We start from the raw sequence: 56379 nt of genomic DNA, 5'->3' as shown, positions 1-56379 counted from the left end.
AGGCCATCGTAGCCGACGCTGCGGCAAAAACGAACCACGGTCGGCTTGCTGACGTGAGAGCGCCTGGCCAGTTCAGACACCGGCAGGCTGGCAAAGCTGCGCGGATCGAGGAGCACGAGTCTGGCCACGCGCTGTTCCGCAGGAGCCAGAGAAGGCAGGCAAGCTTGAATGCGGTCGAGCATGGTGATGAAGAAGTTGGCGTCAAGGTTGGTAATTTTATTACCGCATGATAATTCAACCGAGATGCCCCGTTCGGGTTTCGTGGGCTGGTGGAGGCCTTGGCGAGGTCGGTTTTCCTCTCTTTGGCAACCCTGTCTGGCGCCATGGACGCCGACGAGGGGTGAATCGGGTTTTTCGCTGCTCGGCCTGACTCGCGGTGTGACCGAGCTCGAACTGCTGAGAGAATGACAATCGCTGCGCGGTTTCCCCGCGCGTGGCAACACCATCCAGGAGACTCGCAAGATGAAACTCGAAACCCTTGCCGTGCACGGCGGCTACACGCCCGACCCCACCACCAAGGCGGTGGCGGTGCCGATCTACCAGACCGTGGCCTACGCGTTTGACAACACGCAGCACGGCGCCGACCTGTTCGACCTCAAGGTCGCGGGCAACATCTACAGCCGCATCATGAACCCCACCAACGGCGTGCTCGAAGCGCGCCTGGCGGCGCTCGAAGGCGGCATTGGGGCGCTGGCCATGGCCTCGGGCATGGCGGCCATCACCGCAGCCATCCAGACCATTGCCGAAGCCGGCGACAACATCGTCTCGGCTTCCACGCTGTATGGCGGCACCTACAACCTGTTCGCCCACACCTTCCCGCAGCAGGGCATCACGGTGCGCTTTGCCGACGCCAGCAACCCGGCGGCGTTCGCCGCGCTGATCGACGAGCGCACCAAGGCGATCTACTGCGAATCCATCGGCAACCCGCTGGGCAACGTGACCGACATCGGCGCGCTGGCCGCCGTGGCGCACGCGGCCGGTGTGCCGCTGATCGTGGACAACACGGTGACCAGCCCCTGCCTGTGCCGCCCGTTCGAACACGGCGCCGACATCGTGGTGCACTCGCTGACCAAATACCTCGGTGGCCACGGCACCACCATCGGCGGCGCCATCGTCGACAGCGGCAAGTTCCCGTGGGCAGCGCACAAAGCCCGCTTCAAGCGCCTGAACGAGCCCGACGTGAGCTACCACGGCGTGGTCTACACCGAAGCGCTGGGCGCCGCGGCCTACATCGGGCGCGCCCGCGTGGTGCCGCTGCGCAACATGGGCGCGGCGCTCTCGCCCATGAACGCGTTCCAGATCCTGCAAGGCATCGAGACCCTGGCGCTGCGCATGGACCGCATCTGCGACAACGCCGAAAAGATTGCCCAGCACCTGCAGAACCACCCGAAGGTGGCCTGGGTCAACTACGCCGGCCTGCCCGGCCACAAGGACCATGCGCTGGTGCAGAAATACATGGGTGGGCGCGCCTCCGGCATCATCAGCTTTGGCTTGAAGTCCACCGATGCGATCGCCGCTGGCGCCCGCTTCCAGGACGCGCTGCAACTGTTCACCCGCCTGGTCAACATCGGCGACGCCAAGTCGCTGGCCTGCCACCCGGCCACCACCACGCACCGCCAGCTCAATGCCGACGAGATGAAGAAGGCCGGCGTCAGCCCCGACATGGTCCGCCTGTCGATCGGCATCGAACACATCGACGACCTGATGGCCGATCTGGAGCAGGCGCTGGAAAAGCTGTGATCCCCCCTGCGCCGCTGCGCGGCTTTCCCCCAGGGGGAGCACGCCCTTGGACCGGCGTCGCCGGCTCTTCGGCGTGTGCTGCTGAGGGGCACGCGCTCCGGTTCGGGATGTGAAACCGCCATGGCAACCCAGCGAATCCTCCGGGCTCTGAGCGGGATGCTTTCAAGAGCTGCTGCTGGGCTGGCCTTGCTGTACCTGGCGGTCTGCGTCTTCATGTTCACCCTGCAGGGTGCGCTGCTGTACCACCCGCAGCCCGCCCGGCAGGCGGTGGCATCGATCACGCTGGCGGTGCAGGGCGCATCGCTGCAGGTCAGCGTGCAGGCCCGGCCCGGTGCGCCGGCGATCCTGTATTTCGGCGGCAATGCCGATGATGTGTCGGGCAGCCTGCAGCGGCTGGCACAGCTGTTCCCCGACCATGCGCTGTACCTGATGCACTACCGCGGCTTCGGGCAGAGCACCGGCAAACCCAGCGAGCCCGCCCTGCACGCAGACGCCCGCGCGCTGTACCAGCACGTGCGGCGCGAACACGCCGAGATCAAGCTGATCGGGCGCAGCCTGGGCAGCGGTGTGGCCGCCCGCCTGGCCAGCGAACAGCCGGTGGCCCGGCTGGTGCTGGTCACCCCCTTTGACAGCATCGAGAACGTGGCGGTCGAGCTTTTCCCCTGGTTGCCGGTGCGCTGGCTGATCCGGGAGCGCTTTGACTCGGCGGCCGTGGCCGGGCGCATCGGCGCGCCCACCGTGCTCATTGCCGCCGAACGCGACACGCTGATCCGGCCCGAGCGCACGGCACAACTGGCCGCCCGTTTCCAGCCGGGTGTGGCGCGTCTGGTTGTCGTGCCGGGGGCCGACCACAACGACATCGGCCAGCATCCGGCCTATGAGCGTGCGCTGGTGCAAGCGATGCACTGAACCTAAATCCGGCCCTGTGAAGTCTCAATTTCCCCGCAGGTAACGGAGTATCTGCGCCTGCGCGGTGTCTGTATGGCGCACGGCCACGTCGCGCAGCCGCCCGGGTGTGAGTAACGACAACCCGTATTCGGAGTCTTTGTTCAGGACGCTGAAGTACCGCCCCGATTTGCCGGTGAAGCCTTTTGAGGGCCTGCTGCAGGCGCGGCGCTGGGTGGGCAAGCTGGTGGATTGGTACAACCAAGAACACCGCCACAGCGGCATTGGTTTCGTGACACCTGATCAACGCCATGCGCTGTTGGATGGAGCTCTTTTGCAGGCCCGCCATGAAGCCTATGAGGCCGCTCAAAGACGCAACCCGAACCGCTGGTCCAGGCACACACGGGATTGGTCACGCCGAGATGTCGTTCACCTCAATCCCGACAAGTCCAGCGAGGAGGATGTGCTCAAAAAGACGCATTGAGCTTGTGCTTTTTGGCGACAAATAGCTTGACAACTACCGCATGGCATCGTTCACGCGCGTCTGCCAGCCTTTGCCTGAGAGGCTGACTCAAATCGCTTTTTGCACCAACCAGCCCTGGAACAGATAGGGCAGTCGCGGCCCTTGCTGCTCGGCCACGCCGCCCTTGTCTTCGACGCTGATGGCCAGTTGTGTGGCGCCCGCCAGCGCGGCTTCTTGCGCCGGCAGTTGCAGGGTTTTGTGCTTGCTGGTGATGACGCCCAGCGAGCGCGGTGGCTGGCCGTCTCTCAGTGCCCACAGTTGCATGCTGTCTTGCGGACCTTCGGCAACGGCGTTGAGGCGCTGCAACTGCAATACGCCCGACTTGGGATCCATCGTGACCAGCAGGGCAGGCAGTTGCTTCGCATCGAGCAGCACCGCTACGTGGCGCACCTGCGGCACGTGCACCAGCCGCTCTTGCAGGTGCCCGATCTGGGCCTTGAGCTGCTCGTGCATGCTGGCGGCCGCAGCCCAGCCCAGCAGGACGACGATGAGCAGAAAAACGCTTAACAAACGCCACCAGTAGCTGACGCGGCGATCGGGGGTGACAGAGGTGGGCTGAATAGAAGTCATACGGTTTCAAGTGGGAAAAGTGCCGGGTAGGAGTATGTTTTTGTCAACCTGGTCGATTTTCGTGTGACCGCAAAAAGCCATCGTCAGGTCGAGTTCTTTGTGGATGATTTGCAGCGCCCGGCTGACGCCGGCCAAGCCCATGGCGCCCAGGCCGTAGACCATGGCGCGGCCGATGTAGCAGCCGCGCGCACCGAGCGCGCGTGCCTTGAGCAGGTCTTGTCCGCTTCGGATGCCGCCGTCCAGGTGGACCTCGATCTGATCTCCGACGGCGGCGACGATGGCTGGCAGCGCTGCGATGCTCGACGGCGCGCCGTCGAGCTGGCGCCCGCCGTGGTTGCTGACGACGATCGCGTCGGCCCCGCTGTGCGCCGCCAGCCGTGCGTCTTCAACGTCCATGATGCCTTTGAGAATCAGCTTGCCGCCCCAGCGCTCTTTGACCCACTGCACGTCAGCCCACGACAGGCGGGGGTCGAACTGCTCGTGGGTCCAACTGGCCAGCGAGTTCATGTCGCTGACCGCCTTGACGTGGCCGACCAGGTTGCCAAAGCTGCGTCTGCGCGTGCCCAGCATACCCAGGCACCAGCGCGGCTTGGTGAGCAGGTTGATCAGGTTGCCGATGGTGGGCCTGGGGGGCGCGGACAGGCCGTTTTTCAGGTCTTTGTGGCGCTGGCCGATCACTTGCAGATCCAGCGTCAGCATCAGCGCGCTGCAACGCGCGGCGCGCGCGCGCTCGATCATGCGCGCCATGGCGTCGCGGTCGCGCATCATGTAGAGCTGAAACCAGAACGGTTTGCTGGTGTGGGCGGCAATGTCTTCGATCGAGCAGATGCTCATGGTTGAGAGCGTGAACGGTATGCCAAATTGCTCGGCCGCGCGCGCGGCCAGAATTTCGCCGTCGGCGTGCTGCATGCCAGTCAGGCCGACCGGCGCAATCGCCAGCGGCATCGCCACGTCCTGCCCTATCATTTGGCTGGCGGTGCTGCGGTTTTCCATGTTCACCGCCACGCGCTGGCGCAGCTTGATGGGCGAGAAGTCGCTCTGGTTGGCGCGGTAGGTGGTTTCGGTCCAGGAGCCAGAGTCGGCGTAGTCGTAAAACATGCGCGGCACACGCTTCTTGGCCAGCAGGCGCAGGTCTTCGATGCAGGTGATGGCGGTCATGATGCGGTTTTAGATGGGCGTGCGCTGCTCAGGGCGGGCAGGCGCTTATGGTAGCGGCCCCATCAGGCGCAGGGCAAACACAGCGCCCGCTCGCTGGCGTCGAGCGGCTCGATCCAGCCGAGCTGTTGCTCCAGCACCGCTAGCGTGGCCTCGGAGGCGTCGTTGCCGCTGGCCTGGCGCTGCGCGATGCGCGTGCGCAGCAGCGCCAGCGGTGCCACCGGGGCAATGATGTGAAACGGACACTGCAGCGTCTGTGCCAGTGCGGCGAAAGCGGCGCGCTCGTGCAGGCGCAAAAAAGCCGCGTCCACCAGTACCGTCCAGCCCTCGGCCAGCAGGGCCTGGGCGCGTTGCAGCAAATGGTCGTAGGTGGCGCGGTGTTGCTGTGGGCTGTACAGGCCGCTGTCCACGCCACTGGCGCTGCTCTGCAGTGCCGACAGGCGGTGGAGGTGCTTGCGCTCGACGTCCGAGCGCAGGCGGATGGCGCGTCCGGCCGGATCGGTCAGCAGCCAGCGCGTTGCCGCCCAGGTCTTGCCGCTGCCCGAGAGCCCGTGCGTGATGAGCAGTTGCGGCTGGGCGGGTTGCGCAATGCGCTGCGCCAGCGCCAGGTACTCGCTGGTCTGGGCCTGCGCCGCCGCCGCGTCGGCACCGCATTGCGTGCTGCGCAGGGCTGCCACCTTGGCGCGCACCAGCGCGCGGTAGACGGCAAAGAACGGCAGCACCTGCGCGGCGCTGGCGTCGCCGCTGGCGTCCAGCCACTCGCACAGCAGCCAGTTGGCCAGACCGGGTTGGCGGTGATCGAGCAGGTCCATCCAGGCAAAGGCGATGTCGCTGGCGACGTCTATCCAGCGCAGCGCGTCGTTGAATTCGATCGCGTCGAACGGCAGCACCTGGCCATTGATCAGCACCAGATTGGCCAGGTGCAGGTCGCCGTGGCCTTCGCGCACCCGGCCCGCTTGCAGCCGCTGGCGCAGCAGCGGCGCGAGTTGCACGGCGCGCGCCTCGCTCCAGTCGGACAGCCAGCGCAGGCGACCGACCGCCTCGGGCGCGCTCAGGCTGGCGCGTAGGGTCTCGAGGTTGTCGCGCGCAAAGGCCAGCCCGTCGTCTGGCTGGCCCCAGGGGCCGTCGGGCGCGGCCACGGCAGCGGCCGATTGCAGCGCCGCCATGCGCTGCGCCAGGGCGCTCAGGTGCGCCGGGCTCAGTTCGCCGCGGGCGCACAGGTGGTCGAGCCGGCCGGTTTCGTCAAAGCGGCGCATTTGCAGCGCGTACTCGATCGCGCAGCCGTCGTCGCGGCCCGGCACCCCCCACAGCGGTGCTTCGGACGTGCCGCAGATCGGCAGCACCTGCAGGTAAATGTGCGTGGCCGGATCAGGCGTGGCAAAGCGCTGGTTGACGCGGATTTCGGCCGCGCAGGCGGCGCGGCGCTGCGCCAGCGTGCCAAAGTCCAGGAACGACAGGCGCAGCGGCTTTTTGATCTTGTAGGCCCAAGCACCCGCCAGCAGCACCCAGGCGGTGTGGGTTTGCACCAGATCGACCTGTGCCACCGGGTGCGGGTAGCGTGCCGGATCGAGCAAGGCCCGGATCAGCGGCGGCAGGTCTTGCGGCATGGGACTGGCGCCGGCTTGACGGGCCACAGTCTGGCGCGGGGTTGTGCAGCCAGCGCCGCCGCGCCCGCTCAACTGCAACTGACGCTGCCGCAGCCCGAGATTGACGACGGGCGCACGTTCTGCGGGTCGGCCAGGGTCTCGCTGCGGGTGTCAAAACCCACTTCCTGCAGGTGCAGCGCCAGTCCGGCGTCCATGCTGGCGGCGTGCTGCGGGAACCAGTCGGCCAGCGCCTGCGCCAGCCGGTTGATGATTTGCGCGTCACCCTCTTCAAAGTGACTGACGACGGCGCGCATGGTCTCCAAAATGGTGGCGTGGTGCGCGGCGTGACAGTTGTCGGGCGCAAAACCGGTTGCCAGCATCCAGCGTTCTTCTTGCGCGAAATGGTCTACCGTGTGCGCCACGAAGGCCTGATACAGCGGCAGTTGCTGCTCGGGCGGCGTGGCCAGAAGTTGCTGGAGCTGTTCGACGAATTCCTGGTGCGTGTCGTCCATGCGGGCGTCGCCCACCGACAGGGCGCTGGACCAGTTGAGTTGGGCCACGGTGGCCGGGGTTTCTGGGGTGGCGGTAGAGTTCATGCGCTCGAAGGCTAGGGTTTTTAATGGAGTTCGGGCTTGATGCAGGTCAAATGGTGGCCACATGCGCCGCTGCAGCGAGCCGGCTGCGGTGGCGCTCGATCTGTGCGCGCACCTGCGCTGGCGCGGTGCCGCCCAAGGTGTTGCGCGCATGCAGCGAGCCGCGCAGGCTCAGACAATCGTAGACGTCTTTTTCGATCCGGGCGTCAAAACCCTGCAACACCGCAAGTGGCAGCTCCGAGAGGTCGCAGCGGTGCGCGCTGGCGGCCTTGACGGCGTGCGCCACGGTTTCATGTGCGTCGCGAAACGGCAGGCCTTTTTTCACCAGGTAGTCGGCCAGGTCGGTGGCGGTGGCGTAGCCTTTGCTGGCCGCGTCTTGCATCGCCTGCGCGTTGACCGTGATGCCACCTTGCTTTTGACCGCTGGCCGGGTCGGTCTGGCCGCCAATCATTTCGGCAAAGATACGCAAGGTGTCCTTGAGCGTGTCCACCGTGTCGAACAAGGGCTCTTTGTCTTCCTGGTTGTCCTTGTTGTAGGCCAGCGGCTGCGCTTTCATGAGCGTGAGCAGGCCCATCAGGTGACCGAACACGCGCCCGGTTTTGCCGCGTGCGAGTTCGGGCACGTCGGGGTTTTTCTTCTGCGGCATGATGGAGCTGCCGGTGGTGAAGCGGTCGGCAATTTTGATGAAGTCGAAGTTCTGGCTCATCCACAAAATCAATTCTTCGCTCAAACGGCTGACGTGTACCATGCACAGGCTGGCGGCGGCGCAGAATTCGATGGCGAAGTCGCGGTCGCTGACGGCGTCCAGGCTGTTTTGGCACAGTTGCGGGCGGCCTTGTTCGTCCACCATGCCCAGGCGGCGCGCCACGCGCTCGCGGTCCAGCAAGTAGGTGGTTCCGGCCAGCGCGGCGCTGCCCAGCGGCAACTGGTTGGTGCGCCGGCGCACCTCGCTCAGGCGTTCGGCGTCGCGTGCGAACATCTCCACGTAGGCCAGCAGGTGGTGTGCAAAACTGACCGGCTGCGCCACCTGCAAATGGGTAAAGCCGGGCAGGATGACCTCGGTGTGGTGCTGCGCCACCTCCAGCAGCGCGCTTTGCAGCTCGCGCAGCAGTTGCGTGATGGCGTCGATCTCGCTGCGCAGCCACAGCCGCAGGTCGGTCGCCACCTGATCGTTGCGGCTGCGCCCGGTGTGCAGCCGTTTGCCGGCCGGCCCCACCAGTTGCGTCAGGCGCGCCTCGATGTTGAGGTGCACGTCTTCCAGGTCGAGTTGCCAGACAAACGCTGCCGACTCGATTTCTGTGCTGATCTGCGCCATGCCGCGTTCAATCGCCGCATAATCGTCGGCGCCTATGATGCCTTGCGCGGCCAGCATGTCGGCGTGCGCCAGACTGGCGGCGATGTCGGCCCGCCACAGGCGCTGGTCAAACGCGACGCTGGCGGTGTAGCGCTTGACCAGATCGCTCATCGGCTCTGAAAACAGCGCTGACCAGGCTTGTGATTTTTGCTCGAACTGGTTGCTGGACATGGTGTGGTGTTGATCCGCGCTGGGGTGATGGTTGTATGCTGAGGCAGGGTGCCGAAATCTGAGTTTGAAGCGGCGCGGCTCTGTGCCGCCGGGCTTGCCGCCAGAAGGCTGCGCCCGAGCAAGGCGATCATCGACCAGCAGGTGCAGTCATGAAAGATTCGCGCATTTTATCGACCTTCCAGACCGTGTCGCATGCTCGCAGCGCTCCTGCGAGCGCGCCGGAGCTGGTGTTCGACACCTGTCAGGCGGGCGTGGTGCTGCGGGCGGTACTGTTCGTGCAGGCGGTGGTGGCGGTTGCCGCACTGTATGGGGCGATGGGCGCATGGGACTGGCTGGGGCGAATGGCCTTGTTCACCGGCGCGGCGCTGCCCGCCGTGCTGGTCTGGCTGCTGGCGGTGTGCGCACTCAGGCGCTGGCTCGCGCGCCTTCCCATGCCTGCGCAGTGGGGTGCCGGCGTGCTGCTGGGCGCGCTCGCCGCTCTCTACGGCTGCGCCCTGCTGGCCTGGATGGGGCTGATTCAGCCCGCACCCTGGCTGGCCAGCGCCGCCAGCGGCGCGTTGCTGGCGGCGCTGCTGGTGGCGGCCTTGGTGTGGCGGTCCAAGGCACGCGCACCGGCTGGCGCCACCGCCCGGCTGGCCGAGCTGCAAGCGCGCATCCGGCCGCATTTTCTGTTCAACACGCTCAACAGCGCCATAGCGCTGGTGCGGGCGGAACCGGAGCGGGCCGAGCGCTTGCTGGAAGACCTCAGCGAGTTGTTTCGTCACGCCCTGGCCGAAACCCAGGATGCGGTGCCGCTGTGGCGCGAACTCGCGCTGGCCGAGCATTACCTGGCGATCGAGCAGGTGCGTTTTGGCGAACGCCTCAAAGTCGAGTGGAGTCTGGACGAGAACGCCGCCCAGGCCAGGTTGCCGCCGCTGATTCTGCAGCCGCTGGTGGAAAACGCCGTCAAGCACGGCGTCGAGCCCAGCCCGAACGGTGCCGTGCTGCGCATCAGCACCCAGCGCCGCGCCGGTGTGGTGGTGATCAAGGTCACCAACACCGTGCCGGCGGGCAGCGGGCGGCGCGGTCACGGGCTGGCGCTGGAAAATGTGCGCCAGCGTCTGCGCCTGTTGCACGACGTGCAGGGGCGCTTTCAGAGCGCGCTGGTCAACGGGGTGTTTCAGGTTCGGCTCGAAATACCGATATAAGCTGTCAGTGGGTCTGGCAACGGAGCGCGCAATGGCACTGAGAGTTTTGATCGTGGATGACGAAGCGTTGGCCCGCTCGCGCTTGCGCTCGCTGCTGGGCGAGTGCACCGAGCCGCGTGCTGACGTGGTGGGCGAGGCGGCCAACGCGGTGCAGGCGATGGAGCAAGTGCAGCGCGGCATCTGTGATCTGGTGCTGCTCGACGTGCAGATGCCGGGCGTGGACGGCGTGGCGCTGGCGAGCGCGCTGCGCCAGCTCGCCGCGCCGCCGGCGCTGGTGTTCGTCACCGCCCATGCCGGTTACGCGGTGCAGGCTTTTGAGCTGGAAGCGGTCGATTACCTGACCAAGCCGGTGCGGCGTGAGCGGCTGGCGCAGGCGCTGCAAAAGGTGCTGCGCCTGCGCGCCAGCGCCGCTGCGGCGGCACTGGCGGGCAATGGCACTGGCCTGGAGAGCTTGTTGATTCAGGAGCGCGGGCGCAGCCTGCGGGTGGCGCTGTCCGAGGTGGTCTACCTCAAGGCCGAACTGAAATACATCACCGTGCGCACAGTCGAGAAAGAGCATATTTTCGACGGCGCGCTCAGCGACCTGGAGCAGCGCTTCATGCACCTGTTTGTGCGCATTCACCGCAACGCGCTGGTGGCGCGGGGCGCCGTGCGGGCACTGGAAAAGCAGCACGACCCGCTGTCTGGCGAGGTCTGGGTGGTGCGCCTGGACGGCGTCGATGAGTGCCTGGCGGTCTCGCGCCGGCAATTGACAGCGGTGCGCGAAGCGCTGCTGGCTGGCTGCGGGCCGGCTTCCGCGTTCTGAACGGCTGCTGCGGTGGAACGGCTTTGTTGCGCAAATCGAAAGCGAAACGAGATGACCCAACCCCAGGCGCAGCCATGCCATGGCGAGCACCGGCACCGCGGTCGGGCGCCCAAGCTGGAGTTGACCCCATTTCACGGACACCTTACTGTTCACCAAGAAGGAGTCCGAAATGCCCATACCGAAGCCGCTGTATCCGGCTGCGTTCCGTCAACAAATGGTCGAGCTGGTGCAAGCTGGACGCAAGCCCAGTGAGTTGGCACAGGAGTTTGGTTGCCATGTCACATCCATCCTGGCCTGGGTTCGCCGCGCTGGGGTGATCGCCCCAGCCACGACGCAGGGCGCTGCCTACGCCGCGCTCAACGCGGCAGAGCGCCAAGAGCTCATGGAACTGCGCCGCAAGTTCAGACAAGTCCAGATGGAGCGCGACATCTTGGCAAAGGCTACGGCCTGGTTTGCGCACAACGGCGCGCCGACGTCCACACCGTCTACGCGCTGATTGCAGCGAACCAGGCCGACCTACCCATCAAGACCATGTGCCGTACCCTCAAAGTCTCCTGCAGTGGTTTCTACGACTGGCGCCAGCGCACACCCTGCGCCCGGGCATTGGCCAATCAGGCATTGAGCGCGAAAATCCGGCAGGCGTTTGTGGCCAGCGATGAAACCTACGGTATGCCGCGTGTGCGAGCCGACCTCATCGAGATGGGAGTCACAGCCAGCCGCAAGCGCATTGCCCGCCTGATGCGTCAAGGCGGCATGCGCGGTGTGAGCCGCCGCCGGGGTTATGTCGTGACCACCGAGCGCGACAAGCGTCAGCGGCCTGCTCCAGACTTGGTCAACCGCCATTTTGTAGCCCACAACATCAACGAGTTGTGGGTGGCCGACATGACCTATATCCCGAGCTGGGCGGGCTTCATTTACCTGGCTGTGGTGCTCGATGTCTACAGCCGCAAGGTGGTGGGCTGGGCTTTTGGCGAGCACATGACCGCCGATTTGGTGGTGGCGGCGCTGAACATGGCGTTGCACACCCGCAAGCCCGGTTCGGTGATTCACCATTCTGACCAGGGTAGCCAATACACCAGCCTGGCCTTTGGCAAACGCTGTCAGGAAATGGGCGTGCGGCCCTCCACGGGCACGGTCGGTGATGCCTACGACAACGCCATGGCTGAAAGCTTCTTTACCAGTCTGGAATGCGAGTTGATTGCCCGGCGCAGCTGGCGCACCAAGGCTGAGGCTCGCACCGCCGTCTTCACCTGGATTGAGGCTTGGTACAACCCGCGGCGCAGGCACTCCGCTCTGGGTCACATATCACCCATCAACTTTGAAAGGAAACACCAGAATTCACTACCCCTGACACAATCACCTGAAATTCATGCTCTCTGAAGAGTCTTCAAACCGTCCGTGAAAACGGGGCAAGTCCATTCAAGACCGGCGGACACTTCGCAGAGAAACCGGCCGACTGGGGCAACCCGGAGCAGGACCTCAGGAGCCGCCAGTTCATGAGCATCCTGGACGCTTGCACCGAGAAGCTGCCGCCGGTACAGGGGCGTCTGTTCCTCATGCGCGAGTGGCTGGAAATGTCGAGCGAAGACATCTGTAAGGAGCTGGCCTTGACACCGACCAACCTGTACGTCCAGCTGCACCGTGCCCGTTTGCGCCTGCGCGAATGCCTGGAATTGAACTGGTTTGCTGCCCCGTGAATGCCCTGATGAAGAAACTGCCGCTGATGCGTTCCTGCAAGGAAGTGACCGCCCTGGTCATCGCCCGGGAAGACCGCGATCTGCCACTGGCCGAGCAACTGGCGTTGCGTGTGCACATGGCCATCTGCAAGGCCTGCCCGACCTTTGAGCGCCAGGTGCTGACCATGCGCCATGCGATGAAGCAGTGGCGCAACTACGGCGCCGACAACGACGAATAGGGAGTAAAGGCGATCCGGCGCCGGTTCAAACGCGTCGCGATAAATGCCTGGTTCGGGGCGCGATATTTGTGGCGGCGAGGGATTTTGCGCTGGACAAGGAAATTGCGGCACAGAAAGCCCGCCGCCTGTCACCGGCTCCGAATTCCCGGCTCCTGGGCTTTTTTTGGGGCTTGCCAAACCTCGGCCGACACATGGGTAAGGGTTGGCGCTGCGCCATCTATGGGGGCCGTCTCGCACGAAAACCCTTGCGCCTATGGGGGCCTCGCCGCGGGCTTGAAGTCGTCCGCCGCCAGGCAAGTCTATGGTGGCCACGCCGTCAGCGGCCGAAACGCCGCACTTTGGCCCAGCGGTGTGGCTGGCGTGGCAGGATCAGCGCAGCCTCCTGCGCAGCAGCTTGTCCGAACGGGGAAAGGACGTGGCGCCTTTCATCCGCAGGCGTATTTATGGGTCTGACGGTCCTTCAAGCCCCTGAAGTTCAGCAAGCCGTAACTTCGTTGTAATTTATTGCGTGAATACTTGAAATAAAATTACATCGTTGCCTGTCCATCACATCCCCTGGAGAATCCTTTCATGCTGCACCGCGCCACCAAAATCGTCGCCACCCTCGGCCCAGCGTCTAGCGATCCCGTTTTGCTGGAGGCGATGATTCGCGCTGGCGTGAACGTGGTGCGGCTGAATTTTTCGCATGGCACGGCGCAAGACCACATTGACCGCGCTGCCATGGTGCGCGCAGCGGCGCAGCGCGTCGGGGTCGAGGTCGGCATCATGGCCGACCTGCAAGGCCCGAAAATCCGGGTCGGCAAATTTGTCCAGGGCAAGGTGCTGCTGGAGCCGGGGCAGCCCTTTGTGCTCGATGCCTCGCGCAGCGAGCCGGGCGATGTCAACGGCGTTGGGCTGGACTACAAGGAGCTGCCGCGCGAGGTCAAGGCGGGCGACACATTGCTGCTCAACGACGGTCTGATCGTGCTCACGGTGGACCGGGTGGTCGGCCCGGCGGTGCACACCCGCGTCAAGCTCGGCGGTGAGTTGTCGAACAACAAGGGCATCAACAAGGAAGGTGGCGGCTTGACCGCACCGGCGCTGACGGCCAAGGACATGGACGACATCAAGACCGCCATCGGCCTGCTGGCCGACTACGTGGCGGTCAGTTTTCCCAAGAGCGCGTCCGACATGGAACTGGCGCGCCAGCTCTGCAACGTGGCCGGTGCGTCGATCGGGCACAAAGCAGCGCTGATCGCCAAGATAGAACGCGCCGAGGCGATTCCGGCGCTGGCCAGCATTTTGCAGGTATCGGACGGCATCATGGTCGCGCGCGGTGACTTGGCGGTCGAAGTCGGCAACGCGGCCGTGCCGGCGCTGCAAAAGCACATGATCCGGCTGGCGCGCGAGATGGACAAGGTGGTCATCACGGCCACGCAGATGATGGAGTCGATGATCGTCAACCCGGTGCCCACACGCGCCGAGGTCAGCGACGTGGCCAACGCCGTGCTCGACGGCACCGACGCGGTGATGCTGAGCGCCGAAACCGCGGCCGGCAAGTACCCACTCGAGACCGTCAAGGAAATGGCCAACATCTGCCGTGAAGCAGAAAAAACCGAGTACAGCGAACTGGGTGCTGCCTTCAAGGGCAAGACGTTTCAACGCATCGACCAGTCGATCGCCATGGGCGCGCTGTTTACGGCGCATTACCTGGGCGCGAAGGCGATCGTGGCGCTGACCGACTCGGGTTCGACTGCCCTGTGGATGAGTCGGCATAACGTGCGCATGCCGATCTACGCCGTCACCTCCAGCCGCTCGACGCAGCGCCGCATGGCGCTGTATCGCAATGTGCGCCCGCTGCTCATGGCCACCAGCACCGACCGCGACACGGCGCTGGCCGACGCCGAGGCGCACTTGAAAGAGCGCGCCATCGTCAACAGCGGTGACGTCTACGCCATCACCTTTGGCGAGCCGATGGGGCAGGCTGGCGGGACCAACACCTTGAAAATCTGTCGCGCCGCCTGAGCGGCCAGGCTGGGGCGCTGCGCCAGTCACCCTGGCGCTAGTGTGGGAACGGTAGAATCTAAAGAATTACAGACCGGTTACCAACTGCCTTGAAAGGGAATGTTATGGCGCTTGTCTCCATGCGCGAACTGCTAGACCACGCCGCCGTCAACGGCTACGGCATTCCGGCGTTCAACGTCAACAACCTCGAACAGGTGCAGGCCGTCATGGCGGCCGCCGACGAAACCGGCGCGCCGGTGATTTTGCAGGCCAGCGCCGGAGCCCGCAAATACGCCGGTGAGGCGTTCATCAAGCACCTGATTCAGGCCGCCGTCGAGGCGTATCCACATATTCCGCTGGTGATGCACCAGGATCATGGCCAGAGCCCGGCGATTTGCCAGGGGGCGATCGCGCTCGGCTTTGGTTCGGTGATGATGGACGGCTCGCTGCACGAAGATGGCAAGACGCCGGCCAGTTTTGATTACAACGTGCAGGTGACGCGCCAGGTGGTCGAGCTGGCACACCCAGTCGGCGTCACAGTCGAAGGCGAACTGGGTTGTCTGGGCTCCCTCGAGACCGGTGAGGCGGGCGAGGAAGACGGCGTCGGCGCGGTGGGCAAACTCGACCACAGCCAGATGCTGACCGACCCCGAAGAAGCGGCTCGCTTCGTGCTGGCCACACAGGTCGACGCGCTGGCGATTGCCATCGGCACCAGCCACGGCGCCTACAAATTCAGCCGCAAGCCCACCGGCGATATTCTGGCCATCAGCCGGGTGAAAGAAATCAACGCCCGCATTCCGAACACGCATCTGGTGATGCACGGATCCAGCAGCGTGCCGCAAGACCTGCTGGCGCGCATCAACCAGTACGGCGGCAAGATGAAGGAAACCTACGGCGTGCCGGTGGAGGAAATTCAGCAGGCGATTCGCTACGGCGTGCGCAAGATCAACATCGACACCGACATCCGGCTGGCGATGACCGGCGCGGTACGCCAGTTCATGGCCGAAAATCCGGACAAGTTCGACGCCCGCGAGTGGCTCAAGCCCGCGCGCGCCGCCGCGCAGGCGATTTGCAAGCAGCGCTACCTGGAGTTTGGTTGCGAAGGGCAGGGCGGAAAAATCAAAGGCCAGAGCCTGTCGGTGATGGCAGCCCGATACGCGCGCGGCGAACTCGCGCAGCAGGTCAAGGAATCAGCCCTTGGCTGATCCGGCGATAATTGGGCTCCAGCCCGTTGGATCTGCAACGGGCTTTTTTCTTTCTGCGCCGCCACCAGCCCTGCTTTGTTCACATAGACCATGATTGCTGCTTTGCACACCTCGGCTCTCAAATCCCTGCCCTTGCTGGCGCGCGGCAAGGTGCGCGATAACTACGCGGTCGGTGACGACCGTATCCTGATGCTGGCGTCGGACCGCATCAGCGCCTTCGACGTCATCATGGGCGAGCCGATTCCCGGCAAGGGTGAGTTGCTGACCCGGCTCTCATTGTTCTGGTTCGATCGGCTTGGCCCGCGCGGGCTCGACATCTGCCCGATTCATTTGACCGGTCAAGCGCCCGAGAGTGTGGTGGCTGCTGACGAGGTCGAACAGGTCAGGGGGCGTTCGATGCTGGTGCAGCGCCTGCGGCCGATTCCGATCGAGGCGGTGGTGCGTGGCTACTTGGCCGGCAGCGGCTGGAAGGAGTACCAGGCCACGCAGTCGGTCTGCGGCGTGCCGCTGCCGGCCGGGCTGCAAAATGCCGCCCAACTGCCCGAGCCGATCTACACCCCGGCGGCCAAGGCGGCCGTGGGCGAGCACGACGAAAACATCACGTTCGAGCGCACGGTCGAGCTGGTCGGACCGGCGCTGGCGCAGCAGATCCGGGCGCTGTCGATGGCGCTTTACCAGGCGGCGGCACAGATCGCCTGGAACAAGGGCATCATCATTGCCGATACCAAGTTCGAATTCGGGTTGGACGCGGGCGGCCGTCTGGTGCTGATGGACGAGGTGCTCACGCCCGACAGTTCGCGCTACTGGCCCGCCGAGCAGTACGCCGTGGGCAGCAACCCGCCGAGTTTTGACAAGCAGTACCTGCGCGACTGGCTCGAGCGCGCCCCAGTCAACGGCAGGCCTTGGGACAAAACCGCACCGGCACCGCGCCTGCCGCAAGAAGTGATCGAGAAAACCGCCGCCAAGTACCAGCAAGTGCTGACGCGCTTGCTGGGCTGAGAAGCCCAGCGGCGCTGAGGTCTTCAGCTCAGCACCACGCTCGAGAGCCGGCGCCGGTAGCTTGCCAGCGTCGGGTCTTGCGGCGGCACCTGGCCTTCGGCCACCTTGACCTTGGGCGGCTCGATGAGCTCGAGAATGGCGATGTAGGTTTTGCGCGCCAGTTCTTCGCTCCAGCCCTTGTCGCGCAGCAGAATTTCCAGCAGCTCATCCATTGCCTCGGTCCAGCGGCGTTGCGCCATTAGCCGCTGCGCCAGAGCGAAACGGGCCGGGAAGTCGCGTTTGTTGGCGCCAATCGCGGCGCGCAGCTCGGCCTCGCTGGCAAGCTGGGCGTCGCGCGCGCGCATCCAGTGCGCCAGTGCGTCGAGCCGGCGCACGCTTGCGGCCTTGGCGATGACAGGCGAAAAAACCAGCTTGGCCTCGTCATCCAGCTCTTGCTCCAGCAGCAGCCTGACCAGATCGAAGCGCGCGTCGTCGTTGTCGGGGTCGATCTTCAGTGCCGCGTGCAGCTTGTCCAGCGCGCCTTGCACGTCGCCCGCGGCCAGCGCAGCCAGCGCGTCTTCTTCTTGCGCCTCGGCTTCGATTTCTTCTGGGCTGGGCACGTGCTTGTCCAGAAAAGCCTTGATCTGGCCTTCTGGCAGGGCGCCGGCAAAGCCGTCCACCGGCTGACCGTTCATCAGCAGCACGCAGGTCGGGATGCTTTTGATGCCGAAGGCGGCTGCGAGCTGCTGCTCCTGGTCGGAGTCGATCTTGACCAGCTTGAAGCGGCCTGCGTAGGCGGCTTCTATTTTTTCCAACAGCGGGCCGATGACCTTGCATGGACCGCACCAGGGGGCCCAGAAGTCCACCAGTACGGGGGTGTGCATCGAGGCTTCGATGACTTCGGTTTCAAAGTTGGCAAGGCTGACGTTGATCATGGCAGTGGGTCTGGCAAGCAGGAGTGGTGGGGGTGGCGCAGCAGTCGTCGGCGCGAATTGTAAAATCGACACTTTACCGGAGCCGGGCCGCGCAGGGCCGGTTTTGTTCTTAGGGCCGTGCGCCAGCGGCCATGCACAAGGCTTTCGTATGAACCCCATCCAGGTGGGCGTGGTCATGGGCTCCAGCAGCGACTGGGACACCATGCAGCACGCCGTGCAGTTGCTGCAGGATTTCAGCATCGGCTTCGAGGCGCGCGTGCTCTCGGCGCACCGCACGCCCGACGACATGTTTGCCTACGCCGATGCCGCGCTCGGTCGCGGCCTCAAGGTCATCATTGCCGGCGCCGGTGGTGCTGCGCACCTGCCGGGCATGATCGCGGCCAAGACGCTGCTGCCGGTGCTGGGCGTGCCGGTGGCCAGCAAGCACCTGGCTGGTGTGGACTCGCTGCACAGCATTGTGATGATGCCCAAGGGCGTGCCGGTGGCCACTTTTGCCATTGGCAGCGCAGGCGCGGCCAACGCGGCGCTGTTTGCCCTGGCGCTGCTGGCCAACGAAAACCCGATGTTGCGCACAAAACTCCAGGCTTTTCGCAACGCGCAAACCGAGGCCGCGCGCGCCATGACGCTGCCGCTTTGATCCGATGCACGCATGAGTTTTCAACCCTTGCTGCCCGGCAGCACTTCGCCAAGCGGCCAGCAAATCACCCTGGGTGTGATGGGTGGTGGCCAGTTGGGCCGCATGTTCGTGCAGGCCGCGCAGGCCATGGGCTACTTCACGGCGGTGCTCGACCCCGACCCGGCGAGTCCGGCCGGGCTCATCAGCCACTACCACATTCGAGCCGCGTTCGACGACCAGCAAGGCCTGGCCCAGTTGATGCAGCGCTGCGACGCCGTCACCACCGAGTTCGAGAACGTGCCGGCACCGGCGCTGCTGAGCCTGGGCGCGCAGCGGCGGGTGGCGCCGTCGGCCGCCTGCGTGGCGCTGGCGCAAGACCGGGTGCAGGAAAAAAACCTTTTTCTGCGCTGTGCGCCGCACAGCGGTGTGCGCCCCGCGCCTTACGCGGTCATTGACAGCGCAGCGGCAGCCGCGGGTGCAGCGCACGAGCTGCTGCCCGGTATTTTGAAAACCGCCCGCCTGGGCTACGACGGCAAGGGCCAGGTGCGCGTGGCCACCCGGGCCGAACTGGTTGACGCCTGGGAACAGTTGGGCCAAGTCAGTTGCGTGCTGGAAAAAATGCTCGATCTGCAGGCCGAATGTTCGGTGCTCGTCGCGCGCAGTGCCAACGGTGCCTGCGTCAGCTTTCCGGTGCAGAAAAACACCCACCAGGGCGGCATCTTGACGCGCACCGAGGTCTACCCCGGCGTGCTGCCCGAGGCGCTGGCACAGCGCGCGCAGGCCAGCACGGCGGCGCTGGCGCAGCAGCTCGACTACGTGGGCGTGCTCTGTGTCGAGTATTTCATCGTGTCAGCGGGCGCCGCTGCGCTCGAACTGGTGGTCAACGAAATGGCGCCGCGCCCGCACAACAGCGGGCATTACACGCAAGACGCCTGCGATCTGTCGCAGTTCGATGCCCAGGTGCGCACGCTGGCTGGCCTGCCGCTGCCCACGCCGCGCCAGCACAGCCCGGCCCTCATGCTCAACCTGCTGGGTGATCTGTGGTTCGAGCCAAACGCGCAGCGCAGCCAGCGCAGCGAACAGGCGGTCTCGCCACCCTGGGACCAGGTGCTGGCGCTGCCAGGAACACACCTGCACCTGTACGGAAAACTGCAAGCCCGGCACGGCCGCAAAATGGGCCACATCAACATCACCGCGCCCAGCGTGGCGCAACTGCGTCAGACCAGCGTGCAGGCGCAGGCCTTGCTGGGCCTGGCCGATTGAAGCCGCTGGCACCAGGTGCAGCGCCAGCGCAACCCGGCGCGGCCCACCACCCCACTCAAGCCCTGTCATGCCGCCCTTGCTGCTCCCGGCTACCGACCCCGCCGCCATCGAACAGGCGGCGCAGCGGCTGGCGGCGGGCGCGCTGCTGGGCCTGCCGACCGAAACCGTTTATGGCCTGGCGGCCGATGCCGACAACGCCAGCGCGGTGCAGCGCATCTTTGCCGCCAAGGGCCGCCCGAGCGAACACCCGCTGATCGTGCACCTGGCCAGCGGTGCCGGCACGCAGGGCTGGCGCGCCGGGGTCGAGCACTACGCGCGCGAGCTGCCGCCGTTTGCGCTGGCGCTGATGCAAGCTTTCTGGCCTGGCCCGCTGACCCTGATTCTGCCGCGTCGCCCCTTTGTGGCGACCAGCGCTGCGGGCGGCCAGGACTCCATTGGCCTGCGCTGCCCGGCGCATCCGCTGGCGCAGGCGCTGCTGGCTGCTGCCCAGGCGCACGGCGTGCGCGGCGTGGCCGCGCCCAGCGCGAATCGCTTTGGCCGTGTCAGCCCCACTACCGCGCAGCACGTGGCGCAAGAGTTTGCTGACCTGAGCGACGACGAGCTGCTGATTCTGGACGGCGGTGCTTGCCCGGTGGGCATCGAATCGACCATCGTGGATTGCACGCGCAGCCAGCCGGTGCTGCTGCGCCCCGGCGTGCTGACTCCGGCGCAGTTGCAGGCCGCCTGCGGATTGGCCTTGCAGGTGCGAGACGCCGGCGCGCCGCGCGCTTCGGGCACGCTCGAATCGCACTATGCGCCGCGCGCGCGCGTGCGCCTGATGTCGGCGCCGCAGTTGCAGGCCGCGCTCGACCTGCTCGGACCGGCGGCAGACCAGGTCGCGGTGTACGCGCGCGCGCCGCTCAGGCCGGCGCCGGGTCTGCGGCTGCGCCGCATGCCCGACGACGCCGCTGCTGCCGCGCAGGCGCTGTTTGCCACCTTGCGCGAGCTCGACGCGACCGGCGTGCGCCTGATCTGGGTCGAGACGCCACCGGCTGGCCCGGCCTGGGACGGCGTGCGCGACCGGTTGCAACGCGCGGCGGCTTGAAGGCTGCCCTTACTGTGAAAGAACGCCACTCGAAGCAAAAAAGCCCCTACCCCATGGCAATGCTGGGGAAAAAACTCTGCGTTAAAAGCCGTTGGGCTGAGAGGCTCAGACGCCAGCCACGCGGAAAAAACGCCTTCCTGTGCGGGGTTTCACTTCGCCTGCAGGAGGGCGCCCACCTCCAGCAGGATCAGCTCGTTGTCGTCGGCTTTGTTCGGATCGCGGCTGCTGGAAAACGGCAGGTTGTTGTCGTTGCCGACCACGATGTGTGTGGCGTCCACCACATCCACGTTTTCAATCGTGAAGAACGGAAAGCTGAACACGCCGTTCACCAGCGGCTTGCGTGCCAGTCGGTCCGGGTCGGCGATGTTGAGCAGGTCGATGTGGCCGATCTTGCGCAGCGGGCCATTGACGTTGGCTTCGTTCAGCTCCACCTTGACGACTCGCTTGAACTGGGGCAAGTTGTGAAAGCAGTCGCTGCGCCTTTGTCCCTCGGGGCAGGCCCTGTCCGGCGTACCTTCGCCGCTGTCACGTTCGATGATCAGGCCTGTCGTGGCGTCGATCATGTTGAAGTCGCCGATGGCGTGGTGGTTGGCCTCGAGCACGTACTTCCAATGCCGGCCGGTCCACTGCTCGGTCTTCACGTCGAACTCCAGCACGCGCAGGAACTGCTTGCCGTCCAGCGATTCGGGCGCCTTGGCCGCCTCGTCCCACAGCGGGCCTTCGAGCAAGGCGTAGAGCTTGCTGCCGTCGGGCGACGCGGCCAGGCCTTCGAAGCCCCTGGAGCGGCGCACCTGGAATTTCACCTCGCCATCCGGCGTGCTCGGCGTGATGACCGACGGATGGTCGGGCGAGACGATGGTCTTGCCATCGACCTTGGTTTCGTGGACGGCCCGGACCCGGCCCCGCATGTCGGTCTTGATGAGGTAGGGACCAAACTCGTCGCCGATCCAGAAGTGCCCGTCCACGATCTGCAAGCCTTCGGGGTCAAAGTCGGAACCGGTGAGGTAGCGCATCTTCGTGCCCTCGTGGACGATGCGAAACGGTACCTTCTTGTCCGGGTCGTGCAGGAAGACCGTTTGCAGGCGCTTGAACTGGCCGCTCCTGAAGTCCACCGTGTGTCGGCTGAGAAACAGCATGAAGTCGGGTGAATTGGCCTTGGAGCCGGCGCCGTTGTCGGTCAGCAGCCAGAAGCTGCCGTCGGCCATGCGCTTGATGCCCGAGTGCCCCTGCACGGGCTGGCCCTTGAAGGGCAGGAATACCCCGGTGGGGCGACCGGCAGACCGGCCCTCGACGCTGCCGACGGTTTCGACTCGCTGACCGGTGGTGAACTTGCCGCTGAGCCGCAGGTCGGCCGGAGCGTCTCGGGGCGTGGCGATGAAGGTCTGCGCAGGCAAAATGGCGTGGCCCCTCAAGGTGGCGGGGAATTCGGTCTGGGCCTGGGCCGAGTGGGCGCCGAGCGCCAGGGCGGCAGCGAGTAAGAGGTGCAAAGGATGGAGTGGCATGTGCAGACGGCGTGAGTTGAGGTCGCGCCAGCTTGCCTGCGACCGGTGACGGTTTTGTGAACGGGTATTCAAAGCACCGTGACGCCACGCATGAAACATGCCGAAAAAAACCAGGCGGCAAGGCCGGGTGTCTCAAGCAGCGGCATGGAACCGCTTATTTGGGTGAGAGCCTCTAAAACTGCTGCAGTGCAGCATAAACGCTTGCCATCTGCGGGATTTCCCGTAGAATCGCGATCATGCTGCACTGCAACATAACTCGGCGAGCCGGGACATGTTCGAGCGCGGCTCCTTTGTCTCAACTCTCTTCAAGGAACCCGAAATGAACAACCCCGCCGAACAAATCATCGCCGCCAGCCAAACCCATCTGCAAGCATTCGAAGGCGCCGCCATGAAGGCTTTTGCCGCAGCAGAAAAGCTGGTTGAGCTCAATATGGCTGCCTCCAAGGCCGTCCTGGGCGAGAGCTTGGGCCACGCCAAGGCCGTGCTGTGCGTGAAGTCCCCGCAGGAATTCATGAGCCTGCAGACAGCCTTCTTCCAGCCCGTGGCTGAAAAATCGGCTGCCTATTTCCAGCACGTGCAAAGCATTGCCACCGAAGGCGGCACGGACTTCTCCAAGCAGATCGAGACCAGCTTGGCCGAAGCCAAGAAGGCCTTTGCCGCATCGGTGGATCAGTTGGTCAAGAATGCACCCGCTGGTTCCGAGGCCGCCGTGGCCGCGCTCCAGAACGCCATGAGCCAGGGTCAGAAGGCAGTGGAAACCGCCCAGGCCAACTTCGCCGTCGTGACCAAGCAGACCAGCGACATGGTCAAGAAGACTACCCAGGCTGTCTGATCCCGGTCTGAGGTAAGCGGCTTGCGGGCCGTGACCTCTCACCCCGCGACAAAGGCACCTTCGGGTGCCTTTGTCGTCTTATGGCTGAACGGGGCACAAGCCATGCGCGCCCCGTTCAGCCTTTGGCCGACTCGCGTATGCCCGGCATGGAGATAGTAGTCGGTGTTTTCTGCCGCGAGCGCCCGTTTGGGATGGGAATCACATGCTGCGCCGGTACTGACCGCCCACTTCGAACAGCGCGCGCGTGATCTGGCCCAGCGAGCAGCAGCGCACCGCGTCCATCAGCACCTCGAACACGTTGCGGTTCTCGATCACGGCTTGCTGCAGGCACGCCAGCATCTGCGCGGCTTGCGCCTGATGGCGGCAGTGAAAGTCAGCCAGACGTTGCAACTGCGATTGTTTTTCTTCCTCGGTCGAGCGCGCCAGCTCGAGCTGGTCCGGCACCGCTTGAGCGTGCGGGTTGCGAAAGGTGTTGACGCCGATGATGGGGTATTCGCCGGTGTGTTTGAGCATTTCGTAGTGCATGCTCTCGTCTTGGATTTTGCTGCGCTGGTAGCCGGTTTCCATCGCTCCGAGAACGCCGCCACGGTCGGCTATTTTCTCGAATTCGACCAGTACCGCTTCTTCCACCAGCTCGGTCAGTTCGTCGATGATGAAAGCGCCCTGGTTCGGATTTTCGTTCTTGGCCAGACCCCATTCGCGGTTGATGATGAGCTGGATCGCCATCGCGCGGCGTACCGAATCTTCGGTCGGCGTGGTGATGGCTTCGTCAAATGCGTTGGTGTGCAGGCTGTTGCAGTTGTCATAAATGGCAATCAGCGCTTGCAAGGTGGTGCGGATGTCGTTGAACTGAATTTCCTGCGCGTGCAGGCTGCGCCCGGATGTCTGGATGTGATACTTCAGTTTCTGGCTGCGTTCGTTGGCGCCGTAGCGGTCGCGCAGGGCCACGGCCCAGATGCGCCGTGCCACGCGCCCGAGCACGGTGTACTCCGGCTCCATGCCGTTGCTGAAGAAGAAGCTCAGATTGGGCGCAAAGTCGTCGATGTGCATGCCGCGCGCCAAATAGGCTTCGACCAGCGTGAAGCCGTTGCTGAGCGTGAAGGCCAGTTGCGAGATCGGGTTGGCTCCGGCTTCGGCGATGTGGTAGCCCGAGATGCTGACCGAGTAGAAGTTGCGCACGCCATGGTGCACGAAGTACTCGGCGATGTCGCCCATCACCTTGAGGCTGAATTCGGTCGAGAAGATGCAGGTGTTTTGGCCCTGGTCTTCTTTCAGGATGTCGGCCTGCACCGTGCCGCGCACGTTGGCCAGCACCCATGCGCGGATTTTCTGTGTTTCGGTGTCGCTGGCCTCGCGGCCGTTGTCGGTCTTGAATTTATTCAGATTCTGGTCGATGGCGGCGTTCATGAACATCGCCAGAATGGTCGGCGCGGGGCCGTTGATCGTCATGCTGACCGAGGTGTATGGATCGCACAGATCAAAGCCGTCGTAGAGCACCTTCAAGTCGTCCAGCGTGGCGATGGAGACGCCCGCGTTGCCGACTTTGCCGTAAATGTCGGGCCGCAGGTCGGGGTTGTTGCCGTACAGCGTGACCGAGTCGAACGCGGTGGACAGGCGTTTGGCCGCCATGCCTTCAGACAGCAGTTTGAAGCGGCGGTTGGTGCGAAAGGCGTCACCCTCGCCAGCGAACATGCGCGTCGGGTCTTCGTTTTCGCGCTTGAAGGCAAAGGTGCCTGCGGTGTACGGAAAGCTGCCCGGTACGTTGTCGAGCATCAGCCACTGCAAAATTTCGCCGTGGTCCTCGTATTTTGGCAGTGCCACCTTGCGGATTAGGGTGCCGCTGAGCGACTGGGTGGTGAGCGCGGTGCGGATTTCTCGGTCGCGAATTTTCACCACATATTCGTCGCCAGCGTAGGCTTTTTGCAGGTCGGGCCACTGCGCCAGCAATTTGCGTGCGGCCGGTTCTTGTGCCTGTTCGCGCTGCTGCGCCAGGTCGATGGCGGCTTCGGCAGCCTTTGGGCGGGCTGGTTTGTCCAGCGTCAACAGGCGTGCGGCGGCGCGCAGTTGCTGAATCTCACGCGCCAGCCTGGCTTGCGCGTGTGCACGCTGCTTGTAGCCGCGCACGCTGGCGCTGATCTCGGCCAGGTAGCGCGTGCGCGTGGTCGGCAGCACCGGCGCTTGCTTGCTGCTGTGGCGCACAGACGCCGGCGGCAGGCGGCCGTCGCGCAGTGGCAGGCCGAGTTCGCGCAGGCGCGGCTTCAGAGCCTGGTAGAGCGCGGTCACGCCGTCGTCGTTGAAGCGCGCCGCCATGGTGCCAAACACCGGCATCTGCTCGGGGTGCAGGGTGAATGCCTGCCGGTTGCGCTGCACCTGCTTGGCAACGTCGCGCAGCGCGTCGAGCGCGCCTTTGCGGTCGAACTTGTTGATGGCGACGAAGGCGGCGAAGTCGAGCATGTCGATCTTCTCCAACTGGCTGGCGGCACCGTATTCGGGCGTCATGACGTACAGCGGCAGATCGACCAGCGGCACGATGGCGGCGCTGCCCTGCCCGATGCCCGAGGTCTCGACCACGATCAGGTCAAAGCCCGCCACTTTGCAGGCCGCGATCACCTCGGGCAGCGCGGCGCTGACTTCGCTGTTGGAGTCGCGCGTGGCCAGGCTGCGCATGAAGACGCGCTGCGGCGCTGCGGCATCGGCGTCTTGCTGCGCCGCACCCAGCCAGGGCCCAATGGCGTTCATGCGGATGCGGTCACCCAGCAGTGCGCCGCCACTCTTGCGGCGCGACGGATCGATCGAAATCACCGCCACCCGCAGCGCGTCGTCCTGATCCAGCCGCAGACGGCGGATCAGCTCGTCGGTCAGGCTGGACTTGCCCGCGCCACCGGTGCCGGTAATGCCCAGCACCGGGGTGCTGCGTGTGGCGGCTTGCTGGTGCAGGTGCTTGCACAGCGCGGCGTCGGCGCGGCCGTTCTCCAGCGCGGTGATGAGCTGCGCCAGGGCGCGCCAGTGGGTCTGGCCGTGGCCTTGAATGGCGGTCAGTTGGGTGGGTGCCAGGGCGCACAAGTCTTGGTCGCAGCGCATCAGCATCTCGCCTATCATGCCCGCCAGTCCCATGCGCTGGCCGTCTTGCGGGCTGTAGATGCGGGCCACGCCGTAATCTTGCAGGGCGCGGATTTCGCTCGGCACGATGACGCCGCCGCCGCCGCCGAACACCTGAATGTGCGCGCCGCCGCGCTGGCGCAGCAAGTCGACCATGTATTGAAAATACTCGACGTGGCCGCCCTGGTAAGAGCTGATGGCAATGCCTTGCACGTCTTCTTGCAAGGCGGCCGTCACCACCTCGTCGACGCTGCGGTTGTGACCCAGATGAATCACCTCGGCGCCCATGTCTTGCAAGATGCGGCGCATGATGTTGATGGCGGCGTCGTGACCGTCGAACAAACTGGTGGCGGTGACGAAGCGAACCTTGTGGCTGGGGCGGTAAGCGGCCAGGGCCTGATAGTCGGCGTTGAGTTGGGTCATGGTGGGTCTCGAGGTGGACGATGGGCTCACTCGACGCGCAGCCCGCTCAGCGCCGGGTCTTCGGGCGGGTACCGCAGCTCCAGCGCCTTGAGGGTGTCTCGAATCAGGGTGGCGACCATCAGGTTGCGCTGGGTTTTCGAGTCGGCCGGCACCACCGTCCAGGGCGCCCAGGCGGTGCTGGTCGCGTTCAGCAGGGCTTCGTAGGCGCGCTGGTACTCGCTCCACTGCTGACGCACCTGCAGGTCGCTCAGGCTGAATTTCCAGTGCTTTTCCGGGTCGTCCACACGTTCTTGCAGCCGCCGCCCCTGTTCCTCGAAGCTGAGGTGCAGCATGAATTTGAGGATCACTGTGCCGGTCTGTGTCAGCAGGCGTTCAAAGTCGTTGATGTGTTCATAGCGCTGGCGCGTTTGCTCGGGCGTGATCGAACCGTTGACCACCGGCACCAGCACGTCTTCGTAGTGACTGCGGTTAAACACCATGATCTCGCCCGCACGGGGCACTTTTCGATGGATGCGCCAGAGAAAGTCGTGCGCGCGTTCGATCTCGTTGGGGGCTGTCCAGCCGACGGTGTGCACGCCCAGCGGGCTGGTGCGCGAGAACACGCTGCGCACCGTGCCGTCCTTGCCCGAAGTGTCCATGCCCTGCAGCAGCACCAGCAGCTTGTAGCGTCCATCGGCGTAGAACAGGTTTTGCAGCTGATCGATTTGTTCCGCCAGCGCCTGCACGATGGCCAGATCGACGGCCTTGTCGCCGCTGGCGTAGGGCTTGGCCTGGGGGTCGAACGACTTGAGCGTCACGCTCAGGGATTTTTTGCCGTTCTTGCCGCTCCTGCTATTGCCCTCGCTCGCGTCTGCCACCTGCCAGTTTTCCCATGGGCTGTCTTTGTCGGCCCAGATGGCGTTGATCGGGAACGGCAAGGAGCTAGCACTCGGGCCGGGCATGGGGGTCTCCAGATGGCTTTTGTTTTTTGTTGACGTTTACGTAAACGTAAGGTTTTGATCTTACCGCAAGCACTGTCGCAGCACCAGAGTCTTCCCTGGTGCTGCCGGATAATCGAGCGCTGCCCACCATCGGTGTTTTCTTTTCTCGCCTCTGCGCGCCATTCGCATGTCAACTTCTTCGCCTGGGGCGCTCATCTGGTTCGACCTGCAAGACCTGCAATCCGTGCTCGACCCGCAGAACTGGTCGCGCGGACAAAGTCTGTTTCTGCACAACCGGGTGCTGAGCATCGACATCGCCCCCGATGGCGCGCACTGGCGGGTCACGGGCATGGTGCAGGGCGAGCAGCGTCTGCCTTACCAGACTTCGGCGGCGATCACGCTGGACAGCGCGTCCCGGCTGCAGAACTGGTCCGGCGCGTGTTCCTGTCCGGTGGGACAGAATTGCAAGCACGCCGTCGCCCTGAGCATCAAGGCCGCTTATCAGGGGCGGCGGTTGTTGCAGCAACAGCCGCACGCAAGGCCGCCGGCGGCGCAACTGGAGCAGGCCCGCCTGGCCGAGCAGGCACAACTGGCGCAAAAAGCGTTGCAGGCTGCCGACCGCCAGTGGCAGGACTGGCTGGAGAAAATTGCGGTCTCCCGCGGCCCGGCCACAGCCGCGGGCCCGTCATCGGCGCACGAGCGGGCCGAACAGTACCTGTATGTGCTCACCAGCGCAACGCACGAAGGCGTGACGCAGTTGCAGCTTACGCTGGTCAGCTCGTATCTGAAAGTCAACGGCGGCTGGGCCAAACCGCGCAGCGTGGGCTACGAACCCTATCCCGGCCAACGGCTTTATGACTGCGCCACGCCGGCCGATCACCAGGTGCTGCGCCTGATGCGAGCCTGCAAACCGCTGCAGGGCCGCTACGGTTATTCGTTTCCCGACGCGGTGCTGCCCAGCGGCGAGGCCGGCACCTTGTTGTTGCGCAAGGCCGCCAGCACCGGGCGCTTGATGACGCGCGCGAGCAACGGCTACCCGCAAGACCCGATCGAATGGGGAGAGCCCCAGGCGCTGGCCTGGCGCTGGCAAGACAGCCCGCCCGGCGACGCCGGCGAACCGGTCTGGCGCTTGCTGGCCGAGCTGGACAGTCCAGGTGCGCTGCTGTGCAAAAACGACCCACCGCTGTATCTGGACGCAGAGCGTGGCCGCTGCGGTCTGGTCGACGTGCAGGGTTTGAGCATGACGCTGGTTCAAGCCCTGTTCAAAGCGCCGGCGGTGCGCGAATCGGTGTTGCGCAAACACCAGGATCGGTTGAGCGAACAATTGGGCATGCTGGCCTTACCCGCCGTGCTCGAGCCGGTCGAAGTCATCAGCGGCTTGCTGCCGCAAGCCTGCTTGCATCTGAGCAGCACAACGGCGCCGGCGGCCAACCCGGCCGGCCTGATCTGCGCCCGGATCAGCTTTGATTACGCTGGCCAGCGCGGCTGGTGGACCACGGCGCAGGCCAACGTGCCCTTGCCTGCGGTCGAGCCCGATGGCCCGCGCCGCTTGCTCCAGCGCGACATGGCGGCTGAGCAGCGCGCGCTGAACGCGCTGGCGGCGCTGGGCTTGCAGGTCACGCCCGCAGGAGAGCTGAGATTGAGCAGCGAGGCCGACCCGCTGAGCTGGCTGCACTGGGCCGACAGCGACTACGCCGCGCTGCGCCAGGCCGGTTTTGCCCTCACCCTGGAGCCGAGCTTGCACGACTGGGTGCAGCGCGCCGACGGGCTGCAACTGCAGATGCAGGCCGAGGGGGACGACGAGCAGACCTCGCCCTGGTTCGACCTGTCGCTTGGCATAGAGATCAACGGCCAGCGCCGCAACGTGCTGCCCTGGCTGCCTGAACTGATTGCGCTGGCCGCCCGCGCCGCGCCCGCTGCTGCCGACACGGCAGCGGCGCTGCCAGAGCATGTGTACCTGCGCGACCCGGCCGGCCCGGGCTTTGTGCGCCTGCCCGGCGCCGCCTTGCAACCCTGGCTGAGCGCACTGCTGGAGCTGGTGGGCGAGCGCGGCCTGGACTTGAGCGGCGAACAAATCAAACTCTCGCGCCTGCAGGCCTTGCGCACCGGCGCCGCGCTGGGCGAAGGGGTTTCCTGGGCCGGCGCGCCCAGCCTGCAGCGCTTGTTGCAGCACATGCGTGGCCCCTTGAGCCTGCCTGATGTGGCGCTGCCGCCGACCGTGCAGGCCAAGCTGCGACCCTACCAGCAGCAGGGGCTGAACTGGTTGCAGTTTCTGCGTCAAAACGCGCTGGCAGGCATCTTGGCCGACGACATGGGGCTGGGCAAAACCCTGCAAACGCTGGCCCATATTCAGGTCGAGAAAGACGCCGGACGCCTGGACCGGCCCGCGCTCATCATCGCGCCGGTCAGTTTGCTGGGCAACTGGCAGCGCGAAGCGCAGCGCTTTTGTCCGACGCTGCGCTGCTTGTTGTTGCACGGACTGCAGCGGCACGAAAAGGCCGAACAAATCATCGACCACGATGTCGTGATTGCGCCTTATTCGCTGTTGCAGCGCGACCGCGACCGTTGGCTGCAGTTGCAGTGGCATGTGGTGGTGCTGGATGAGGCGCAAAACATCAAAAACGCCAGCACCCAGGCCGCGCAGGTGGCGTGCGAGCTGCACACCCGGCACCGGCTGTGCCTGTCGGGCACGCCGATGGAAAACCACCTGGGCGAAGTCTGGAGCCTGTTTCACTTTCTGATGCCGGGCTTTCTGGGCAGCCAGGCGCGCTTCAAAGAGTTGTTTCGCAACCCGATCGAGCGCTCGGGCAGCCCCGAGCGCATGGCGCAGTTGCGCGCGCGCATCACGCCCTTCATGCTGCGCCGCACCAAGGCGCTGGTGGCCAAAGAGCTACCGCCCAAGGTGGAAACCATCGCGCGCGTCGAACTCGCCGGCAAGCAGGCCGACTTGTACGAAACGATTCGGCTGAGCATGGAAAAGACCGTGCGCGAAGCGCTCGAAACCAAGGGGCTGGCCAAGTCGCAGATCGCCATTTTGGATGCCTTGCTCAAGCTGCGCCAGGTCTGCTGCGACCCGCGTCTGCTGGCGCTCGATGCGGCGCAAAAAATCAAGCGCTCGGCCAAGCTGGACCATTTGATGGAGCTGCTGCCCGAAATGCTCGAAGAAGGTCGGCGCGTGCTGTTGTTCTCGCAGTTCACCAGCATGCTCACACTGATCGAGGTCGAGCTGAAAAAGCGCGGTCTGAACTGGGTCAAGCTGACCGGCCAGAGTCAAAAGCGCGACCAGCTCATCGAGCGCTTTACCAGCGGCGCGGTGCCGCTGTTTCTCATCAGCCTCAAGGCCGGCGGCGTCGGACTGAATTTGCCGCAAGCCGACACCGTGATCCATTACGACCCGTGGTGGAACCCCGCGGTGGAGAATCAGGCCACCGACCGCGCGCACCGCATCGGGCAGCAGCACAGCGTGTGGGTGCTCAAGCTGGTGGCTCAGGGCACCATTGAAGAACGCATACTGGCGCTGCAAGAACGCAAAGCCGCGCTGGCCAACGAGGTCTACAGCGGATCGGCGGCCCGGCGTGAGCCGCTTTTTGCTGAAAGCGATCTGGCCGAGCTGCTCAAGCCCTTGGGCCAGTCCTGAGCTGATAAACCGTTCGCCCTGAGCTGATAAACCGTTCGCCCTGAGCTGATAAACCGTTCGCCCTGAGCTTGTCGAAGGGCTCAATCCAAAACCAAGCGCATCACAGGCGCTGAGCCGGGCCGCCATCTGGACGGCGCGGCTGGAGCAACCAAGCCCGATGCAACGGCCATCGGGGCCGTCCGCACGGATTGCGCTGCAACAGATGTTGCATAATCGTCAAAAAGTCTTTAACCGTTCTGACATATGAAGTACAGCTCTGCGCACCAATTTTTGAGCCACGTGGCTCAAGCCAACCCCGGTCAGCCCGAATTTCTGCAGGCCGTCACGGAAGTGATGGACAGCCTGTGGCCTTTCATTCTGACGCACCCGAGGTATGCGGAGCAAGGCCTGCTGGATCGTCTGATCGAACCCGAGCGCGTGCTGATATTTCGTATCTCCTGGGTCAACGACCACGGCGACGTGCAGGTCAACCGCGGCTACCGCATCCAGCACAGCTCAGCCATTGGCCCCTACAAGGGCGGCATGCGTTTTCACCCTTCTGTCAACTTGTCGATCTTGAAGTTTTTGGCCTTCGAACAAACCCTCAAGAATGCCCTCACCACCTTGCCCATGGGCGGCGGCAAGGGGGGCTCAGACTTCGATCCCAAAGGCAAAAGCCCAGGCGAAGTGATGCGTTTTTGCCAGGCGCTGATGGGTGAGTTGTTCCGCCATATCGGCTCCGACACCGATGTGCCTGCGGGTGACATTGGCGTGGGCGGGCGCGAGGTGGGTTACATGGTCGGCATGATGAAAAAGCTCAGCAACCGCGCCGATTGCGTCTTTACCGGCAAAGGCTTGAGCTTTGGCGGTTCGCTCGTGCGCCCTGAGGCCACTGGCTACGGCACGGTGTACTTTGCGCAGGAAATGCTCAAGCAAAAGGGGCGCAGCTTTGACGGCTTGCGCGTGAGCGTCTCGGGTTCGGGCAATGTGGCGCAGTACGCGGTGCAAAAAGCCATGGCACTGGGCGCCAAAGTGGTGACGGTGTCCGACTCCGGCGGTAGCGTGATCGACGAAGACGGCTTTACCGACGCCAAGTTGGCCGAGTTGATGGAGGTCAAGAATCACTTGTACGGCCGCGTGAGTGACTACGCCAAGCGCACCCACACCCGTTTCGAGGCCGGCATCAAACCCTGGTCGGTTCCGGTCGATGTGGCACTGCCCTGTGCGACACAAAACGAACTGGACGCCAGCGACGCAGCCACGCTGATCAAGAACGGTGTGCTGTGCGTGGCCGAAGGCGCCAACATGCCAACCACCATCGAGGCGGTCAAACTGCTCGAAGCCCAGGGCGTTTTGTACGCACCCGGCAAAGCCAGCAACGCCGGCGGCGTGGCCACCTCGGGTTTGGAGATGAGTCAAAACGCCATGCGCCTGAATTGGCCGAGTGACGAAGTGGATCGTCGCCTGCACGACATCATGGTGGGCATTCACGAGGCCTGCTTGAATCACGGTCGCCGTGCCGACGGCTCCATCAGCTACGTCGATGGCGCCAACATTGCCGGTTTTGTGAAAGTGGCTGACGCCATGCGCGCGCAAGGCGTGATCTGATTTTTGCGTGGCCAGACGCAAGCGGATCGAGTCGCAGGGGGGTGAGCAATGATTGCCGGCGGCGCTTGTGGCCGCTGATTCCGGTGCGCGGGCACAGGCTGCAGACCGATGCCGTTGCCTGCGACCTCACGAAGAAGGCGTGCCCCCAGGTGGTCCAGGTCTGCCGCAGCGGGTGCCGACCCCGCCAAATGTGCACCTGCACCTCACCACTGCCCGCTTTCCATGCGGATGGCGACTTCGCAGTCGTCAAATATTTCGAGCTTGGCGATCCTCACCCGCACGCCGATGACGCCGGGCAGTTGCAGCAGGCGGCGGGTGAGCTTGCCGATCAGGCTTTCCAGCAGGTTGACATGCTCGGCGCTGCATTCGTCGATGATGATCTGACGCACCTTGCGGTAGTCCAGCACATGGCTGATGTCGTCGTCGTGCGGCATCAGCGGCTGGCTGCCCTGGTTGAGTTCGGCGTCGACCAAGATCGGCTGTGGCGCCGACCGCTCGTGGTCGAGGATGCCCAGGTTGGCGTCGAAGCGCAGGCCGGTGAGCGCGAGGATCTGGGTGCCGGTAGAGGTGGATGGGTTCATGCTGATCGCTCGCGCAGCGCTCACATCAGAGAGAAGTCGCGCTCGAAGCGCATCAGGTGCTGGCCACCGTCGACCAGCACCGTGGTGCCGGTCAGTGAGCGGTTTTGCAGCGCGAACAGCACGGTGGCCGCCACGTCCTCGGGCGCCGACGAGCGGCCCAGCGGCGACTGGCGGTGCAGATCGCGAAAGCGTTCGTCGCTGAGCAGGTGGCTGCCCAGCGTCAGGCCGGGTGCCACGCCGACAACCCGCACCCGGGGCGCCAGCGCCAGCGCCAGCATGCCGGTGGCCGCTTCCAGCGCCGCCTTCGACAGGGTGTAGCTGAAGAAATCGGGGTTGAGGTTCCAGAGCTTTTGGTCCAGCAGGTTGACGACCGCGCCCTCGCGCTCCTTGCCGCCGGCGCCGAGGTGCTCGGCCAGCGCCTGGGCCAGCAGCACCGGTGCGCCGGTGTTGCTGCGCAGGTGTTTCTCCAGGGCTTGGAAACCGAAGCTGGCCGCTTCGTCGTGCTCGAACAGCGAAGCGCTGTTGACCACCGCGTCGACCGCGCCGAAGCGCGCGGCCACGGCGGGCAGCAGCGCGCGCACTTCGTCCTCGACCGACAGATCGGCGTAGAAGGTGGCGGCGCTGCCGGGGCGCCCGGTCAGCGTTTGGCAGTCGGCGGCGGTGCGCTGCGCGCCCTCGGCCGACTGCCGGTAGTGCACCGCGACGTTCCAATGGGCGCGGGCCAGCGCCAGCGCGATTTCGCGGCCCAGGCGCCGCCCGGCGCCCGTGACCAGGGCGGTGCGGGGAATGTCAGGTGCCGTGCGATCGGTCATGAAGGACAATCAGATGATGAATCAAGCAGCCGGGGGGCGCAGCGCCCCCGTCGCCTCAGGCGAACATCCGAGTGTACCGAGTGCCCTGCGGGAACGGGTTGCCGAGGCCGTTCGCGCCTCGGGCGGCTGGTTGCCCTTTGACCGCTTCATGGCCCAAGCGCTGTACGAGCCGGGCCTGGGTTACTACGCTGGCGCAGTGCCTAAGTTCGGGCACATGCCCGCCGGCCCAGCCGGCCCGGGCAGCAGCGACTTCGTGACCGCGCCCGAACTGACGCCGCTGTTTGGCCAGACGCTGGCGACTCAGGTGGCGCAAGCCCTGCAGCAGACCGGTGTCGACGAGATGTGGGAGTTCGGCGCTGGCAGCGGTTGCCTTGCGCAGCAGGTGATAGAGGCGTTGGATGCGTCGGGCGTGGCTTGGCGGCGCTACACCATCGTCGACTTGTCGGGCAGCCTGCGCGAGCGTCAGCAGGCCAGGCTGGCAGCCCATGCGGACCGCGTGGCCTGGGTTGATCGCCTGCCCAAGCGCCTGTCGGGCGTGCTGCTGGGCAACGAGGTGCTCGACGCCATGCCGGTTCAACTGCTGGCGCGACGGGCGGGCCAATGGCACGAGCGCGGCGTGGCGCTGGCGGCCGATGGATGCCTGGCCTGGGCCGATCGCCGCACCGAGCTGCGTCCGCCGCTGGAGATCGACGGCACACACGACTACATCACCGAGATCCACCCTCAGGCTGAAGCCTTCGTGCGCACGCTGGCCGATCGCTGGGAGCGCGGTGCCGCTTTCTTCATCGACTACGGATTTCCCGCGGCCGAGTACTACCACCCGCAGCGCCACATGGGCACGCTGACCTGCCACCGGGCGCACCGGCGCGACGACGATCCGCTGTCTGACCTCGGGCTCAAGGACATCACGGCGCATGTGAATTTCACCGGCATTGCGCTGGCGGCGCAAAACGCGGGTCTGCAGGTGCTGGGCTACACCAGTCAGGGCCGTTTTTTGCTTAACTGCGGTTTGCTGCAGCAGGCCGCGCGCGCAGGCATACGCGAGAACGCGCTGATGCAAAAGCTGGTCAACGAGCACGAAATGGGCGAGCTGTTCAAGGTGTTGGCACTGGCGCCGCCCGCCAGTGCGCACGGCTGGGAGCCACTGGGTTTTGGTGTGGGCGACCGCTGCCACCGGCTTTAGGGCACTTCTATAAATACCCGTTCGCCCTGAGCTTGGCCTGTCCTGAGCTGGTCGAAGGGTCGAAGGGTTTGCGCCATCAGGGGTTGCTGCATATCGCAAGCAGGCTTCGACAGGCTCAGCCCGAACGGAGGTTTCTTGGATTTATAAAAGTGCCCTGTGGTGTGCAAGGCTGCGTTGCGCTTGGACTTCAGGCGGCCACGCCGACTTCAGGCCAAACCCGAGACAGCGCCTGGCAGCGTGCCGCGTGAACCGCCTCGGCAATGCGCGCACCCAGTGCAGGCGTGGCAGCGGGGGTTGGCGCGCGTGCGGCGGCGCGCGCAATTGCAGCGGCAATCGCGCCGCCATCGACCGCCTCGATGGCGGCCAGCGCGCGCAACAGGCGCGCGCGCGGCGGGTAGGGCTTATCTGCCTGGCCGGGTGGCGCGCGCGCGTCGCACTCGCAGGCCAGCAGCACCTGTTCAAAACGCTGCGGCCGGCGCAGCGCGTCACAGCGTTCGAGCAGCCGCACCAGTGCGGCAGCGTTGAAGCCGCCGCTGTGGTGGATGTGGCCACGCTCGCGCGCCACCACCTCGGCCAGCTCGCGGCTCTCGCGCGGCACGCGCCAGCGCAGGCACACGCCACGCAGCAGCTCAGCCAGCGCCGGTCCCCGGGCCAGGCCATGACAAAAACAAGCAAAACGCACCGGCAGCGGCGCCTGCAGCGCAGCGCTCAGGTCAAGCACGCGCAGCAGATGAGAAAAATCGGGGTCAGATTCCGATTTTTCTCGTTTTGAATCTCGATCTGAATAATTGGAATCTGACCCCGATTTCACCGATTTCAACTCGGGCAGCAGATGTTCCAGGGCACCGCAGGCGTGCAGCACTTCGAGCAGGCGGCTGGGGCGGTGCTCCATCAGGCCGCGCGCGATTTCTTGCCAGACGCGCTCGGGCACCAGGTGATCGACTTCGCCGCGCTCGACCATTTGGCGCATCAGGGCCAGTGTTTCGGGTGCGACGCTGAAGTCGGGCAGGCGCGCGGCGAAACGCGCCAGCCGCAGGATGCGCACCGGGTCTTCCGCGAACGAGGCGGTGACGTGGCGCAGCACGCGCGCTTGCAAGTCGCGCTGGCCGCCGTAGGGGTCTATCAGTTGCGCTGTGCTCGGGTCTTTGGCTTGGGCTTGCGATACCGCCATGGCGTTGATGGTCAGGTCGCGCCGGGCCAGGTCGTCTTCCAGCGTGACGCTGGGGTCGGCCTGAAAGGCAAAGCCGTGGTAGCCCGGCGCGGTGCTGCGTTCGGTGCGGGCCAGCGCGTATTCCTCGCGCGTGCTGGGGTGCAGAAAAACCGGAAATTCGCGCCCGACCGGCAAAAACCCTTGTGCCTGCATGGCCTGCGGCGTGGCCCCGACCACCACCCAGTCGCGGTCGAAGTGGCTGGCCTGCGTGGGCGTGGCCGCCGCCGACAGCAGAGCGTCGCGCACCGCGCCGCCGACCAGATAAACCTTCATCGTCTGGTGTGGGATCGGTCTTGTGCGCCGCTGCGCAGCGCCAGCAGTGGGCTGCGTGCGCCGCGCCGGCCCAGGTAGCTGGGCGCGATGGCGTACACGCTGGCCGGGGCGATGCCGAGCGCACCCAGGCCGGGCCATTGGCTGCTGGCGACGTTGTCGACCGCCATCGAGTCCAGGTTGTCGCGGCTGATCAGGGGTGGACCGGGCAGCAGTTCCATCAGCAGCGCTTGCAGCTGGCCCAGGGCGCGCGGCAGCGGCAGCAGCGCGCGCTGCCGGCTGCCCAAGCGACCGGCCAGACGCACCAGTTCGGCCAGCGTGAGCACATCCGGTCCGCAGCACTCGTAGGTCTGGCCTATGCTGCTTTGCGGCAGCTCGCTGTCGCGCAGACAGGCCAGCACGGCGTTGGCTACGTCTTCCACCCAGACCGGCTGGAAACGCGCGTGCGCGCAGGCCAGTGGCAGCAGCGGAAAGACCGCTTGCAGATCGGCAAACAGGTTGAGGAAGCGGTCGCCGGCGCCAAAGATCACGCTCGGGCGCAGTACGGTCAGATCGAGCCCGGCCTGGCGCAGCCGTTCTTCGCCGCGCGCCTTGCTGCGCTGGTAGCGCGATGGGCCGTCCAGGTTGGCGCCGAGTGCGCTCAGGTGCAGCACGCGGCGCACACCGGTGGCGGCACAAGCCTGCGCCAGTTGGGTCGGGAGTTCGACGTGGACGCGCTCAAAAGCGGCCTGATTGCCGTGCAGTATCGCCACCAGGTTGACCACCGCGTCGTGGCCACTGAGCAGCCGCTGCAGTTGCGCTGGGTCGTGCACGTCGGCGGGCAGCACGGTGACCAGCGGCAAATGCTGCAAGGCACGGGCACGGCTTGGTTGGCGCGTCGGTACGCTGCTGCGCCAGCCCTGGCGCTGCAGCTTTTCGCACAGGTGTCGGCCGACAAAACCGCTGCCGCCCAGAACGAGGATGTTTTTCACACAGGTGTTCCTTTGCTTGTTGCGCACGCGTTCAGGGCCGGGTGCGCTGCGTTGCCGCCGCCGTCTCGGTGCGCGGCCCCACCACGCCCAGGCGCTCGCGCAGCGACTGCGGCTGGCCACTCAGAATGGCGGCGTAGATGGTGGTGTTGGCCAGCACTTTCTGCACGTAGTCGCGTGTTTCCTCGAATGGAATGTTCTCGATCCAGATTTCCGCCGGCAGCGTCGGGCCGTTGCGCCAGGCGCGCGGGCGGCTGGCGCCGGCGTTGTAGGCCGCAGCGGCCAGCGGCATCGAGCCGTCGAAGTTGTCCAGCGCAAACTGCAGGTAGGCGGTGCCGATCAGGATGTTGGTGTCGCGCTCGGTGATGTGATGCGGCTCGAAATGGTTCAAGCCGATCTTGCGCGCCGTCCAGCGCGCCGTCGCCGGCATCACCTGCATCAGGCCAGCGGCACCCACATGCGAGCGCGCGTCCATGACGAAACGGCTTTCCTGCCGGATCAGGCCGTACACATAAGCCGGGTCGAGGCCTATTTCATTGCTGCGCTGCACCACTTCGCGCCGGTGCGGCATGGGAAAACGCTGCGCAAAGTCTTGCTCCAGCACGGTGCGTTCGCTGGTGTTGATGCAGCGGTCCCACAACTCGTGCTGGCAGGCCAGTTGTGCTGCCGCCAGCAGCTCGCGCTCGCTCATCACGCCGATCGGGCGGTTCAGGCCTATGCTGTGGTTCCACTCGCGCACGCCGTCGCTGCGCAGACCGAGCCGAAACGCCGCCAGCGCGCGTTGCAGGCCGGGATGCTGCTGCGCGGTTTGCCGTTCCTGCGCGCTCAGCGGCGCGGGGGCGGGCGGCAGCTCTATCCGGCGGCCCAATTCTTCCAGTGCCAGTTGCGGGTAAAAGCCATTTGGCGCGGCGATGGAGGCGAACAAGCCGCGCGCTTGCAACTTGGCTGCCAGTGCATCGGTTGCGGGCAACTCCTCGATGGCGCGGGCGCGCCAGAAGACCCAGACGGGCTCTTGCTGCTGCGCCGGGCTCATGGCGGCAATCGCATCGCGCACCCGGTCCCAGGCGCCGGCGCGCAGACCGGCGCGTGCCTTCCAGGCCAGGTGGTCGTCGTGCATGAAGCGCAACTGCCCCTGCGCGAAGTGCGTCAGCGCATCGTCTTGCAGCCGCTGTGCCGCGCGCTTGCCAACCACGCCCCAGGCCCAACTGCGCTCCTCTTGGCTGAGCTGGGCTTGCCAGCGCGTGCGGTTGAGCTCGCGCGCGGCGGCAGCCGGGTCGTCGTTGGCCAGCCCGATGAGGGCCAGCGTGACCAACTCTTTGGTGCGTGGGCGAATGGCGGTGATTTTTTCGTTTAGGTACGCCGCCGGATCAGCGGCGATGGCGCTGACGATGGTGGCCCATTCCGGGTTGAGCAAGGCCACTGCCTGCGTGGCCACGCGCGGGCGGCGCGTCTCGATAGCCAGGCGCGCGCGCTGCCAGGCCACGCTGGGCGGCAGATGACCGCTGGCCAGCAGCGTCTGGGCCGCGCTGGAGCAGCCCGCGTCGGCGGCGCTTTGGCCCAGCCAGCGCTCTCGCACCCGCTCGGCCAGCTCAGACAGAGGCGCGCGCCGCTGCAGCGCGTCTCGCAGCAGCGCAAAACACTGCAGCTGTCGGTCGCCGTTGCTGCGCAGCAGCGGGAACTCGGCATCAAAGTCGTGCCAGTCGCGCTGGCGGCCCAGTTGCAGCAGCCAGTCGCTGCGCAGCCGGTCTTCCCAGAAGCTGCCTGCCAGGCGTGCCAGTGCGGCGCGAATCTCGGTCGCGCTGGCGCGGTCGAGCCGCTCGCTGATTTCCCAGTACACCGCCATCGGTTCGAGCACATGGCCTTGCACGCGCGGCAGCAAGGCCGTCAGTTGTGCGCTGTTGTTGCGCTGCTGCGCCTGAGCCATTTGCAGCAGCGCCGCGTCGCCCGTGCCTTGCGCCCACACCGCTGCCGGCAGCGCCAGCGCAGCCATAATGACGGTGAGCATGCGCCAGCACCATCCCTCTGTCGGTTGAACCCATTTCATGCGCCTATTATGGACAACAAAGACAACAAAGACGGCTCTAGTTCCCATCCGGCCCCGCAGGCGGCGCTAGAAGATGCCGCGCTGGCGGGCCAAAAAACCATCTGGCGGCTAGCGCTGGTGAAAAAACGCCAGTTGCTGGCAGACCGCGCCTGGCGAAACGATTTGTTGCAGCGCGTCATGCGGGTCTGGTTGATCGGGCGGCCCGACACCACCATCGGCGCTTACTGGCCGATCAAGGCCGAATTCGACCCCTTGCCGGCGCTGTTTCGCTGGCAGGAGGCCGGCCAGGAAGAAGACGCCCAAAGCGCCCAGCGCTTGCGCCGCATTGGCCTGCCGGTGGTCAACAAGGTGCACAAGACCTTGAGTTTTCACACCTGGTACCCCGGCTGTCCGATGGACGAAGACGCCTACGGCATTCCCAAGCCCAAGGACACCGAGGCCGTGGTGCCGACGCTGATTTTCGTGCCCTGCGTCGGTTTTGGGCCGGGCGGCTATCGGCTGGGCTACGGTGGCGGTTTTTATGACCGCACCCTGGCCAGCCTGAACCCCAGGCCGTTCACGGTCGGCCTGGGCTACGACTTTGGCTACCTGCCGCAGTTGCGAGCGCAGGCGCATGACGTGCCGCTGGATGCCATCTTGACCGACGCCGGGGTGATCTGGCCGCCGCCTCGGGGCGTTTGAAGACGCAGGCGTTCAAGGTGCAGCGTGGGCAGCAGGGTAGGGCAGCAGGCGGCTGGAGCGGGTGAAGGGAATCGAACCCTCGTATGAAGCTTGGGAAGCTGCCGTTCTGCCATTGAACTACACCCGCAGCAGGGCTGACATTCTACGTGATCGGGGCCGCTCGCTGGCTCAGCGGCCCAGCAAAAACACCGCGGGTGCTTGCAGCGGCAGCTCGCCCTGCCAGTGCGGGTTCTTTTTCCAATCGCTCAGCAGCGCACTGCGGCAGCTTTGCTCGGGCAGCGTCAGCGCGCAACACACCGCCAGTCGGGTGTGCGCTTGCAGGGTGTGCAGCAGGCTTTGCAGCATGGCACTGTTGCGATAAGGCGTTTCAATGAAGAGCTGGGTCTGCCCGGTTTGCAGCGCCAGCGCTTGCAGCTCGCGCAGCCGTTGCGCGCGTGCGGGCGCAGCCTGCGGCAGGTAGCCGACGAAAGCAAAGTTTTGCCCGTTCAGGCCGCTGGCGGCCAGTGCCAGCAGCAGCGCGCTCGGGCCGACCAGCGGCAGCACGCGCAGCCCGAGCGCATGTGCGGCGCGCACCACCGAGCTGCCCGGGTCGGCAATGGCGGGCAGGCCGGCTTCGCTGACCAAGCCGATGTCGTTCCCGAGCAGGGCGGGTGCCAGCAGTAGGCGCGCTTGCGCCTCGCTGGCGGCGTCGATGACGTGGTCGCCCGCTTTGTGCGCGGCGCGCGCCAATTCCACCATGTGCTGCGATTGCAGTGGCGCTGCGAGCCCAGTCTCTGCCTGCACGCGCTTCAAAAAAGCGCGTGTGCTTTTGGCGTTTTCCGTGATCCAGTGCGTCAGACGGCTGGCGCAGGCCAGGGTTTCGCTCGGCAGCCACTGGCCGAGCGGGGCCGGATGTGGCGTCGGGCAGCCAAAGTCCAGCGGCGTCGGCACCAGGTAGAGCGCGCCGTGTTGCGGCGGCGGGTTCATGGAATTTGCAGCCCGGCCGCACGAAGCAGACGGCAGACGCGGATCAGCGGCAGGCCGATCAGCGCGGTCGGGTCGTCGCTGTCGATGCGCTCGAGCAGGGCAATGCCCAGCCCTTCGCTTTTGGCGCTGCCGGCGCAGTCGTAGGGTTGTTCGGCGCGCAGGTAGCGCTCAATTTCGGCCTCGCCCAGCGTTCGCACCTGCACGCGCACGGTGGCCAGTTCGCTTTGTTCGAACCCGGACTCCAGGCAGACCAGCGCCAGCGCGGTCTGAAAGACCACGGTTTGCCCGCTCATGCGCCGCAACTGGGCTGCGGCGCGCTCGTGGCTGCCGGGTTTGCCCAGCGGCTCGCCGTTCAGGTCGGCCACTTGGTCGCTGCCTATCACCAGCGCGCGCGGTTGGCGCTGCGCCACGTCGCGCGCCTTGGCCAGGGCCAGTCGAAGGGCCAGGTCGGCCGCAGCTTCGCCGGGCCGGGGCGTTTCGTCGACCTGGGGCGCGATGACGTCAAACGGCAGCCGCAGCCGCTCCAGCAGCTCGCGCCGGTAGCGCGACGTGGAGCCCAGCACCAGGGTGCGCGCAGGGTGTTCGGGGCAGGACGTAAGGGGTTTTGACATGCCGCTATTCTCGGTGCTTTCATCGGGTGCGCCGAAAATGGCGCGCCTTCTTCTTGCGCCATGAAACCCATCCGAATCCATTGGCTGCCCGGCCTGCTGCTGCTTTGTTGCTGGTGCGCAGCCAGTGCCGCCGTGCCGGCATCGGAGCTGCGCTGGCTGGACCATGGCCGCCCGACGGCACACGCCTGGCAGGCGCTGGCCCTGCTCAGCGATGCCGCCAGTCATGGGCTCGATCCGCAGGACTACCACAGCGCCGCCCTGATGCTGGCCGCACAGGCTGCCACGCCAGCGCGGCCAGCGCGGCCCGACCTGGAGCAGGCGCTGACCCGCTCCATGCAGCTTTATCTGCGCGATCTGCACCAGGGCCGGGTTGATCCGCGCCTGTTGGGCGTGCACTTTCGTCCGTTGCAGCGCCCTGACTTCGACCCGATGCCGCTGCTGCGCAAGGCGCTTGCCGCTGGCGACCTGGAGCAGGCGGTGCGCCTGGCGCAGCCCCGCCTGCCGCAGTACCAGGAGCTGCGCGCCGTGCTGGCGCAGTACCGCGCGCTCGGCCAGCACCCGGCTTGGCAGCAGGCTTTGCCCGCCTTGCCGCCCAAGCCCGGGCGACGCCTCGGGTTGCTCAAGCCCGGACAAAGCTACGCCGGGCTGGCGCTGCTGGCCGAGCGCTTGCGCGTGCTGGGCGATTTGCCGCCTTCGCCAGACCCGGTGCCGCAGGCCGAACACGCGCAGACGCTGCTCTACCAGGGGGCGCTGGTGCAGGCGGTGCGCGCGTTTCAGGCGCGGCATGGCCTGCTGGTTGACGGCGTGCTGGGCCCGAACACGCTGGCGCAGATCGAGCTGAGCCCGGCCGCGCGCGTGCGCCAGATCGAGCTGGCGCTGGAGCGGCTGCGCTGGATGCCGCTGCAATGGGGCCCGCGCATGGTGGTGGTGAATGTGCCGGAATTCGTATTGCGCGGCTACTTGGTGATTGATGGCCGCAGCGTGGTGCAGACGCAGATGAACGTGATCGTCGGACGCGCGCGCGACGCCCGCACACCGTTGTTCGATGCCGACATCCAAGTGGTCGAATTCAGCCCGTACTGGCATGTGCCGGTCTCGATTGCGCGGCGCGACATTGTGCCGCGCATGCGCCGCGACCCGACCTATTTCAGCCGCATGGGTTTTGACTTCGTGTGGCCCGATGGCCGGGTTGATGCGGCCAAGACAGCGGCCCGGCTCGACGCCGTGGCCGAAGGTTCACTGCGTTTGCGCCAGCGACCGGGGCCGCACAATGCCATGGGGGACGTCAAGCTCGTCTTGCCCAACCCCCACACCGTCTTGTTGCACCACACGCCGGCGGTCGATTTGTTTGCGCGCGACCGACGCGATTTCAGCAGCGGTTGCATTCGGGTCGAAAAACCGCTGGAGCTGGTGCAGTTCGTGCTGGGTGATCAGCCCGGCTGGACGCGCCAGCGCATCGCGGCCGCCCTGGCCGCAGAGCAAATGAGAAAAGTGCGCCTGAACCAGCCGGTGCCGGTGCTGATCGTTTACCTGACGGCACGGGTCGAGCAAGGGCGAATTTACTTTTTCCGCGACATCTATGGCCATGACCGTCGGCTGCAGCAGGCGCTGCAGCAGCGAAGCCAGTTGCTGCAAAGGCAGCGCCAGCGCCTGCCGCTCGCGGCCGATTGAGCGGCGCATCGGCGCGCGACTGCGTTCAGCGCGGCCAACGCGGGTGCATGTCGTCAATCACGAAGGCGTGCGAATGTTCGTCCGCTCTGGCCTGTCCCGGCGCGATCGTCCCCAGGTGCGGGTGCCCGGGTTCGAGCTCATCGTGCCGGTGCGGCACTTCGAGCGGATCGTTCTTGGGCCACAGGCGCAGGCTCAGCAGCACGGCGCCTGCGGCCAAGGCTGCCAGCGTGGCAAATACCACGGCTTGCCCGAACTGCGCGCCCAGCCAGCCGGCCAGCGGGTAAGTCAGCAGCCAGCAGGCGTGCGAGAGGGCAAACTGGGCGGCAAATAGCGCCGGCCGATCGGCCTCGGCGCTGGAGCGGCGCAGCAGCCGCGCGGCCGGTGTCTGTGCCAGCGAGTAGCCCATGCCGAGCACAAACCACAGCCCCAGCAGCAGCGCGAAACTGCTTGCCAGCAGGCCGCCGGCGAGCAGGCCGAGCACGGTCAGACTGGCGCCGGCGAGCATGGCGCGGCGCTCGGGTACGCGCTCAAGCAGGCTGGGCAGTGCCAAGGCCACCAGCATCGAGCCGGCGCCAAAGCTGGCCAGCGCAAAGGCGGTGGCCGACTGCGTCAGCCCGAGCCCGGACTGCACCAGCACCACGGTGTTGACGATCACCATTGCGCCGCCGGCGGCAATGGCCAGATTGAGCGCCAGCAGGCCTTGCAGCCGTGGCGTGGCCAGATAAATGCGCAGCCCGCGGGTGGTGCGATCCAGGATGCCGCGCTTGGTCGGAGCGCTCGCAGGCGGCAACAGCACCGAAACCAGCAGCGCCGCCGAGGCCAAAAAGCCCAGCGCCGTGCCACCGAACAGGCTGTGAAAACTCACCAGCGTCAACAGCAGGGCCGCCAGCATGGGGCTGAGCAGGCTCTCCAGATCGTAGGCCAGGCGCGACAGCGACAGCGCTTTGGTGTAGTCGCGCTCGTCGGGCAACGCGTTCACGACGGTGGCCTGAAAGGCGGGCGTGAACGCCGCCGAGGCCGCCTGCAGCAAAAAGATCAGCACGTAGACCTGCCAGATCTGCGTCACGAACGGCAGCGCCAGCGCCAGCGCCGCGCGCACCAGGTCGAGCAGCACCAGCACCTTGCGGCGCGGCAGCCGCTCGATCAGGGCAGCGGCAATCGGCGCCACCCCGATGTAGGCCAGCATTTTGATGGCCAGCGCCGTGCCCAGCACGGCCCCGGCATCCGCGCCTGCCAGGTCAAAAGCGAGCAGGCTCAGGGCGACGGTGGCCAGCCCGGTGCCCAGCAAGGCAAGCGCCTGCGCCAGAAACAGGTGCCGGTAGACTTTGTGGGCGAGAATGTCGAGCACGTTCGGTGAGTCACAAGACGCGTGGCTGGCATCATGCCATGCTGTTGCCTGCCAAACACTCGTGCCGTCCCGTTTCACTCATGAATCCATCTGCCGACTCCTGTGCGCCGGTTTTTCACCGGGTGCTGCTGTTCACCGACAGCGACGGCCGCGCCCGCTTTCGGCACGACATGCTGCCCCTGAGCGAGGGCAGCGCCGCCGCGCGCCTGTCGCCGCTGCTGCCCGCCAGCGCTTGTCAATTGCGCCAGAGCCCGGTCGGCTTTTGCAGCACGTTTCATTGCACCGCAACGCCCCAGTGGCTGTTCGTGTTGCAAGGGCAGATGGAGATTGGTTTGCAGGATGGCAGCGTGCGGTTGTTCGGCCCGGGCGATCATTTCTATTCGGCCGACACCTTGCCAGCCGGCGCCGTGTTCGACCCGGCTGTGCACGGCCACCGCAGCCGCTCGGTGGGCGATCAGCCGCTGGTGACGCTGTTTGTGCGCGACTGAGTTGAGGCTGGCAATGGGCCAGTTGCGAACAAGTGGCAAGCGTTGTCTGAACCTGCGGCCAAGGCATTCAAGCTCAGCTCTGCGGCGTCGATAAGCAGGACAGTGACCAACCCAGGCTGATCGATTGCTCGCCATGACCCTCCAGGAGCTGCTGAATTTCCCGCGTGCGCTGCCGCCGATGCCGCGCAGCGTGTCGGATCTGTTGACTGAAATGGGTCGGCCAGACCCCAGTCCGAAGCGTGTCGCTGAGCTCATCGGCCGCGACCCGGCCCTCACCACGCGCGTGCTGCGCTTGTCGAATTCAGCTTGTTTTCGCCTCAGTCGACAAATCGGCAACGCCGATGAGGCACTGGCTTTGCTGGGCCTGACGCAAGTGCGTTCGCTGGTGATGGCCGCTGCACTCGGCGCCAGCTTCACGAATGTGCCGGGGGTGAATCTGCCGCAGTTCTGGCGTTACAGTCTGCGCGTGGCCGATATTTCGCGCTCGCTCGCCGGCGTGCTGCGGCAGAATCAGGGCAATGCCTTCACCGCCGGTTTGATTCACGCCATCGGCGACTTGGTGATGCACATGGCCATGCCCGACGCCGTGGCGTCGCTCGATCTGCGCCTGCCCTCGCTGGACTTGCAGCGCGCCAGCGCCGAGAAGACGGTTTTTGGCTATTCTTACGCTGACGTCGGCGCCAGACTGATAGAAAAATGGCAGTTTCCACCCGACTTGGTATCGGCGCTGGCAAATCAGGTTGCACCCTTCGAGGGTCAGGCCTGCGACACGCTGGGCGCCGTGCTGCACCTGGCCTCGTGGCGCGCGCGGGCTGAACAGCTCCAGCTCGACAGCAACGGTCTGGCGGCTACTTTCCCGGACTGGGTCGGACTGACACTGGGCTTGGACATCGACAGCGTGCTCAGCAAAGACCCGTCCGAGTGGTCGTCCGGGCAGGCGCTGGCTGCTTTCACCGAATGAAGGCAGAAAATTCCCTCAAGTCTGGCGCCTGCTCGACGATGAAGACTCAGGCACACGGCGAATTGTTCAACCCTTGGCGACTGGCAGGTTCATCATGCAACTCGAAAAGCTTCTGAAGCAACCCAACGCGCTCCCGTCCGCGCCCAAGGTGGTGCGCAAACTGATCGAGACTTTCGACAAGGAAGATGTCGACGTGATGCTGGTGGCGGCCTACATCGAGGACGACCCGGTGTTGACCGCGCGCTTGCTGAAAACCGCCAATTCGTCTTTTTTTGGCCTGTCGCGCACGGTCTGCACCGCGCGCGACGCGATGAGCGTGCTCGGCCTGATCAAGGTGCGGGCGCTGGTGATTGCCGCCTCGCTGGGTGAAGGCTTTCACCGCGTCGGTGGCGTCAATCTGAATCAGTTCTGGCGCTACAGCCTCAACACCGCCAACCTGGCGCGCTACATTGCGCTGCCGATCAAAATCGACGAAAACACCGCCTTCACGGCCGGTCTGATCCATTGCATTGGCGAGCTGGTCATGCACGTGGGCATGCCCGAGGCCATGATAGACCTCGATCGCAGTGTGCCCATGCTAGACCTCAAGCGCGCCAAGGCCGAAAAGGGCTTGTTTGGCTACAGCTACGCCGAGGTGGGGGCTGCGCTGGCGCGCGATTGGAATTTCCCCAAGCGCATGATCAACGCCATCGAACACCAGAATGCGCCGTTCGACAACGAAGTTTATGAGCCGATTGCCGGCGTCATTCACATCGCCGCCTGGCGCGCCCGTGCCGAAGAGCAGGCCATGCGCAGCGAACTGCTGATCAACACCTACCCCGACCCGATTGGTCTGGTGCTTGGCATCGATCCCGATACCGTGGTGGCGGAGGAAATTCCGTCGCTGCAGCGCCAGAGCGAAACCCAGGCGCACTGAGCGGCTGCTCTCACAGCAAGGCTTGCAGCAATTCGCGCTGGTTCTGCGCGCTGGCTGGGCGCGGCCTGCCTGCGCCAGCAGCGCGGGCGTGCCGAAGTCGATCAAAATGGGGGTCAGGTAGAAAATTTGCGCCATGCCGGACCCGCCGTGCGGTGAAGGAGTGCAACAAACAAACTGCATTCTGTGCTGCCCGCCGTCCAACACCGGGTCACGCATAGGGCAGCCAGGCCCACTCAACCATGTCGCGTCGCACCCATCCGCGTGCCCTGCTCACCCCCCAGATGCGCGCTTTGCTCCTTCGCATGGAGCGCGCCCGGCAGTTGCCCTTGCATGCGCTCACACCCGTGCAGGCGCGCCAGTTGCACGCCTGTGGCGCCGGGGTGCTCGACATCGAGCCGCACCCACTGGCGCGAGTGCAGGCGCTGCGCGTACCGACCCGTGACGGCGCCGAGCTGACGGCGTGTTTGTTTGCCCCAGCCGCTGCTGCCGCGCTGCCGGCGCTGCCGGTGCTGCTGTACCTGCACGGCGGTGGCTTTACCCTGGGCAGCGTGGCCACGCACGAACCCCTGTGCAGGCATCTGGCGTATCTGGCGCACTGTGCGGTGCTGTCGCTTGACTACAGGTTGGCGCCGGAGTGGAAGTTTCCGACCGCCGTCAATGACGTCTGGGACAGTCTGGCCTGGCTGCGCCAACAGGCGCCGGCCTTGCGAGTCGACGCCGATCGAATCGCCATCGGCGGCGACAGCGCCGGCGGTACGCTGGCGGCGGTCACCGCCATTGCCGCGCGCGACGCCGGCTGGCCGCTGGCGCTGCAACTGCTGTTTTATCCGGGCTGTGCCGGGCACCAAAACACGGACTCGCAGCGCACGTTCGCCCGCGATTTTTTACTCGAAGAGTCGCACATCAATTACTTTTTTGAGCACTATCTGCGCAGCCGCGCTGACCTTGACGACTGGCGCTTTGCCCCGCTGGACGGTGTCGATGAAAGCGCACAGGTGCGTGACCTGGAGGACGTGGCGCCGGCCTGGATCGGTCTGGCCGAATGCGATCCGCTGCACGACGAAGGGCTGCTCTACGCCGACCGGTTGCGCCAAGCAGGGGTGGCGGTCGCGCTGGAAATTTATCCGGGTGTGGTGCACGGTTTCATCAACTTCGGGCGCGTCATTGCCCAGGCGCTGCAAGCCCACGGCGACGCCGCGCGTGCGCTGCGGCGCGCCTTTGGAGAGCCCTGAAATGCAGATAAATCGATCTGATTTTCGCTTTGTCCACCGCCTGCGCGTGCGCTGGGCCGAGGTGGACATGCAGCAAATCGTGTTCAACGCGCATTACCTGATGTACTTTGACACGGCGATCAGCGATTACTGGCGCGCGCTGGCGCTGCCTTATCAGGCGGCCATGCAGCAGCTCGGCGGCGATCTGTACGTGGTGCGGGCGGCGCTTGACTTTCACGCTTCGGCGCGGCTGGACGACCAGCTCGAAGTGGCGCTGCAGTGCAGCCGCGTCGGTCGCTCGTCAATCGTGTTCCGGGGCGCCATTTTTTGTGCCGATGCGCACCTGATTTCAGCCGACATCGTCTACGTGTTCGCCGACCCGGCGACGCAAACCTCGCAGCCGGTGCCAGCGCCGTTGCGCGCTGCCATGCAGGCGTACGAGCGCGGCGAAGCGGTGTGGCAACTGCAGGTGGGCGACTGGGCCACGCTGGGGGCTGCCGCACAGGCGTTGCGGCGCGAAGTTTTTGTGCGCGAGCAAGGCGTTCCCGAGCACCTGGAGTGGGACGAAGCCGACGCCGGCGCCCTGCACGCCGTGGTCTGTAATCGACTGGGGCAGCCGGTGGCCACCGGACGGCTGCTGGCGTATCGGCCCGGCGTGGTCAAGGTCGGACGCATGGCGGTCAGCCGCGTGTTGCGTGGCAGTGGGCTGGGGCGGCAGGTGTTGCAGGCCTTGGAAGACGCCGCGCGCGCAGGCGGCGAGCGCGAGCTGCTGCTGCACGCCCAATGCAGCGCCCAGGCCTTCTATGCCCGCCTGGGCTTCGAGCCCGAGGGTGAACGCTTCGATGAAGCCGGTATGGCCCATGTGGCGATGCGCAAGCGGCTGTAAACGCTGGCCCTGCTGCTGGACCTGGACGCAGCTACCAGAGCAGGGTTTGCTGGCGTCGGCTGGCGCTGTGCGGCTGCGGCGCTGTCGCATCGGCGGCAACCAGGTGCTGCCATTCGTCCAGCCTGACTTGCCAGCGGCCTGCGCCGCCGGGGCGAACCCGCAGCAGCAGGCTGCTGCGCGTGCCGTAGCCCAGGCTGGGCAGGCGCACGAACGGGCTGGAGAGCGCGCGCTCCCATTCCAGCGGCACGCCGGTGGCCGGCAACTCGGCGTCGGCCGCCACGCGCGCGTCGAGCAGGGCCGCGCACAGCGGTCGCCGCCAGTGCGGCGCGGTCTGCGGCTGGCACAGCAGCGCCAGCGACGCGCCCAGCGCCTGCTTGATGCGCTGCGTCTTGGGCCAGGGGGTATCGAGTGCGGCGTTGGACAAGCCGTACAGACCTGCGCCCAAGATGTGGCTGTGCAGCAGGTCCGACGGCTCCTGCTGCGGCGCGTGCGGCTTGCGGTTGCTCAGCCAGGCCCAAAAGCCCTGGTGAAAATCACCCACCACCAGGTTGAAGCCGGCGTAGTCACGTGGCGCTATGCTGGCTTGAAGACCAGTCCAATCCAGCTCACCTTGCAGCCAGCGCGTCACCAGTTCGCCCCGGCTGCGCGCGCCCGGCCCCGGCTGCGCCGAACGCACATTGGTCAGCAGCGCCACCCGGCCGCCCGGGTTAATCCCCAGCCAGGTGCCGCCGCTGCGCAGGTCGCGCCCGGCCACCACCTCGGCGCCGCTGGGCAGGTGCCAGCGTTGCAGGGCGGCGCTGGGTCGGTCATAAAACTCGTCGCGGTTGGCCGCGATCAGCAGCGGGCAGGAGGCGTTGACGCCGATGGCCAGGGCAATCAGGCACATTGCTGTCAGCGTTCAAACATCGTCCAGCAGCGGGTAGGGCAGCGCCAGCAGTTGCAGCTCGGCGCCGTCGGCGCTGCCTGCGTGCAGGCGGCCAGCAGCGGCGGCGCTGATCTGCATCGAGACGATGGCGTTCCAGCCGCCCGTGGGGCAGGCGGCGGCAGCGGCCAGCGTGCCGCAGGGCTGCTCGGCGTCGCCCTCATGAAACACCGCCTGACCTACCACCAGTTCAGCGCTGCTGTGTGCCAAAAAGGCGCGGCGCTTGAGCGTGCCGCGAAACTGGCTGCGTGCCACCACTTCCTGGCCAGGGTAGCAACCCTTTTTGAAACTGACGCCGCCGACCGATTCGTAATTCAGCATCTGCGGCACAAAAGCGTCTTGCACCGGCGCGCTCAGCAGCGCCACGCCGCTCATTACCTCAAGCCAGGGCCACAGAGCGGGTTCCAGCAGCGGTCCGGCCGGCTGCGCTGCGCTGGCGCCTGTCAGCGGGGCCAGCCAGAGCGCGCGCCCCAGGCCCAGCGCCGGTGGCAGCCGCAGCCAGTGGCTGCCGTCGTCTGGGCTGAGCTTGCTCCAGGGTTGCTCGGGCAGCGGCGCAGTGCTATGGCCGACCACGCCCCAGAGCGCGAACGCGGCGCTGGCGTCGCTGAGCTTGACCTGGGCGCGCAGCACGAACATCGACAAGCGTTTGAGTGTGGCGGCCAGCAGGTCGCGGCTGCAAATCAGCAAAATGTCGTCCTGGCTGAGCTTGCAGCCGATGAAACTGGCCAGCATGCGGCCTTTAGGCGAGCACAGCGCGGCCAGCCGCGCCTGCGACAGATCAAGCAGTGCAAAGTCTTGCGTCAACTGGCCGTGCAAAAACGTGGCCGCATCGCTGCCCTGGGCGCGCAGCACGCCCCACTGGGGCAAGGGCGTGACGCCGCTCAGGCGGGCGGGATCTAGGTCTGGTGAGACGGGCAGATGCATGGGGTGGTCCGGGCTGGGCAAAGGCTGGCAAAGGCTGTCGATTATCATCAAGCGCTCGTGTTGGCGCTTCCGTGCGGGTCGTTTGCCCCCGCTTTTTCCACCCCTTTTCTGCTCACGCCCTGCCATGCTGCGCCTGTTCAAACTGCTGTTGCTGCTTGCCGTGGCGGCGTCTTTGCTGCTTGCCGCCGCGGGCGCGTGGTGGTTGCAACATCCGTTGTCGCTGCCCGCCGAGGTGAATGCCCAGGCGCCGCTGCAGGTGCGCATTGCGCCCGGCGCATCGGCGCGCGCGGTGGCCCAGACGCTGGTGCGCGCCGGTGTGCAGACCTCGCCCAGCCTGCTGCACGCCTGGTTTCGGCTCTCGGGTCAGGCGCGCGCCATTCAAGCGGGCAGTTACGAGTTCGCGCCCGGCACCACGCCGCGCAGCCTGCTGTCCAAGCTGGTGCGCGGCGAGCAGGCGCTGCGCAGCATCACCTTGATCGAAGGCTGGAACATTCGCCAGGTGCTGCAGGCGCTGCGCAATTCGCCCGATCTCCAGCAAGACCTGGAAGGTCTGGGCCATGCCGAGCTGATGGCGCGCATCGGCTTGCCCGGGCGCCACCCCGAGGGGCGGTTTTTCCCCGACACCTATCGCGTGGCGCCGCACACGCCGGCCTCCGAGGTGCTGCGCCTGGCAGCGCAGGCGATGGACCAGCGCCTGGCCCTGGCCTGGGCGCAGCGCGCCAGCGACACCCCGCTGCGCAGCGCCGAAGAGGCCTTGATTCTGGCCAGCATCATCGAGAAAGAAACCGGGCTGGATAGCGACCGGGCCCAGATCAGCGGCGTGTTCAGCAACCGGCTGCGCATCGGCATGCGCTTGCAGGCCGACCCGACCGTGATCTACGGTCTGGGCGAGCGCTTTGACGGCAACCTGCGCCGCATCGATCTGGAAACCGACACGCCCTACAACACCTACACCCGCGCCGGCCTGCCACCGACCCCGATTGCCATGCCGGGCTGGGCTTCGCTGCTGGCGGCGGTGCAGCCCGCCAGCACGCCGGCGATGTACTTCGTTGCGCGCGGCGACGGCTCCAGCGAGTTCAGCGCCACACTGGCGCAGCACAACGCGGCGGTGCGGCGCTACATTCTGGGGCGCTGAAGTGATTCTGGCGCCCGCGCACACCTGCGATCGAACCGCCGCCAAGTCCGCCACGGGGCTTTTCATCAGCTTTGAGGGCATAGACGGTGCGGGAAAATCAACCCACATCGGTCGCCTGGCTGATGTTTTCAGACGGCAGGGCCGCCGCGTCACGCTCACGCGCGAGCCGGGCGGCACGCCGCTGGCAGAGCAGTTGCGCACCCTGGTGTTGGGTCAGCCCATGGACCCGCTGTGCGAGGCCTTGCTGATGTTTGCCGCCCGGCGCGACCACCTGCGCTTGGTGATAGAGCCGGCGCTGGCGCGCGGCGACGTCGTGCTGTGCGACCGCTTCACCGACGCCACCTTTGCCTACCAGGGCCACGGCCGCGGCTTTGACCTCGACGTGTTGCGCCAGTTGGAGCGCTGGGTGCAGTCCACACCCCAAGCCGGCGCCGGCTTGCGCCAGCCCGACGGCACGGTCTGGTTCGACCTGCCGCCGGCAGTGGCTGCGCAGCGGCTGGCGTCCAGCCGAGCGCCGGACCGCTTCGAGTCTGAATCGATCGCTTTTTTTGCCCGCGTAGCCGCCGGCTACGCGCAGCGCCAGCGCGATGACCCGCGGCGCTTCTTGCGCATCGCGGCCGACCAACCGCCCGAAGCGGTCTGGCTCAGTGTGCGTGCGGCCTTCGAGCGGCGTGGTTGGCTGGCGCTCAGTCCTCCAGCAGCCGCACCTTGACGCTCTTGCCCTTGATGCGCCCGGCGTTGAGCCGACTGGCGGCTTGCTGTGCAATGTCGCGCTGCACCGCCACGTAGGTTGACCAGTCGTTGACGTTGATCTTGCCGACTTGCTCGCGCGTGTAGCCCAGGTCGGCGGTGAGTGCGCCCAGCACGTCGGCGGGGCGGATTTTTTCTTTCCGTCCGCCCTGGATGTGCAGCGTCACCATCGGCGCCAGCAGGGCGCCCTGACCGCTGGGCACCAGTTCGGCCAGCGGGTACCAGTCGGACTCGCGGCCCTGCAAGAGTTCGATCTTGCCCACCCGGCCCATTTCGTCCAGACTGGCCAGGTTCAGCACCAGCCCGCTGGCGCCAGCGCGGCCCGTGCGGCCGATGCGGTGCACGTGCACCTCGGCGTCGGGCGTCACGTCGACGTTGATCACCGCCGCCAGCTCGGCAATGTCTAAGCCGCGCGCGGCCACGTCGGTCGCCACCAGCACCGCGCAACTGCGGTTGGCAAAGCGCACCAGCACCTGGTCGCGCTCGCGCTGCTCGAGCTCGCCAGACAGCGCCAACGCGCTGACGCCCTGCGCTTGCAGCACTGCCAGCAGGTCGCGGCACTGCGCCTTGGTGTTGCAAAACACCAGCGCGCTCGCGGGCCGAAAGTGCGCCAGCGCCAGGCCCACCGCGTGCAGGCGCTCGCTTTCCTTGACCTGGTACCAGCGCTGCGCGATCAGGCCGCCGCTGTGCTGCGCTGGCAGCGTCAGCAGCAGCGGTGCGCGCATGAATTGTGCTGCCAGCGCCTCGATCCCCGGCGGGTAAGTGGCCGAGAACAGCAGCGTCTGGCGCTGCTTGGGACACTGCCCGAGCAGCTTGGCGATGTCGTCGAAAAAGCCCATGTCGAGCATGCGGTCGGCTTCGTCGAGCACCAGCGTCTCGAGCGCGTCCAGTCGCAGACTGGCGCGCTGCAAGAGGTCCAGCACGCGCCCGGGCGTGCCGACCACGATGTGCGCGCCGTGCTCCAGCGTGGCCAGTTGGCCGCGCAGCGGCACGCCGCCGCACAGCGTGACCAGTTTGACGTTGTCTTCGGCGCGCGCCAAGCGGCGGATTTCGTGGCTGACCTGGTCGGCCAGTTCGCGCGTCGGGCACAGCACCAGCGCCTGCACCGCGAAGCGGCGCACATTCAGCTTGGCCAGCAGCGCCAGCGCAAAAGCGGCGGTTTTGCCGCTGCCGGTCTTGGCCTGGGCAATCAGGTCTTGGCCCCGCAGCGCCGCTGGCAGGCTGGCGGCCTGAATCGGCGTCATGTGCCGGTAGCCCAGTTGCTCCAGGTTGGCCAGCGTGGCGGGCGACAGGGGCAGGGTGCAAAAGGCGGCGTTGGCCGCTGCGGGGTCGGGTGTGGCAGTCATTCCCGATTATCGATGCCACAGCGGCCAGGCGCTGCCGGCTCAAGCGCTCAGCAGGTCGTCCAGCTCCGGCTGGTTAAAGCCGGCGGCACGCCTGGCCGTCTGGTTGAACGGCGGCTTGAGCTTGGGGGCTTGGAAGCGCTGCGCCAGCACGCGGTAGTGCGCCAGCGGCTCCTGCCCCTGCTGCGCGCACAGCCAGCCGTACCAGTGGTTGCCAATGGCCACATGGCCGATTTCGTCGCGCAAAATCAGCTCCAGTATGTCTGCCGTGCGCTGCGCTTGCGCGTGCTTGACCCGGCGCAGCCGCGCCTGAATCAGCGGCGTGGCGTCCAGGCCGCGCGCCTCCAGCGTGCGCGGCACCAGTGCCATGCGGGCGGTGCAGTCGTGCTGCGTTTTTACGCACATCTCCCACAGGCCGTCGTGGGCGGGAAAATCACCATAGTCAAAACCCAGTTGCTGCAACTCGCTGCGCAGCAGCGCGAAATGCTTGGCTTCCTCTGCGGCCACGCGCAGCCAGTCGCGGTAAAAGCCCAGCGGCAGGGCGGGAAAGCGCCAGACCGCGTCCAAGGCCAGGTTGATTGCGTTGAATTCGATGTGCACCATCGCGTGCAGCAGCGCGGCCAGCCCCTCGGGCGTGAACGCCGAGCGCTGCGGCACTTGCAGCGCGGGCACCAAGAGTGGGCGGGCCGGCCGCCCGGGCAGCATCGCCTGCGGAACCGGCGGCACCAGCGTGGCCGCAGCCAGTTGTTCTGCGTCGCCATCGCCCGCCGGACGCAGCGCCGCCCACAGCGCCTGCGCAGCGACCTGCTTGCGGTTCGGGTCGCGTTCGCACAGGGCTTGCAGCGCCTGCTGGCGCAGCGACGGCGTAGCAGGCAAAGCGCTTGTGTCCATCTTTGCAATTCTAGCCCGGATATTTCACCGTACCCCCCGTAAAAGAGGACGACATTGCCCTTGTGTGCCCGAAAATCGAGGTATCGAATCTTGATCAAACGAGCGGGCAATGCCGAAGCCAAACTGTACCGAAAAAATTGACGTTGGAACGCTGGACTTTGGCCGATTGGGCAGGCGTGTGGTGGAGGGCAGATTCGACGGCACGCTGCATCGCCGATCCGCGCAGCCCGCTCTTGATCAAACACGGTGTGCGCGACATGTTGCGCCAGCGGGTATACGGACTGGCACTGGGCTGGGAAGACCTGAACGATCACGGCGCACTGCGCCAAGACGTGGCTTTGCAAACGGCCGTGGGCGTGGAGCGCGAAGTGGCCAGCGCACCCACCCTGTGCCGCCTGGAGAAGTGGGCCGACCGTGCCACGGCCTGGCGGCTGCACGAGGTACTGGTCGATCAGTTCATCGCCAGCTTCGACCGTGCCCCCGAGGAGTTGGTGCTGGACTTCGACGCCACCGACAACCCGCTGCACGGCCAGCAAGAGGGCCGCTTCTTTCACGGGTACTATCGAACAGCTACTGCTACCTGCCGCTGTACGTGTTCTGCGGCCAGCAACTGCTGTGCGCTTACCTGCGGCCCAGCAACATCGATGGCGCACGCCATACGGCGGCCATCCTCAAACTGCTGGTGCGCCGACTGCGCACGCAGTGGCCCGACGTGCGCATCGTGTTTCGTGGGGATTCGGGCTTTTGCCGCCAGCGCATCCTGAACTGGTGCGAGCGCGCAGGCGTGCATGACATCGTGGGTCTTGCGCGCAACGCGCGGCTGCAAGCGCAGGTCGAGTTCGCTGAGCTTTGGATGAAGGACGAGTACGAGCGCACGGGACTCAAACAGCGCATGGTGGACGAATTCAAGTACGCTGCACAAAGCTGGGCGCACGAGCGGCGCGTGAGCACGCGGCTTGAATGGGGTGATCAAGGGTGCAACCCGCGCTTCATCGTGACCCACCTGCCTGGTCAAGCCCAGGCGCTGTACGACGACGTGTACTGCCAGCGCGCGCTGGC

48 protein-coding genes, 1 tRNA gene and 2 pseudogenes (1 of these 51 only partly in view) are annotated in these 56379 nt (G+C 65.9%); 28 read left to right on the top strand and 23 right to left on the bottom strand.

All coding sequences use genetic code 11. From position 1 onward, the window contains the following. A protein-coding gene (locus EST26_RS03115; protein ID WP_291065370.1) for an SIS domain-containing protein crosses the window boundary here: on the bottom strand, positions 1-182 show its beginning. The gene continues 667 nt to the left of window position 1, outside the view; 182 of the gene's 849 nt are visible here — the first part of the coding sequence; the start codon lies at positions 180-182; its stop codon lies off the left edge, out of view. A 280-nt stretch (positions 183-462) separates the two neighbouring features. Between EST26_RS03115 and EST26_RS03110 the strand changes: the two genes are divergently transcribed. From EST26_RS03110 to EST26_RS03100, 3 genes and pseudogenes are all read left to right on the top strand, one after another. Next, the gene (locus EST26_RS03110; RefSeq protein ID WP_291065368.1) at positions 463-1740 is read left to right on the top strand and encodes an aminotransferase class I/II-fold pyridoxal phosphate-dependent enzyme; all 1278 of its coding nucleotides are present in this window, start codon (positions 463-465) and stop codon (positions 1738-1740) included. A gap of 156 nt (positions 1741-1896) precedes the next feature. Beyond that, a complete protein-coding gene (locus EST26_RS03105) occupies positions 1897-2649 on the top strand; it encodes an alpha/beta fold hydrolase (protein WP_291065366.1) in 753 nt (250 codons plus the stop codon). A gap of 88 nt (positions 2650-2737) precedes the next feature. Beyond that, positions 2738-3109, top strand: a pseudogene (locus EST26_RS03100) (integrase core domain-containing protein); the annotation flags it as partial. Positions 3110-3196: 87 nt separating this feature from the next. Here EST26_RS03100 and EST26_RS03095 read toward each other — a convergent pair. From EST26_RS03095 to argH, 5 genes are all read right to left on the bottom strand, one after another. After that, positions 3197-3718: an anti-sigma factor gene (locus EST26_RS03095; RefSeq protein WP_291065364.1), complete on the bottom strand. Its 522-nt coding sequence runs from the start codon at positions 3716-3718 to the stop codon at positions 3197-3199. A gap of 6 nt (positions 3719-3724) precedes the next feature. After that, positions 3725-4876: an alpha-hydroxy acid oxidase gene (locus tag EST26_RS03090; protein WP_291065362.1), complete on the bottom strand. Its 1152-nt coding sequence runs from the start codon at positions 4874-4876 to the stop codon at positions 3725-3727. A gap of 62 nt (positions 4877-4938) precedes the next feature. After that, the gene (locus EST26_RS03085) at positions 4939-6507 is read right to left on the bottom strand and encodes a bifunctional aminoglycoside phosphotransferase/ATP-binding protein (RefSeq protein WP_291065360.1); all 1569 of its coding nucleotides are present in this window, start codon (positions 6505-6507) and stop codon (positions 4939-4941) included. A gap of 41 nt (positions 6508-6548) precedes the next feature. Next, positions 6549-7118 (bottom strand): hemerythrin domain-containing protein, encoded by a 570-nt coding sequence (locus tag EST26_RS03080; protein WP_291065358.1) that lies wholly within the window; start codon positions 7116-7118, stop codon positions 6549-6551. Then, positions 7102-8577, bottom strand: coding sequence for an argininosuccinate lyase (gene argH / locus EST26_RS03075; protein WP_291065357.1), 1476 nt, complete (start codon positions 8575-8577; stop codon positions 7102-7104). The genes EST26_RS03080 and argH overlap by 17 nt, the downstream gene beginning before the upstream one ends. Positions 8578-8726: 149 nt before the next feature. Here argH and EST26_RS03070 point away from each other — a divergent pair, with 149 nt between their 5' ends. The 8 genes from EST26_RS03070 (at position 8727) to EST26_RS03035 (ending at position 16671) form a co-directional block, all read left to right on the top strand. Then, positions 8727-9764 carry a histidine kinase gene (locus tag EST26_RS03070; RefSeq protein WP_291065356.1) on the top strand — a complete coding sequence of 346 codons (1038 nt, stop codon included), beginning with the start codon at positions 8727-8729 and terminating at the stop codon, positions 9762-9764. A gap of 31 nt (positions 9765-9795) precedes the next feature. Next, the gene (locus EST26_RS03065; protein WP_291065354.1) at positions 9796-10569 is read left to right on the top strand and encodes a LytTR family DNA-binding domain-containing protein; all 774 of its coding nucleotides are present in this window, start codon (positions 9796-9798) and stop codon (positions 10567-10569) included. 169 nt (positions 10570-10738) lie between these two features. After that, a protein-coding gene (locus tag EST26_RS03060) for an IS3 family transposase (protein ID WP_291065352.1) occupies positions 10739-11949 on the top strand; the annotation gives its coding sequence in 2 pieces (ribosomal slippage) (positions 10739-11012 and positions 11012-11949; 1212 coding nt in all). Between the two features lie 116 nt (positions 11950-12065). Further along, positions 12066-12266: a sigma factor-like helix-turn-helix DNA-binding protein gene (locus tag EST26_RS03055; RefSeq protein ID WP_291065351.1), complete on the top strand. Its 201-nt coding sequence runs from the start codon at positions 12066-12068 to the stop codon at positions 12264-12266. Beyond that, a complete protein-coding gene (locus EST26_RS03050; RefSeq protein ID WP_291065349.1) occupies positions 12263-12484 on the top strand; it encodes a zf-HC2 domain-containing protein in 222 nt (73 codons plus the stop codon). Before EST26_RS03055 ends, EST26_RS03050 begins: the two co-directional genes overlap by 4 nt. 570 nt (positions 12485-13054) lie before the next feature. Beyond that, positions 13055-14488 (top strand): pyruvate kinase, encoded by a 1434-nt coding sequence (gene pyk, locus EST26_RS03045; protein WP_291065347.1) that lies wholly within the window; start codon positions 13055-13057, stop codon positions 14486-14488. Positions 14489-14592: 104 nt separating this feature from the next. Further along, positions 14593-15672, top strand: coding sequence for a class II fructose-bisphosphate aldolase (gene fba, locus EST26_RS03040; protein ID WP_291065345.1), 1080 nt, complete (start codon positions 14593-14595; stop codon positions 15670-15672). A gap of 90 nt (positions 15673-15762) precedes the next feature. After that, positions 15763-16671, top strand: a complete 909-nt coding sequence (locus EST26_RS03035; protein WP_291065343.1) for a phosphoribosylaminoimidazolesuccinocarboxamide synthase — start codon at positions 15763-15765, stop codon at positions 16669-16671. A 23-nt stretch (positions 16672-16694) separates the two neighbouring features. On the opposite strand, the gene trxA is transcribed toward EST26_RS03035, so the two are convergent. Then, positions 16695-17585: a thioredoxin gene (trxA, locus tag EST26_RS03030; protein WP_291065341.1), complete on the bottom strand. Its 891-nt coding sequence runs from the start codon at positions 17583-17585 to the stop codon at positions 16695-16697. A 148-nt stretch (positions 17586-17733) separates the two neighbouring features. Here trxA and purE point away from each other — a divergent pair, with 148 nt between their 5' ends. The 3 genes from purE to EST26_RS03015 all read left to right on the top strand — a co-directional run bounded on the left by purE (position 17734) and on the right by EST26_RS03015 (position 20548). After that, on the top strand, positions 17734-18222 hold the full coding sequence (purE, locus tag EST26_RS03025; RefSeq protein ID WP_291065340.1) for a 5-(carboxyamino)imidazole ribonucleotide mutase: 489 nt from the start codon (positions 17734-17736) through the stop codon (positions 18220-18222). A gap of 12 nt (positions 18223-18234) precedes the next feature. Continuing rightward, positions 18235-19464 (top strand): 5-(carboxyamino)imidazole ribonucleotide synthase, encoded by a 1230-nt coding sequence (locus tag EST26_RS03020; RefSeq protein WP_291065338.1) that lies wholly within the window; start codon positions 18235-18237, stop codon positions 19462-19464. 76 nt (positions 19465-19540) lie between these two features. Next, a complete protein-coding gene (locus EST26_RS03015; protein WP_291065574.1) occupies positions 19541-20548 on the top strand; it encodes an L-threonylcarbamoyladenylate synthase in 1008 nt (335 codons plus the stop codon). 149 nt (positions 20549-20697) lie between these two features. On the opposite strand, the gene EST26_RS03010 is transcribed toward EST26_RS03015, so the two are convergent. After that, positions 20698-22050 carry an esterase-like activity of phytase family protein gene (locus EST26_RS03010; RefSeq protein WP_291065336.1) on the bottom strand — a complete coding sequence of 451 codons (1353 nt, stop codon included), beginning with the start codon at positions 22048-22050 and terminating at the stop codon, positions 20698-20700. Between the two features lie 319 nt (positions 22051-22369). On the opposite strand from EST26_RS03010, the gene EST26_RS03005 reads away from it, so the two are divergent. Continuing rightward, complete coding sequence (locus EST26_RS03005; RefSeq protein ID WP_291065335.1) at positions 22370-22882, top strand: phasin family protein; 513 nt, start codon at positions 22370-22372, stop codon at positions 22880-22882. A 198-nt stretch (positions 22883-23080) separates the two neighbouring features. Here the strand turns inward: EST26_RS03005 and icmF are convergent, their stop codons facing one another. Both icmF and EST26_RS02995 read right to left on the bottom strand, forming a co-directional pair. Then, complete coding sequence (gene icmF, locus EST26_RS03000; protein WP_291065333.1) at positions 23081-26404, bottom strand: fused isobutyryl-CoA mutase/GTPase IcmF; 3324 nt, start codon at positions 26402-26404, stop codon at positions 23081-23083. A gap of 26 nt (positions 26405-26430) precedes the next feature. Continuing rightward, positions 26431-27345, bottom strand: a complete 915-nt coding sequence (locus EST26_RS02995; protein ID WP_291065332.1) for a PPK2 family polyphosphate kinase — start codon at positions 27343-27345, stop codon at positions 26431-26433. 166 nt (positions 27346-27511) lie between these two features. Here EST26_RS02995 and EST26_RS02990 point away from each other — a divergent pair, with 166 nt between their 5' ends. Both EST26_RS02990 and gdhA read left to right on the top strand, forming a co-directional pair. Then, positions 27512-30961, top strand: coding sequence for a DEAD/DEAH box helicase (locus tag EST26_RS02990; protein WP_291065330.1), 3450 nt, complete (start codon positions 27512-27514; stop codon positions 30959-30961). 243 nt (positions 30962-31204) lie between these two features. Further along, positions 31205-32548 carry an NADP-specific glutamate dehydrogenase gene (gene gdhA, locus EST26_RS02985; RefSeq protein WP_291065328.1) on the top strand — a complete coding sequence of 448 codons (1344 nt, stop codon included), beginning with the start codon at positions 31205-31207 and terminating at the stop codon, positions 32546-32548. 203 nt (positions 32549-32751) lie between these two features. Here the strand turns inward: gdhA and EST26_RS02980 are convergent, their stop codons facing one another. Then, positions 32752-33129, bottom strand: a complete 378-nt coding sequence (locus EST26_RS02980; RefSeq protein ID WP_291065326.1) for a dihydroneopterin aldolase — start codon at positions 33127-33129, stop codon at positions 32752-32754. Positions 33130-33149: 20 nt separating this feature from the next. Next, complete coding sequence (locus EST26_RS02975; protein WP_291065324.1) at positions 33150-33941, bottom strand: SDR family oxidoreductase; 792 nt, start codon at positions 33939-33941, stop codon at positions 33150-33152. Between the two features lie 16 nt (positions 33942-33957). Between EST26_RS02975 and EST26_RS02970 the strand changes: the two genes are divergently transcribed. Continuing rightward, on the top strand, positions 33958-35124 hold the full coding sequence (locus EST26_RS02970; protein ID WP_291065322.1) for an SAM-dependent methyltransferase: 1167 nt from the start codon (positions 33958-33960) through the stop codon (positions 35122-35124). Positions 35125-35311: 187 nt separating this feature from the next. On the opposite strand, the gene EST26_RS02965 is transcribed toward EST26_RS02970, so the two are convergent. Genes EST26_RS02965 through EST26_RS02955 form a run of 3 tightly spaced genes read right to left on the bottom strand, consistent with a single transcriptional unit; the run spans position 35312 to position 39577 of the window. Further along, positions 35312-36607, bottom strand: coding sequence for a multifunctional CCA tRNA nucleotidyl transferase/2'3'-cyclic phosphodiesterase/2'nucleotidase/phosphatase (locus EST26_RS02965; RefSeq protein WP_291065320.1), 1296 nt, complete (start codon positions 36605-36607; stop codon positions 35312-35314). Further along, positions 36604-37575, bottom strand: a complete 972-nt coding sequence (locus tag EST26_RS02960; RefSeq protein ID WP_291065319.1) for a complex I NDUFA9 subunit family protein — start codon at positions 37573-37575, stop codon at positions 36604-36606. The genes EST26_RS02965 and EST26_RS02960 overlap by 4 nt, the downstream gene beginning before the upstream one ends. 31 nt (positions 37576-37606) lie before the next feature. Beyond that, positions 37607-39577 (bottom strand): lytic transglycosylase domain-containing protein, encoded by a 1971-nt coding sequence (locus EST26_RS02955; protein WP_291065317.1) that lies wholly within the window; start codon positions 39575-39577, stop codon positions 37607-37609. 48 nt (positions 39578-39625) lie between these two features. Here EST26_RS02955 and EST26_RS02950 point away from each other — a divergent pair, with 48 nt between their 5' ends. Next, on the top strand, positions 39626-40297 hold the full coding sequence (locus EST26_RS02950; RefSeq protein WP_291065315.1) for a 5-formyltetrahydrofolate cyclo-ligase: 672 nt from the start codon (positions 39626-39628) through the stop codon (positions 40295-40297). A 53-nt stretch (positions 40298-40350) separates the two neighbouring features. Here the strand turns inward: EST26_RS02950 and EST26_RS02945 are convergent. The 3 genes from EST26_RS02945 to EST26_RS02935 form a co-directional block, all read right to left on the bottom strand. Beyond that, positions 40351-40424, bottom strand: a tRNA-Gly gene (locus tag EST26_RS02945). A gap of 41 nt (positions 40425-40465) precedes the next feature. Next, positions 40466-41263 carry an SAM-dependent methyltransferase gene (locus EST26_RS02940; protein WP_291065313.1) on the bottom strand — a complete coding sequence of 266 codons (798 nt, stop codon included), beginning with the start codon at positions 41261-41263 and terminating at the stop codon, positions 40466-40468. Next, a complete protein-coding gene (locus EST26_RS02935) occupies positions 41260-41874 on the bottom strand; it encodes a Maf family nucleotide pyrophosphatase (RefSeq protein WP_291065311.1) in 615 nt (204 codons plus the stop codon). Before EST26_RS02935 ends, EST26_RS02940 begins: the two co-directional genes overlap by 4 nt. 60 nt (positions 41875-41934) lie before the next feature. Here EST26_RS02935 and EST26_RS02930 point away from each other — a divergent pair, with 60 nt between their 5' ends. Then, on the top strand, positions 41935-43545 hold the full coding sequence (locus EST26_RS02930; protein WP_291065309.1) for a L,D-transpeptidase family protein: 1611 nt from the start codon (positions 41935-41937) through the stop codon (positions 43543-43545). A 25-nt stretch (positions 43546-43570) separates the two neighbouring features. On the opposite strand, the gene EST26_RS02925 is transcribed toward EST26_RS02930, so the two are convergent. Next, a complete protein-coding gene (locus EST26_RS02925; protein ID WP_291065308.1) occupies positions 43571-44893 on the bottom strand; it encodes an MFS transporter in 1323 nt (440 codons plus the stop codon). 80 nt (positions 44894-44973) lie between these two features. On the opposite strand from EST26_RS02925, the gene EST26_RS02920 reads away from it, so the two are divergent. The 5 genes from EST26_RS02920 (at position 44974) to EST26_RS02900 (ending at position 49355) form a co-directional block, all read left to right on the top strand. Further along, positions 44974-45381 (top strand): hypothetical protein, encoded by a 408-nt coding sequence (locus EST26_RS02920; protein WP_291065306.1) that lies wholly within the window; start codon positions 44974-44976, stop codon positions 45379-45381. Between the two features lie 133 nt (positions 45382-45514). Continuing rightward, complete coding sequence (locus EST26_RS02915; protein ID WP_291065304.1) at positions 45515-46342, top strand: HDOD domain-containing protein; 828 nt, start codon at positions 45515-45517, stop codon at positions 46340-46342. A 94-nt stretch (positions 46343-46436) separates the two neighbouring features. Further along, complete coding sequence (locus EST26_RS02910) at positions 46437-47258, top strand: HDOD domain-containing protein (RefSeq protein WP_291065302.1); 822 nt, start codon at positions 46437-46439, stop codon at positions 47256-47258. A gap of 239 nt (positions 47259-47497) precedes the next feature. Next, positions 47498-48490, top strand: coding sequence for an alpha/beta hydrolase (locus EST26_RS02905; RefSeq protein ID WP_291065300.1), 993 nt, complete (start codon positions 47498-47500; stop codon positions 48488-48490). Between the two features lies 1 nt (position 48491). Then, complete coding sequence (locus tag EST26_RS02900; protein ID WP_291065298.1) at positions 48492-49355, top strand: YbgC/FadM family acyl-CoA thioesterase; 864 nt, start codon at positions 48492-48494, stop codon at positions 49353-49355. A 31-nt stretch (positions 49356-49386) separates the two neighbouring features. Here EST26_RS02900 and EST26_RS02895 read toward each other — a convergent pair whose 3' ends face one another. Together EST26_RS02895 and EST26_RS02890 are read right to left on the bottom strand one after the other, a co-directional pair. Next, the gene (locus EST26_RS02895; RefSeq protein ID WP_291065296.1) at positions 49387-50241 is read right to left on the bottom strand and encodes an NRDE family protein; all 855 of its coding nucleotides are present in this window, start codon (positions 50239-50241) and stop codon (positions 49387-49389) included. Between the two features lie 12 nt (positions 50242-50253). Next, complete coding sequence (locus EST26_RS02890) at positions 50254-51201, bottom strand: folate-binding protein (RefSeq protein WP_291065294.1); 948 nt, start codon at positions 51199-51201, stop codon at positions 50254-50256. A gap of 124 nt (positions 51202-51325) precedes the next feature. Here EST26_RS02890 and mltG point away from each other — a divergent pair, with 124 nt between their 5' ends. Both mltG and tmk read left to right on the top strand, forming a co-directional pair. Continuing rightward, on the top strand, positions 51326-52336 hold the full coding sequence (gene mltG / locus EST26_RS02885) for an endolytic transglycosylase MltG (protein WP_291065292.1): 1011 nt from the start codon (positions 51326-51328) through the stop codon (positions 52334-52336). Between the two features lies 1 nt (position 52337). After that, on the top strand, positions 52338-53048 hold the full coding sequence (tmk, locus tag EST26_RS02880; protein ID WP_291065290.1) for a dTMP kinase: 711 nt from the start codon (positions 52338-52340) through the stop codon (positions 53046-53048). Here the strand turns inward: tmk and dbpA are convergent. Both dbpA and EST26_RS02870 read right to left on the bottom strand, forming a co-directional pair. After that, complete coding sequence (dbpA, locus tag EST26_RS02875) at positions 53023-54432, bottom strand: ATP-dependent RNA helicase DbpA (protein ID WP_291065288.1); 1410 nt, start codon at positions 54430-54432, stop codon at positions 53023-53025. The genes tmk and dbpA overlap by 26 nt on opposite strands. A gap of 39 nt (positions 54433-54471) precedes the next feature. Further along, entirely contained in the window at positions 54472-55320 is an 849-nt protein-coding gene (locus tag EST26_RS02870) for a ferritin-like domain-containing protein (protein WP_291065287.1), read from the bottom strand. Positions 55321-55429: 109 nt separating this feature from the next. Between EST26_RS02870 and EST26_RS02865 the strand changes: the two are divergent. Further along, positions 55430-56379, top strand: a pseudogene (locus EST26_RS02865) (IS1380 family transposase); the annotation flags it as partial.

This window comes from Hydrogenophaga sp. (assembly GCF_014773545.1).
In the GTDB taxonomy this organism is placed as follows: domain Bacteria; phylum Pseudomonadota; class Gammaproteobacteria; order Burkholderiales; family Burkholderiaceae_C; genus Hydrogenophaga.
This window is presented reverse-complemented; position numbering and strand designations above follow the sequence as displayed.

Bases quoted from the DNA above. Each gene is read 5' to 3' on its own strand.
- EST26_RS02980 (WP_291065326.1), bottom strand. From the start codon at position 33,129: ATGAACCCATCCACCTCTACCGGCACCCAGATCCTCGCGCTCACCGGC.
- EST26_RS02975 (WP_291065324.1), bottom strand. From the start codon at position 33,941: ATGACCGATCGCACGGCACCTGACATTCCCCGCACCGCCCTGGTCACG.
- argH (WP_291065357.1), bottom strand. From the start codon at position 8,577: ATGTCCAGCAACCAGTTCGAGCAAAAATCACAAGCCTGGTCAGCGCTG.
- EST26_RS03090 (WP_291065362.1), bottom strand. From the start codon at position 4,876: ATGACCGCCATCACCTGCATCGAAGACCTGCGCCTGCTGGCCAAGAAG.
- EST26_RS02915 (WP_291065304.1), top strand. From the start codon at position 45,515: ATGACCCTCCAGGAGCTGCTGAATTTCCCGCGTGCGCTGCCGCCGATG.
- EST26_RS02910 (WP_291065302.1), top strand. From the start codon at position 46,437: ATGCAACTCGAAAAGCTTCTGAAGCAACCCAACGCGCTCCCGTCCGCG.
- EST26_RS02895 (WP_291065296.1), bottom strand. From the start codon at position 50,241: ATGTGCCTGATTGCCCTGGCCATCGGCGTCAACGCCTCCTGCCCGCTG.
- EST26_RS02950 (WP_291065315.1), top strand. From the start codon at position 39,626: ATGGACAACAAAGACAACAAAGACGGCTCTAGTTCCCATCCGGCCCCG.
- EST26_RS03005 (WP_291065335.1), top strand. From the start codon at position 22,370: ATGAACAACCCCGCCGAACAAATCATCGCCGCCAGCCAAACCCATCTG.
- EST26_RS03010 (WP_291065336.1), bottom strand. From the start codon at position 22,050: ATGCCACTCCATCCTTTGCACCTCTTACTCGCTGCCGCCCTGGCGCTC.
- icmF (WP_291065333.1), bottom strand. From the start codon at position 26,404: ATGACCCAACTCAACGCCGACTATCAGGCCCTGGCCGCTTACCGCCCC.
- mltG (WP_291065292.1), top strand. From the start codon at position 51,326: ATGCTGCGCCTGTTCAAACTGCTGTTGCTGCTTGCCGTGGCGGCGTCT.
- EST26_RS02970 (WP_291065322.1), top strand. From the start codon at position 33,958: ATGAATCAAGCAGCCGGGGGGCGCAGCGCCCCCGTCGCCTCAGGCGAA.
- pyk (WP_291065347.1), top strand. From the start codon at position 13,055: ATGCTGCACCGCGCCACCAAAATCGTCGCCACCCTCGGCCCAGCGTCT.
- purE (WP_291065340.1), top strand. From the start codon at position 17,734: ATGAACCCCATCCAGGTGGGCGTGGTCATGGGCTCCAGCAGCGACTGG.
- EST26_RS02990 (WP_291065330.1), top strand. From the start codon at position 27,512: ATGTCAACTTCTTCGCCTGGGGCGCTCATCTGGTTCGACCTGCAAGAC.
- EST26_RS02920 (WP_291065306.1), top strand. From the start codon at position 44,974: ATGAATCCATCTGCCGACTCCTGTGCGCCGGTTTTTCACCGGGTGCTG.
- EST26_RS03035 (WP_291065343.1), top strand. From the start codon at position 15,763: ATGATTGCTGCTTTGCACACCTCGGCTCTCAAATCCCTGCCCTTGCTG.
- dbpA (WP_291065288.1), bottom strand. From the start codon at position 54,432: ATGACTGCCACACCCGACCCCGCAGCGGCCAACGCCGCCTTTTGCACC.
- EST26_RS03110 (WP_291065368.1), top strand. From the start codon at position 463: ATGAAACTCGAAACCCTTGCCGTGCACGGCGGCTACACGCCCGACCCC.
- EST26_RS02930 (WP_291065309.1), top strand. From the start codon at position 41,935: ATGAAACCCATCCGAATCCATTGGCTGCCCGGCCTGCTGCTGCTTTGT.
- EST26_RS03070 (WP_291065356.1), top strand. From the start codon at position 8,727: ATGAAAGATTCGCGCATTTTATCGACCTTCCAGACCGTGTCGCATGCT.
- EST26_RS03020 (WP_291065338.1), top strand. From the start codon at position 18,235: ATGAGTTTTCAACCCTTGCTGCCCGGCAGCACTTCGCCAAGCGGCCAG.
- EST26_RS02935 (WP_291065311.1), bottom strand. From the start codon at position 41,874: ATGTCAAAACCCCTTACGTCCTGCCCCGAACACCCTGCGCGCACCCTG.
- EST26_RS02890 (WP_291065294.1), bottom strand. From the start codon at position 51,201: ATGCATCTGCCCGTCTCACCAGACCTAGATCCCGCCCGCCTGAGCGGC.
- EST26_RS02905 (WP_291065300.1), top strand. From the start codon at position 47,498: ATGTCGCGTCGCACCCATCCGCGTGCCCTGCTCACCCCCCAGATGCGC.
- trxA (WP_291065341.1), bottom strand. From the start codon at position 17,585: ATGATCAACGTCAGCCTTGCCAACTTTGAAACCGAAGTCATCGAAGCC.
- EST26_RS02965 (WP_291065320.1), bottom strand. From the start codon at position 36,607: ATGAAGGTTTATCTGGTCGGCGGCGCGGTGCGCGACGCTCTGCTGTCG.
- EST26_RS03105 (WP_291065366.1), top strand. From the start codon at position 1,897: ATGCTTTCAAGAGCTGCTGCTGGGCTGGCCTTGCTGTACCTGGCGGTC.
- EST26_RS03065 (WP_291065354.1), top strand. From the start codon at position 9,796: ATGGCACTGAGAGTTTTGATCGTGGATGACGAAGCGTTGGCCCGCTCG.
- EST26_RS03055 (WP_291065351.1), top strand. From the start codon at position 12,066: ATGAGCATCCTGGACGCTTGCACCGAGAAGCTGCCGCCGGTACAGGGG.
- EST26_RS02995 (WP_291065332.1), bottom strand. From the start codon at position 27,345: ATGCCCGGCCCGAGTGCTAGCTCCTTGCCGTTCCCGATCAACGCCATC.
- gdhA (WP_291065328.1), top strand. From the start codon at position 31,205: ATGAAGTACAGCTCTGCGCACCAATTTTTGAGCCACGTGGCTCAAGCC.
- fba (WP_291065345.1), top strand. From the start codon at position 14,593: ATGGCGCTTGTCTCCATGCGCGAACTGCTAGACCACGCCGCCGTCAAC.
- EST26_RS02955 (WP_291065317.1), bottom strand. From the start codon at position 39,577: ATGCTCACCGTCATTATGGCTGCGCTGGCGCTGCCGGCAGCGGTGTGG.
- EST26_RS03095 (WP_291065364.1), bottom strand. From the start codon at position 3,718: ATGACTTCTATTCAGCCCACCTCTGTCACCCCCGATCGCCGCGTCAGC.
- EST26_RS03080 (WP_291065358.1), bottom strand. From the start codon at position 7,118: ATGTGGCCACCATTTGACCTGCATCAAGCCCGAACTCCATTAAAAACC.
- EST26_RS02870 (WP_291065287.1), bottom strand. From the start codon at position 55,320: ATGGACACAAGCGCTTTGCCTGCTACGCCGTCGCTGCGCCAGCAGGCG.
- EST26_RS02940 (WP_291065313.1), bottom strand. From the start codon at position 41,263: ATGAACCCGCCGCCGCAACACGGCGCGCTCTACCTGGTGCCGACGCCG.
- EST26_RS02900 (WP_291065298.1), top strand. From the start codon at position 48,492: ATGCAGATAAATCGATCTGATTTTCGCTTTGTCCACCGCCTGCGCGTG.